The organism is Mesorhizobium sp. B2-8-9 (assembly GCF_006439475.1).
Taxonomy (GTDB): Bacteria; Pseudomonadota; Alphaproteobacteria; order Rhizobiales; family Rhizobiaceae; genus Mesorhizobium.
On record NZ_VFTQ01000039.1, the window covers coordinates 1 to 44,378 of the forward strand.

Annotated in this window: 43 protein-coding genes; 18 read left to right on the forward strand and 25 right to left on the reverse strand. The window is 63.8% G+C overall.

The features are described from left to right. Positions 1-163 precede the first annotated feature (163 nt). The 4 genes from FJ423_RS29915 to FJ423_RS29930 all read right to left on the reverse strand — a co-directional run bounded on the left by FJ423_RS29915 (position 164) and on the right by FJ423_RS29930 (position 4,431). Complete coding sequence (locus FJ423_RS29915) at positions 164-1,114, reverse strand: carbohydrate ABC transporter permease (RefSeq protein ID WP_140544069.1); 951 nt, start codon at positions 1,112-1,114, stop codon at positions 164-166. Then, positions 1,111-2,058, reverse strand: coding sequence for a sugar ABC transporter permease (locus tag FJ423_RS29920; RefSeq protein WP_140846721.1), 948 nt, complete (start codon positions 2,056-2,058; stop codon positions 1,111-1,113). Before FJ423_RS29920 ends, FJ423_RS29915 begins: the two co-directional genes overlap by 4 nt. 107 nt (positions 2,059-2,165) lie before the next feature. Next, positions 2,166-3,497 carry an ABC transporter substrate-binding protein gene (locus FJ423_RS29925; RefSeq protein ID WP_041001246.1) on the reverse strand — a complete coding sequence of 444 codons (1,332 nt, stop codon included), beginning with the start codon at positions 3,495-3,497 and terminating at the stop codon, positions 2,166-2,168. 235 nt (positions 3,498-3,732) lie between these two features. Beyond that, positions 3,733-4,431, reverse strand: a complete 699-nt coding sequence (locus FJ423_RS29930) for a PIG-L deacetylase family protein (RefSeq protein WP_140846461.1) — start codon at positions 4,429-4,431, stop codon at positions 3,733-3,735. 23 nt (positions 4,432-4,454) lie between these two features. On the opposite strand from FJ423_RS29930, the gene FJ423_RS29935 reads away from it, so the two are divergent. The 5 genes from FJ423_RS29935 (at position 4,455) to nhaA (ending at position 11,663) form a co-directional block, all read left to right on the forward strand. Further along, positions 4,455-5,345, forward strand: a complete 891-nt coding sequence (locus FJ423_RS29935) for a DMT family transporter (RefSeq protein ID WP_095766126.1) — start codon at positions 4,455-4,457, stop codon at positions 5,343-5,345. Between the two features lie 55 nt (positions 5,346-5,400). Next, positions 5,401-7,863 (forward strand): ATP-dependent helicase HrpB, encoded by a 2,463-nt coding sequence (hrpB, locus tag FJ423_RS29940; protein ID WP_140846462.1) that lies wholly within the window; start codon positions 5,401-5,403, stop codon positions 7,861-7,863. A 101-nt stretch (positions 7,864-7,964) separates the two neighbouring features. After that, entirely contained in the window at positions 7,965-9,290 is a 1,326-nt protein-coding gene (locus tag FJ423_RS29945) for an ActS/PrrB/RegB family redox-sensitive histidine kinase (RefSeq protein WP_176476965.1), read from the forward strand. Positions 9,291-9,583: 293 nt separating this feature from the next. Continuing rightward, a complete protein-coding gene (locus FJ423_RS29950; protein ID WP_040993706.1) occupies positions 9,584-10,147 on the forward strand; it encodes an ActR/PrrA/RegA family redox response regulator transcription factor in 564 nt (187 codons plus the stop codon). A 325-nt stretch (positions 10,148-10,472) separates the two neighbouring features. Further along, positions 10,473-11,663, forward strand: coding sequence for a Na+/H+ antiporter NhaA (gene nhaA, locus FJ423_RS29955; protein ID WP_140846463.1), 1,191 nt, complete (start codon positions 10,473-10,475; stop codon positions 11,661-11,663). On the opposite strand, the gene FJ423_RS29960 is transcribed toward nhaA, so the two are convergent. From FJ423_RS29960 to FJ423_RS29990, 8 genes are all read right to left on the reverse strand, one after another. Beyond that, positions 11,660-12,703: an RNA polymerase subunit sigma-70 gene (locus tag FJ423_RS29960; protein ID WP_140846464.1), complete on the reverse strand. Its 1,044-nt coding sequence runs from the start codon at positions 12,701-12,703 to the stop codon at positions 11,660-11,662. The two genes, nhaA and FJ423_RS29960, sit on opposite strands and share 4 nt — an antisense overlap. 41 nt (positions 12,704-12,744) lie before the next feature. Next, positions 12,745-13,491: an SDR family NAD(P)-dependent oxidoreductase gene (locus tag FJ423_RS29965; RefSeq protein ID WP_140846465.1), complete on the reverse strand. Its 747-nt coding sequence runs from the start codon at positions 13,489-13,491 to the stop codon at positions 12,745-12,747. Positions 13,492-13,671: 180 nt separating this feature from the next. Continuing rightward, positions 13,672-14,172 carry an MmcB family DNA repair protein gene (locus tag FJ423_RS29970; RefSeq protein ID WP_181174949.1) on the reverse strand — a complete coding sequence of 167 codons (501 nt, stop codon included), beginning with the start codon at positions 14,170-14,172 and terminating at the stop codon, positions 13,672-13,674. A gap of 117 nt (positions 14,173-14,289) precedes the next feature. Further along, entirely contained in the window at positions 14,290-14,643 is a 354-nt protein-coding gene (locus FJ423_RS29975; RefSeq protein ID WP_140846467.1) for a hypothetical protein, read from the reverse strand. Next, the gene (locus FJ423_RS33775; protein ID WP_181174950.1) at positions 14,640-14,810 is read right to left on the reverse strand and encodes a hypothetical protein; all 171 of its coding nucleotides are present in this window, start codon (positions 14,808-14,810) and stop codon (positions 14,640-14,642) included. Before FJ423_RS33775 ends, FJ423_RS29975 begins: the two co-directional genes overlap by 4 nt. Beyond that, complete coding sequence (locus FJ423_RS29980; RefSeq protein WP_140846469.1) at positions 14,807-15,328, reverse strand: PIN domain-containing protein; 522 nt, start codon at positions 15,326-15,328, stop codon at positions 14,807-14,809. The genes FJ423_RS33775 and FJ423_RS29980 overlap by 4 nt, the downstream gene beginning before the upstream one ends. Further along, a complete protein-coding gene (locus FJ423_RS29985) occupies positions 15,315-16,121 on the reverse strand; it encodes a hypothetical protein (protein WP_140846474.1) in 807 nt (268 codons plus the stop codon). The genes FJ423_RS29980 and FJ423_RS29985 overlap by 14 nt, the downstream gene beginning before the upstream one ends. Before the next feature lie 32 nt (positions 16,122-16,153). After that, positions 16,154-17,074, reverse strand: a complete 921-nt coding sequence (locus tag FJ423_RS29990) for an IS1595 family transposase (protein WP_140846479.1) — start codon at positions 17,072-17,074, stop codon at positions 16,154-16,156. A 152-nt stretch (positions 17,075-17,226) separates the two neighbouring features. On the opposite strand from FJ423_RS29990, the gene FJ423_RS29995 reads away from it, so the two are divergent. Next, the gene (locus tag FJ423_RS29995) at positions 17,227-17,706 is read left to right on the forward strand and encodes a hypothetical protein (RefSeq protein WP_140846485.1); all 480 of its coding nucleotides are present in this window, start codon (positions 17,227-17,229) and stop codon (positions 17,704-17,706) included. Positions 17,707-17,823: 117 nt separating this feature from the next. Beyond that, positions 17,824-18,051: a hypothetical protein gene (locus tag FJ423_RS30000; protein ID WP_140846491.1), complete on the forward strand. Its 228-nt coding sequence runs from the start codon at positions 17,824-17,826 to the stop codon at positions 18,049-18,051. A gap of 45 nt (positions 18,052-18,096) precedes the next feature. Here the strand turns inward: FJ423_RS30000 and FJ423_RS30005 are convergent, their stop codons facing one another. Beyond that, a complete protein-coding gene (locus FJ423_RS30005) occupies positions 18,097-18,348 on the reverse strand; it encodes a hypothetical protein (protein ID WP_140846498.1) in 252 nt (83 codons plus the stop codon). A gap of 125 nt (positions 18,349-18,473) precedes the next feature. On the opposite strand from FJ423_RS30005, the gene FJ423_RS30010 reads away from it, so the two are divergent. Beyond that, complete coding sequence (locus FJ423_RS30010; protein WP_140846505.1) at positions 18,474-18,944, forward strand: nucleoside deaminase; 471 nt, start codon at positions 18,474-18,476, stop codon at positions 18,942-18,944. Between the two features lie 13 nt (positions 18,945-18,957). Here the strand turns inward: FJ423_RS30010 and cueR are convergent, their stop codons facing one another. After that, positions 18,958-19,347 carry a Cu(I)-responsive transcriptional regulator gene (cueR, locus tag FJ423_RS30015; RefSeq protein WP_140846512.1) on the reverse strand — a complete coding sequence of 130 codons (390 nt, stop codon included), beginning with the start codon at positions 19,345-19,347 and terminating at the stop codon, positions 18,958-18,960. A 227-nt stretch (positions 19,348-19,574) separates the two neighbouring features. Here cueR and FJ423_RS30020 point away from each other — a divergent pair, with 227 nt between their 5' ends. Beyond that, on the forward strand, positions 19,575-20,192 hold the full coding sequence (locus FJ423_RS30020; protein WP_140802045.1) for a L,D-transpeptidase: 618 nt from the start codon (positions 19,575-19,577) through the stop codon (positions 20,190-20,192). Between the two features lie 158 nt (positions 20,193-20,350). On the opposite strand, the gene FJ423_RS30025 is transcribed toward FJ423_RS30020, so the two are convergent. The 3 genes from FJ423_RS30025 to trpS form a co-directional block, all read right to left on the reverse strand. Beyond that, the gene (locus tag FJ423_RS30025) at positions 20,351-20,920 is read right to left on the reverse strand and encodes a NifU family protein (RefSeq protein WP_095766114.1); all 570 of its coding nucleotides are present in this window, start codon (positions 20,918-20,920) and stop codon (positions 20,351-20,353) included. A 201-nt stretch (positions 20,921-21,121) separates the two neighbouring features. Next, the gene (locus tag FJ423_RS30030; protein ID WP_095766113.1) at positions 21,122-21,613 is read right to left on the reverse strand and encodes a universal stress protein; all 492 of its coding nucleotides are present in this window, start codon (positions 21,611-21,613) and stop codon (positions 21,122-21,124) included. Positions 21,614-21,711: 98 nt separating this feature from the next. Further along, the gene (gene trpS, locus FJ423_RS30035; protein ID WP_140846520.1) at positions 21,712-22,779 is read right to left on the reverse strand and encodes a tryptophan--tRNA ligase; all 1,068 of its coding nucleotides are present in this window, start codon (positions 22,777-22,779) and stop codon (positions 21,712-21,714) included. 71 nt (positions 22,780-22,850) lie between these two features. Between trpS and FJ423_RS33780 the strand changes: the two genes are divergently transcribed. Genes FJ423_RS33780 through FJ423_RS30045 form a run of 3 tightly spaced genes read left to right on the forward strand, consistent with a single transcriptional unit; the run spans position 22,851 to position 23,663 of the window. After that, positions 22,851-23,036, forward strand: coding sequence for a hypothetical protein (locus FJ423_RS33780; RefSeq protein WP_181174952.1), 186 nt, complete (start codon positions 22,851-22,853; stop codon positions 23,034-23,036). Continuing rightward, positions 23,014-23,259: a type II toxin-antitoxin system VapB family antitoxin gene (locus FJ423_RS30040; RefSeq protein ID WP_095766111.1), complete on the forward strand. Its 246-nt coding sequence runs from the start codon at positions 23,014-23,016 to the stop codon at positions 23,257-23,259. Before FJ423_RS33780 ends, FJ423_RS30040 begins: the two co-directional genes overlap by 23 nt. Continuing rightward, the gene (locus tag FJ423_RS30045) at positions 23,259-23,663 is read left to right on the forward strand and encodes a type II toxin-antitoxin system VapC family toxin (protein WP_095766110.1); all 405 of its coding nucleotides are present in this window, start codon (positions 23,259-23,261) and stop codon (positions 23,661-23,663) included. The genes FJ423_RS30040 and FJ423_RS30045 overlap by 1 nt, the downstream gene beginning before the upstream one ends. On the opposite strand, the gene murJ is transcribed toward FJ423_RS30045, so the two are convergent. Next, on the reverse strand, positions 23,638-25,245 hold the full coding sequence (gene murJ, locus FJ423_RS30050; RefSeq protein ID WP_140846528.1) for a murein biosynthesis integral membrane protein MurJ: 1,608 nt from the start codon (positions 25,243-25,245) through the stop codon (positions 23,638-23,640). The genes FJ423_RS30045 and murJ overlap by 26 nt on opposite strands. A 39-nt stretch (positions 25,246-25,284) precedes the next feature. Beyond that, positions 25,285-28,086 carry a [protein-PII] uridylyltransferase gene (locus FJ423_RS30055; RefSeq protein WP_140846543.1) on the reverse strand — a complete coding sequence of 934 codons (2,802 nt, stop codon included), beginning with the start codon at positions 28,084-28,086 and terminating at the stop codon, positions 25,285-25,287. 185 nt (positions 28,087-28,271) lie between these two features. Here FJ423_RS30055 and FJ423_RS30060 point away from each other — a divergent pair, with 185 nt between their 5' ends. The 4 genes from FJ423_RS30060 to FJ423_RS30075 all read left to right on the forward strand — a co-directional run bounded on the left by FJ423_RS30060 (position 28,272) and on the right by FJ423_RS30075 (position 33,376). After that, complete coding sequence (locus FJ423_RS30060; protein WP_140846554.1) at positions 28,272-30,776, forward strand: heavy metal translocating P-type ATPase; 2,505 nt, start codon at positions 28,272-28,274, stop codon at positions 30,774-30,776. Positions 30,777-30,817: 41 nt separating this feature from the next. Continuing rightward, positions 30,818-31,207, forward strand: a complete 390-nt coding sequence (locus tag FJ423_RS30065) for a DUF305 domain-containing protein (protein ID WP_140846567.1) — start codon at positions 30,818-30,820, stop codon at positions 31,205-31,207. An 89-nt stretch (positions 31,208-31,296) separates the two neighbouring features. Next, positions 31,297-32,142, forward strand: coding sequence for an aldo/keto reductase (locus FJ423_RS30070; protein ID WP_140846578.1), 846 nt, complete (start codon positions 31,297-31,299; stop codon positions 32,140-32,142). 424 nt (positions 32,143-32,566) lie between these two features. Further along, on the forward strand, positions 32,567-33,376 hold the full coding sequence (locus FJ423_RS30075; protein WP_246680352.1) for an MBL fold metallo-hydrolase: 810 nt from the start codon (positions 32,567-32,569) through the stop codon (positions 33,374-33,376). 9 nt (positions 33,377-33,385) lie between these two features. Here the strand turns inward: FJ423_RS30075 and FJ423_RS30080 are convergent, their stop codons facing one another. The 3 genes from FJ423_RS30080 to mutS form a co-directional block, all read right to left on the reverse strand. Beyond that, positions 33,386-33,955, reverse strand: a complete 570-nt coding sequence (locus tag FJ423_RS30080) for a TetR/AcrR family transcriptional regulator (protein WP_140846590.1) — start codon at positions 33,953-33,955, stop codon at positions 33,386-33,388. 64 nt (positions 33,956-34,019) lie between these two features. Further along, a complete protein-coding gene (locus FJ423_RS30085) occupies positions 34,020-34,484 on the reverse strand; it encodes a nuclear transport factor 2 family protein (RefSeq protein WP_140846602.1) in 465 nt (154 codons plus the stop codon). Positions 34,485-34,561: 77 nt separating this feature from the next. Beyond that, a complete protein-coding gene (mutS, locus tag FJ423_RS30090; RefSeq protein ID WP_140846629.1) occupies positions 34,562-37,294 on the reverse strand; it encodes a DNA mismatch repair protein MutS in 2,733 nt (910 codons plus the stop codon). Positions 37,295-37,461: 167 nt separating this feature from the next. Here mutS and FJ423_RS30095 point away from each other — a divergent pair, with 167 nt between their 5' ends. Beyond that, positions 37,462-38,649 (forward strand): glycosyltransferase, encoded by a 1,188-nt coding sequence (locus tag FJ423_RS30095; RefSeq protein ID WP_140846640.1) that lies wholly within the window; start codon positions 37,462-37,464, stop codon positions 38,647-38,649. A gap of 135 nt (positions 38,650-38,784) precedes the next feature. Next, entirely contained in the window at positions 38,785-41,064 is a 2,280-nt protein-coding gene (locus tag FJ423_RS30100; protein WP_140846653.1) for an NADP-dependent malic enzyme, read from the forward strand. A gap of 102 nt (positions 41,065-41,166) precedes the next feature. On the opposite strand, the gene FJ423_RS30105 is transcribed toward FJ423_RS30100, so the two are convergent. The 3 genes from FJ423_RS30105 to FJ423_RS30115 form a co-directional block, all read right to left on the reverse strand. After that, a complete protein-coding gene (locus tag FJ423_RS30105; protein WP_140846668.1) occupies positions 41,167-42,330 on the reverse strand; it encodes a porin in 1,164 nt (387 codons plus the stop codon). 380 nt (positions 42,331-42,710) lie between these two features. After that, entirely contained in the window at positions 42,711-43,421 is a 711-nt protein-coding gene (locus tag FJ423_RS30110; RefSeq protein WP_140846681.1) for an antitoxin Xre/MbcA/ParS toxin-binding domain-containing protein, read from the reverse strand. A 261-nt stretch (positions 43,422-43,682) separates the two neighbouring features. Further along, positions 43,683-44,378, reverse strand: a 696-nt coding sequence (locus FJ423_RS30115; RefSeq protein ID WP_140846710.1) for an adenosine kinase, incomplete at its 5' end; no start/stop codon positions are given.

The window sequence follows — 44,378 nt, forward strand, 5'->3', positions numbered from 1 at the left end:
CCCCCACTCCGTCGCTGCTTCGCAGCGCCACCTCTCCCCCCTCCGGAGGGAGAGGAAGGGAGCCTGGCTGAATGAAGTTCGCGCCCTTCCTCTACCCCGTCGATCGGGGGAGAGGTGTCGAGCGAAGCTCGACGGAGTGGGGGTCGACTTATTCCCACACTAGTCATTTGCGCACCGCGCCGAAGGTGATGCCGCGCAAGAGTTGCTTGCGGAGCAGGATGGTGAAGACGAGGATCGGCACCAGGAAGATGGTCGTGCCGGCGGCAACCGCCGGCCAGTCCTGGCCGCCCTCGCCGATGATGGTCGGGATGAAGGGCGGCGCGGTCTGCGCGGTGCCGGAAGTGAGCAGCGCTGCGAACGCATATTCGTTCCAGGCAAAGATCAGGCAGAAGATGGCGGTCGCGGCGATGCCGGTCGTCGCCTGCGGCAGCACGGTGCGCCAGAAGGCCTGCAGCCTGGTGTAGCCGTCGATCATCGCGGCCTCTTCATATTCGCGCGGGATCTCGTCGATGAAGCCCTTCAAGAGCCACACAGCCAGCGAGACATTGACCGCGGTGTAGAGCAGGATCATGCCGAGCGCGGTGTCGGAGAGGCCGAGCTCGCGATACATAAGGTAGATCGGGATCGCCACCGCGATCGGCGGCATGAAACGCGTCGACAGGATGAAGAACAAAAGGTCGTCGGCCAGAGGCACCTTGAAGCGCGAGAAGCCATAGGCCGAGAGCGTGCCGAGGAACACCGCGCAGAAGGTCGAGCCGAAGGCGATGATCAGCGAATTGACGAAGCGCGGCAGGAAGTTCGACGGCCCGGCGATCACCATGTTGCGCTTGCGCACGGTCTCGTCGCAGAAGCCGGTCGCCGGTCCGAGCGACTTGATGTAGTCCGGCGTCTGCCTTGTGCGGGTCGTGAACAGGTTGCAATAGCCCTCGATGCTCGGCTGGAAGACGATCTTCGGCGGATAGGCGATCGAATCAGGCGGCGTCTTGAAGCTGGTGGCGAAGATCCACAGCAGCGGCACGATCGAGATCAGCGCATAGGCTATGATGATCGTGCCGGCGATCAGCTTCGCGTTCGACGAGGGTGCTACGACGGAATGGGCGGTGGTCAGGCTCATCTCTGCTTCACCTTGTTGAGCGCCTTGACGTAGATGTTGGCGAGGCCGAACACGGCCACGAACAGGATGATGGCGAAGGCCGAGGAATAACCGGTGCGCCAGCTCTCGAAGGCCTGCCGCTTCAGCGTGATCGAGGCGACCTCCGTGGTCGAGCCGGGTCCGCCGCCGGTGAGCAGGTTGACCATGTCGAACATCTTGAAGTTCTCGATGCCGCGAAACAGCACCGCCAGCATGATGAAGGGCAGGGCCATCGGCAGCGTGATCGACCAGAATTGCCGCCAGTTGGAGGCGCGGTCGACCTCGGCCGCCTCATAGATGTATTCGGGGATCGAGCGCAGGCCGGCGAGGCAGATCAGCATCACGTAAGGCGTCCACATCCAGGTGTCGACTATGATGATCGCCCACGGCGCCAGCTCGACATTGGACAGCATCTGCACATTCGTCGGCGGAATGCCGGTGACGAATGAGACGACATAGGAAAACAGCCCGATCTGCGGCTCGTAGAGGAAGCGCCAGAAATTGCCGACCACCGCCGGCGACAGCATCATCGGCACCAGGATGATGGTGGTCCAGAAGGCGTGGCCGCGGAATTTTCGGTCGATCAGCCAGGCCAGCGTGAAGCCGATCACCGTCTGCAGAAGGATCGTCCAGAACACGAAATGCGCCGTCGTCTGCATGGCGATCCAGATGTCCTGATCGCCGAGGATGCGCCGGTAATTGGCGAGCCCCAGATTCTTCACCACCTCGTTCGGCCGGTTGGCGCGGAAATTGGTGAAGGAGAGATAGATCGCCCAGAACAGCGGGAAGATGTTGATGGCCAACAGCAAAAGGATCGTCGGCGAGATGAACAGCCAGGCGAGGCCCTTGTCGCTGATGCCCCGGATCTTCTTGGCCAACGGCTCCGGTGTGGCCCGGGCAACGTTGTCCGCAGTCCGATCGAGCATGGTAAGTCCTGCTTCGGTCACGGGTAAGTCTCGACTGTGGAATTTATCTGAACTGCGTCCCGTGCCAAGGGCGGCACGGGACGCTGCGGTTGGGCTCGGGAGGAGCCTTACATCTTGCCGTCGTCCTGGAAGACCTGCGTCCAGTCCTTGACCAGCCCGTCCAGCGCGTCCTTGGCCGAGCCCTGGCCGGCCACGACATAGTCGTGGAAGCGCTTCTGCGAGGCCTGCAGCAGCGGCGCGTAGCTGGGTTCCGCCCAGAAGTCCTTCACGATTGCCATCGAGTCGAGGAAGGCCTGCGCATAGGGCTGGCTGGACGGGAACTTCGGGTCCTTGACCACGGAGTTCAGGCAGGAATAGCCGCCGAGCGACCACCACTTGGCCTGCACATCCTTGTTGGCGAACCACTTGATGTATTTCAGCGCCGATTCCTGCTTGTCGGAATAGGAGACCACCGAAATGCCCTGGCCGCCGAGCTGCGCGAACTGGTCGCCGTCGGGACCCTTCGGATTGACGAAGTAACCGATCTTGTCGCCGCCGACATTCTCGTCCTTCTGCAGACCGGGCCAGGTGAAGGCGAAGTTCATGTGCATCGCCACCTGGCCGGATTTGAAGGCGTCGACACCTTCGCCCATGTAGCTGTTGGAAGCGCCGGGCGGCGTGCAGCAGTCGTAGAGCGCCTTGTAGAATTCCAGCCCCTTCACCGATTTCTCGGAGTTGACGAAGCCTTCCATCTCGTAGGGCTTCTTCGGGTTCTCATATTGGAAGCCGTAGCTGTAGAGCACGTCCATGGCGCCCATGGTGATGCCTTCCGAGCCGCGCTCGGTGTAGATCGAGGCGCCGTAGACGGTCTTGCCGTCGATCTGCCGCTTCTGGAAGAATTCGGCGATCTGCTTCAGCTGGTCGAAGGTGGTCGGCGGGGCGAGGTCCCAGCCATACTTCTCCTTGAATTCCTTCTGCAGCTCGGGCCGGGAGAACCAGTCCTTGCGATAGGTCCAGCCGACGACGTCGCCCATGGCCGGCAGCGCCCAGTAGTTCGGCGTGTTCTTCGGCCATTCCGAATAGCCGACCACGGTCGCCGGCACGAAGTCGTCCATGCTGATCTTCTCCTTGTCGAAGAAGTCGTTCAGCTTGACGTAATGGCCGTTCTCGGCGGCGCCGCCGATCCACTGGCTGTCGCCGATGATCAGGTCGCAGAGCTTGCCGTGCGAGTTGAGCTCGTTGAGGAAGCGGTCGGCGTAATTGGTCCATGGCACGAATTCGAACTTCATGCCGATGCCGGTTTCCTTGGTGAAGTCCTTGGACAGTTCCACGAGCGCGTTGGCCGGATCCCAGGCCGCCCAGCACAGCGTCAGGTCTTCCGCATGCGCGACGTTCGAGACGGCTGTCGACGCAAAGATCGCCGAGGCCAGTCCCAACGCCAGTTTCAAGGTCGATTTCATGCCTTACCTCCCATTTGCGAAACGCGTCCGGATGACGGTTTCAAGAGCCCTCAACCCTCGCTCCTCCGAGGGGCCCAAACACGGCGGGCGAATGCACTGCCCGATGTTTAGTAATTTGTTTAGTGATGCGCTTTTTACTAAACAACGCAAGCAAATTCGTTGCTGCGCCGCAGCATGGCGAAATGCGTCATTGAAATCATTGGGAAATGATCGCCGGATCTGGGTCCTGCTGACGTCAGCTGACCGCGTTGGCGGGGTCTGGACTGGTCGTCAGCGGCCGGATCGGCGGTGCGGGCGGCAGCAGCGCGCGTATGTCGGCGAAGGGGAAGGTCGGCTCGAAACGGAAGGCCTCGGCCAGTGCGCCGGAGGCGCCGTTGCACTGTCCGGCGCGAAACTCGTTCTGCAGACGCGCCCTGTGCACATAGTGCTCCGGACCTTGCGACTGGTGCGCGAGGATCGCTTTCGCCTTGATGTCCCAATGATGCGAAATCTCGACGTAATGCGTCGGCGAAAAGCCTGTGCCGCCGAGCGTATCGGCATGCAGCACTGGTACCGCGAAGGATGCGGCTAGCCGTACGCCGTCGGACAAGGCGCGGTGGTCGCCATGATAATCGTAGGGCGCATGGGTGATGGCGAGGTCGGGCTTCACCTCGCCGATCAGCGCCTTCAGCGCCGCAATGAGCGCGGCATCGGCGACGAGCTCCCCATCGGGAAAGTCGAGGAAGCGCGGCTCGACGCCGAGCAGGCCTGCCGCCGTGGTCGCTTCCTTGCGCCGCAAGCGGGCAAGCGCCTTGGGGTCGCCCGTGCCGCCCCTGGCGCCGTCCGTGGCTATGGCGAAAGTCAGTTCTGCGCCTTGCGCGGCATAGGCGGCCAGCGTACCGAACATGAATATCTCGATATCGTCGGGATGTGCCCCCAGCGCCAGTATCTTCACGTCTCTCTCCCGGAAATGGAATCGTGCCGAACGGAATCCTGCTCGCCCTTCTCGCCTACGCAAACTATTCGTTCAGCGACGCCGTCATCAAGGGTCTGGGCGGGCAGTTCACCGTCTTCGAGATCGGCTTCTTCATGACCTTGTTTGCCGGCTGTTTCCTCTTCTTCACCCGGCCGAAGGAGGAGCGCTGGCGCGATTTCTGGCGCACCGGGCGGCCCTGGGCCGTGCAGGCACGCGCCTGGGCCGGCATCGCCTCGGGCGTGCTCAGCGTCTATGCCTTCACCACCATTCCGCTGGCGGAGGTTTACGCGCTGCTCTTCCTGGCCCCGTTGCTCGTCACCGTGCTTTCGACCGTCATCCTGAAGGAGGAGGTCGGCCCCTGGCGGTGGCTTGCCGTGGTCGCGGGCTTCGCCGGTGTCATGCTGGTGGTGAGGCCGGGCTTCCGCGAATTGCATCTTGGCCATCTCGCCGCCTTCGCCAATGCCTTCGTCGCGGCAACCATCGTCATCCTGATGCGCTCGCTTGCCCAGCAGGAAAAGCGCACGACCATGCTGGGCTCGCTGATCGGCTATGGCCTGCTCTTCAACGGGGTCGGTGCAGTCGCGACGTCATTTACGCTCCCCAATCTGTGGCAATTGGGCTGGCTGGTCCTGGGCGGCCTGTTCACCGCCGGCGGCCAATTGCTGCATCTCCTGGCGGCCAAATACGCCCCGGCCAATCGCATCGCCCCGACGCATTATTCGCAGATCGTCTGGGCGGTCATCCTCGGCGCGATGTTCTTCAGGGAATATCCCGACGCGATGACGCTGGTCGGCCTTGCAGTCGTCGGCGCCTCAGGCCTCCTCACCATGGTACGCGAGGAAGTGCGGCTTGGCACAGTGCGCTGGAACCCGTTTACGCGTGCCCGGCTTTGACCCGCATGGGCCCGACACGTTGCACGGCGACCGCGACCGCTGATATGCGGGCAAAATGACGACGAAACCCTTGCCGGAGCTTCCGGTCACAGCCGTGCTGCCGGCGCTCGGCGAAGCGCTCTCGCGGCGCAGCAGCGCCGTGCTGGTGGCGCCGCCGGGCGCCGGCAAGACGACGCTGGTACCGCTGGCGCTGCTCGACGCGCCTTGGCTCGGTGAGGGCCGGATCGTGCTGCTCGAGCCGCGGCGGCTCGCCGCCCGCGCCGCCGCCCGCCGCATGGCCGAATTGCTGGGTGAGGAGCCCGGCGGCACGGTGGGCTACGCGATGCGCATGGAGAACCGCGCCTCGGCGCGGACAAAAATCCTGGTCGTCACCGAAGGCGTGCTCTCGCGCATGATCCTCGACGATCCGGAGCTGCCCGGCGTCTCGGCGGTGATCTTCGACGAATTCCACGAGCGTTCGCTCGACGGTGATTACGGTCTGGCGCTGGCGCTCGACGTGCAGGGCGCGCTGCGGCCGGACCTGCGTCTGCTGGTCATGTCGGCGACGCTCGACGGCGCGCGCGTGGCGAAGCTTTTATCGGAGGCGCCGGTGATCGAAAGCGAGGGCCGCGCCTATCCGGTCGAGATCCGCCACGACGAGCGGCCAGCGGGCACGGCGATCGAGGACGCCATGGCCAGGGCCGTGCGCGCCGCTTTGGCCGGCGAGCCGGGCAGCGTGCTTGCCTTCCTGCCCGGACAGCGCGAGATCGAGCGCACCGCCGAGCGGCTCGCGGGCAACGTCGCTGCAGATACCGACATCGTTCCGCTCTATGGCCAGCTCGACAACAGGGCGCAGGACGCGGCGATCAGGCCGGCGCCGGCCGGCCGCCGCAAGGTGGTGCTGGCGACCTCGATCGCCGAGACCTCGATCACCATCGACGGCGTGCGCGTCGTCATCGATTCCGGCCTGTCGCGGCTGCCGCGCTATGAGCCGGCAAGCGGTCTGACCCGCCTGGAAACCGTGCGCGTCAGCAAGGCCTCGGCCGACCAGCGCGCCGGCCGCGCCGGCCGCACTCAAGCCGGCGTGGCGGTGCGCCTGTGGCGGGCCGAGCAGACCGCGTCGCTTCCCGCCTTCACGCCGCCCGAAATCCTCGAGGCCGACCTGTCCGGATTGCTGCTGGACTGCGCCGCCTTCGGTGTCGCCGATCCGTTGAGCCTTTCGTTCCTCGATCCGCCGCCGGCGCCCGCTCTCAACGAGGCGAGGGTGCTGCTCAAGGCGCTGCATGCCATCGACGATGCCGGCAGGTTGACCGAGGCGGGCGCCGCCATGCGCAAGCTGGCGCTGCCGGTGCGGTTGGCGCATATGGTGGCCGAAGCGGCGAAGAGCGGCCACGCGCTCGAAGCGGCGACGCTTGCCGTGCTCTTGACCGAGCGTGGGCTGGGCGGCGACAGCGCCGATCTGGAGCGGCGCCTGATCCGGCTTCGCAGCGAGAAATCCCCCCGCGCCAACGCCGCCAGGCAGCTCGCCGCGCGTTTGGCCGGGCAGGCCGGTGGCCGCCGGGGCGGCGAGACGGCCTCTGCAGGCGCCCTTCTGATCCACGCCTGGCCGGATCGCGTGGCAAGGGCGCGCGGCGAGCGCGGCCGCTTCGTGCTGGCCAACGGCTCAGGCGCCATGGTCGATGCCGCCGATCCGCTCGCCAATGAAACCTGGCTGGTGGTCGCCGACCTGCAGGGCAAGGCGCAGAACGCCCGCATCACCGCCGCCGCTCCGGTCGGCGAAGCCGATATCCGCACCGTCCTTGCCGATCGCATCGAGACGAAGCGTGAGACGAGCTTCGACCGCGAGCGCCGCGCCGTTCGCATGCGCGAGACCGCACGGCTCGGCGCCATCACGCTTTCCGAGCGTATGTTGCCAGCGCCGTCAGGCGCCGACGCAGACCGCGCCATTCTCGACGCCCTGAAAGAGCACGGCCTGTCTCTGCTCGACTGGGGCAAGGAAGCGGAGGCGCTGCGCCAGCGGCTCGGCTGGCTGCATCTCGGCCTCGGCGCGCCCTGGCCCGACGTTTCGGACGAAGCGCTTGTCGAGGGCCTCGATGATTGGCTCCTGCCGTTTCTCTCCGGCGATGCCTCTTTCGCCGCCATCAAGCCGGCGGCGCTGTCGTCGGCGCTGATGGCGCTGGTCCCGCACGACCTGCAGCGCAAGGTCGACGCGCTGGCGCCGACCCATTTCGACGCGCCGTCCGGCAGCCACGTGCCGATCCGCTATGATGGCGAGTGGCCGGTGCTTTCGATCCGCGTGCAGGAACTGTTCGGCCTCGACCGTCATCCGGCGATCGCAAACGGAACCGTTCCGCTGACCCTCGAATTGCTGTCGCCGGCGCACCGGCCGATCCAGACGACGCGCGATCTCCCCGGCTTCTGGCGCGGCTCCTGGACGGATGTGCGCGCCGACATGCGCGGCCGCTATCCAAAGCATGTCTGGCCGGAAAACCCGCTGCTGGCCGCCGCCACCAGCCGCGCCAAACCGCGCGGAACGTAATGCATGTCGCCCAAAAGTGCGCAGCGGTTTTGGGACAACGACATGCATCAGGCAAAGACGATGCTCTATCGTTTCCGCTCCTGCGGCTGTAATCCTTGGCAATGACCAACATCCTGCGCGCGCCCGATTCCCAGCAAAGCCAGCGGCTGCGGCTCAACACGCTGATCCGCCTGCGCTGGCTGGCGATTGTCGGGCAGAGCCTGACCGTGCTGGTCGTCGCCTATGGCCTGAAATTCCCGCTTCCGGTGTCGATGTGCTTTGCGCTGATCGCCTGCTCGGCCTGGATGAATCTGTGGCTCACCTTCCGCTATCCGGCGGCGCATCGGCTCACCCCGCTTTCGGCCTTCGTGATCCTCACCTTCGACGGCGTCCAGCTCACCGGCCTGCTCTACATGACGGGCGGCCTGACCAATCCGTTTTGCGTGCTGCTGTCGGTGCCGGTCGTCATCTCCGCCGCTTCGCTGCCGCTGCGGTTCACGGCCATCCTTGGCGCGTTGGTCATACTGGCGGCCACGCTTCTGGTGTTCTTCCATTTGCCGCTGCCCTGGTATGAGGGCTCGCCGCTGCCGATGCCCTTCATCTATGTCGCCGGCATGTGGATGGCTGTGTTTGCCTCGATCGCCTTCACCGCCATCTATGCCTTCCGCGTCGCTGCGGAAGCGCGCCTGCTCGCCAATGCGCTGGCCGCCACCGAACTGGTGCTGCAGCGCGAGCAGCACCTTTCGGCGCTGGACGGGCTGGCGGCGGCGGCCGCGCACGAGCTGGGCACGCCCTTGGCCACCATCACCGTCGTCGCCAAGGAGATGGAAAAGGCGCTCGGCAAGGATCCGAAATATGGCGAGGATGTGAAGCTCTTGCGCTCACAAAGCGAGCGTTGCCGCGAGATACTGAAGCGGCTGACCAGCCTTTCCTCGGAAGGCGAAGCGCATCTGTCGCGCATGCCGCTCACCTCGCTGGTCGAGGAGGTGACGGCGCCGCATCGCGATTTCGGCATCTCGATCCGGCTGCGGCCCGGCGAGCGCATCGGTCCCGAGCCGGTCGGCCAGCGCAATCCCGGCGTCATCTACGGGCTCGGCAATCTGGTCGAGAATGCCGTCGATTTCGCCCGCAACGCCGTCACCGTCAGCTGGAGCTGGGACGATGAGAAGGTCATCTTCTCCATCACCGACGACGGGCCGGGATTCCCCGCCGAGATCATCGACCGCATCGGCGAGCCCTATATGTCGACGCGCCAGGGCACTGAGGCCGGCGGCGGCCTGGGGCTCGGGCTGTTCATCGCCAAGACCTTGCTGGAGCGTTCCGGCGCCACCATCGATTTCCGCAATTCGAGCGGGCTCGGCGAAGGCGCAGTGGTGCAGATCTCCTGGCCGCGCGGCCTCTTCCTCAACCAGGAACAGGCCTCGGCCACCATGTTCGACAATGCCTAGCGCAATTCCAGAAAGAGTGCGCAGCGGTTGGGCTCGGCAACTTCGCCGCAGCTTTCCGTCCGGAATTGCGAAACGGTGAGAAAGCCTTGCAATTACCGCATGGCAGCTCTGTTGCCGGCTCTAAAAATTGGACATTGCCTTTGCAGGACTGTATCTGCGTAAAAGTGAGGCATGTCGCCTAAAACTGTGCAGCGGCTTGGGGAAGACGATATGCCCGGAAACAGGGATCGGACGGGCCTTCGCCAGGGTAGGTTTCGGCGCGGCGCGCCTCAGGTCAGTGGGATGCCGATAAGATGAGCGGAGACGAAACGACTGGCGCTATGGTCGAGGGCGAGGACACCTCGCTGCTCATCGTCGAGGACGACAAGCCGTTCCTCACCCGGCTTGCCCGCGCCATGGAGACACGGGGGTTCGTGGTCGAGACGGCGGAGAGCGTGGAAGAGGCGGTCGCCAAGGCGCGCGCCCATCCGCCGGCCTATGCGGTTGTCGACATGCGGCTCGGCGACGGCAACGGCCTCGATGTCGTCGCTGCCATCCGCGAGAAGCGCGACGACGCCCGCGCCATCATCCTGACCGGCTACGGCAACATCGCCACCGCGGTGACCGCCGTGAAGCTCGGCGCCGTCGACTATCTTTCCAAGCCCGCAGATGCCGACGACGTCTTCGCCGCGCTCACCCGCACCTCCGGCGAACGTGCGGCGCCCCCGGAAAACCCGATGTCGGCCGACCGCGTGCGCTGGGAGCACATCCAGCGCGTCTACGAAATGTGCGACCGCAACGTCTCCGAGACGGCGCGCCGGTTGAACATGCATCGCCGGACCTTGCAGCGGATACTGGCAAAGCGCGCGCCGCGTTAAACGAGTGTCGTCATCCTAGGCGAAGCAGGAGCGAAGCTCCGTCGCGAAGACCCTAGGATCCATTCCGTGACCCCGGCCGCAGAACGCAGCGGAGCGGAATTCTGCACCGTTGGCACCGCTCAGATGTAACGGAATGGATCCTCGGGTCTGCGCCGCGTCGCTTCGCTCCTGCTTCGCCCGTGGATGACGAAGCGACGGGCGTTTCGGCCAACTGCCGAAGCAGGCGATCTGTCAATGTGAACTCGAACGCTTGCTTCGCCAGCCGGGCTGCGCATCATACGTTATAGGTTCCGGCCGTCAGGTCGGGGCGACGGACGGAGGGACCATGCAAGATAAGCGGCCGAAATCGATCCTGCGTGAATTCCTCGATGGCGAGGCCGCCGGCGGCATCATCCTGATGGTGGCCGCAGCCCTTGCGCTGATCGTCGCCAACTCGCCTTTGGCCGAAACCTATTTCGCCGTCCTGCACGCCTATCTCGGGCCGCTCAGCATCTCGCACTGGATCAATGACGGGCTGATGGCGGTGTTCTTCCTGCTGGTCGGGCTGGAGATCAAGCGCGAGATGCTGGACGGACAGCTCTCGACCTGGCCGCGCCGCGTGCTGCCCGGCATCGCCGCCGCCGGCGGCATGGCGGTGCCGGCGCTGGTCTATGTCTTGATCAACCGCGACAATGCGGCGGCTCTCTCCGGCTGGGCGATCCCCACCGCCACCGACATCGCCTTCGCGCTCGGCGTGCTTTCGCTGCTCGGCAGCCGCGTGCCCGCCTCGCTGAAAGTCTTCCTCACCGCTCTGGCCATCATCGACGATCTCGGCGCCGTCATCATCATCGCGCTGTTCTACACCAGCGGCCTGTCGCTCGCTTATTTGGCGGCCGCCTTCGTCGTCATCGCGCTGCTCGTCGTGCTCAACCGCATACGGGTCATGAAGCTCTGGCCGTATCTCTTGCTTGGCGCATTGCTGTGGGTGCTGGTGCTCAAGTCGGGCGTGCATGCGACGCTCGCCGGCGTGGCGCTGGCGCTCACCATCCCGCTGGTGCGGTCTCCCGGCATCAGCCGTGATCTCGAGCATTCGCCGCTGCATAGGCTGGAACACGGCTTGCACAGGCTGGTGCCCTTCCTCGTCATCCCGATCTTCGGCTTCGCCAATGCCGGCGTCTCGCTCGGCGGCCTGAGCCTTGCAGCCCTTGTCGAGCCGCTGACGCTGGGCGTCGCCGCCGGCCTTGTGCTCGGCAAGCTGGTCGGCGTCTTCGGCTCGTCGGCGCTCGCGATCCGGTTTGGCCTCGCCGACCTGCCGGCCAATGCCGGCTGGCTGCACATGCTGGGCATTTCGCTGCTTTGCGGCATCGGCTTCACCATGAGCCTGTTTATCGGCCTGCTTGCCTTCGCCGGCGACCCGGCGCTGCAGGACGCGGTGAAGGTCGGCATCCTCGCCGGCTCGCTGATTGCCGCCCTCTTGGGCACCGCCATCCTGCTCATGGCGCCGGCGGGCGGCGGAGCGGAAGAAGATCTGAACTAGCCCCGAGGTTCCGGCGGCAGGCCGAAGGCTGAAAACAAAGCGGGGCCGAGCGGCGGGACATAGATCGTCAGCGAGGCGATCTTGTCGCCGGCGGCTTCGAGGACATGCAGCGAATGCGGCTGCCACACGGAATCCTGGCGGCCGAGCGCGTAGACGCCCACGGCCGGTTGGGTGTTGGCGCCGATGGCCACCGCGCGATAGCCGGCAAAATTGCCCCAGACGCTGCCCAGGAAAGCGCCGATCGCCTGATGTCCATGGTACCATTCCCGCCAGGGAGGCATGTGGTAGATGGCGTCCTCGCGCAGCAGCTCGACGAGTCCGTCGAGATTGTCGGCCTGCCAAGCCTGCATGTAGCGTTCGAGCAGCACGCCTTCGTTCGCGTTGGGCCGCGACCGCTGCGGCGGGCGCCCCTGCGGGTAGCGTTCGCCCAGCGTCGCGCGGGCCCGCTGCAAGGCGCTGTTGATCGAGTCGGTCGACCCGCCCAACAATTGCGCGGTCTCGATGGCGGACCATCCGAGCACATCGCAAAGCAGCAAGGCCGCGCGCTGCCTCGGCGGCAACAGCTGGATTGCCGCCACGAAAGCGAGCCGCACCGCCTCGCGGGCCTCATAGCGCGCTTCCGGGCCGGGCCTGTCATCGGCGATGTCGGGCAGCTCGGCGTCCGGATACGGCTCCAGCCAGGCGAGCTCCGTGGCCGGGCCGCCGGTCGCTCTGCCCTCAGAGGCAGGCCGCTCGGGTTGCTCAAGAATGCGCCGCGCCAGCGAGCGTGTCTTGATCGCATTGAGGCAGCTGTTGGTGGCGATCGCGTAGAGCCAGCCGCGCGCCGAGCCGCGTCCGTCGAATTGCGACCGCGCGCGCCACGCCTTTAGGAACGTCTCCTGGACGAGATCGTCCGCCTCGTTGAGCGAGCCCATCATCCGATAGCAATGAAGCTTCAGCGCGCGGCGATGGGCGACGGTCAGGCGCTCGAAGGCCCGCCGGTCGAGGGCCGGCTGGCCTGGCCGGCCCAAAGGCTCGATAGGGCCGGAAGCGTCAGTCATGGGAGCCCGGGGAGCTGAATTCGGCCGCCATCCTGCGCGTCTCATGGCGCCGCCGCAAGGCCGCTGCCGCTTACGGTGAAGGAGCTGCCCTGCGGCTTGCCCGTCGAGAGCTGGATCACAGCCTGTCCGACATCGGCCGGCGTCTGCATGTCGCTCATGCTGGCCAGGAAGTCGGCCGGGCGGATGCCCATATAGGCCGCGATGCCTTCAATGCCGCGATCGCCGACCCCGGTGCCCGGCATGATGCGGGCCGGCGAAAGCGCCATGAAGCGCAGGCCGAGGCCGAGGCGGTCCGATTCCTTCTGGCAATGGCCGGCCAGAAATACCTGCATGCGCTTGGCGCCGGCATAGCCGCCGGAATTCGGCGGACCGCCGCTGAAGGCGGCGCCGCTGGCGATCAGCAGCACACGGGTTCCAGGCTTGAGCCGGCCCTTGAGGGCTTCCCGACAGAACAGGAACGATGCCTTGACGTCCATCTCCCAGTTCGCCGAGAAGGCCTCCCAGCTTTGCTCCTGGATCGGCGCCGAAGGGGCGAGCGCGCCCGCGCAGACCACCAGCACGTCGGGTGCCAGCGCATCGAAAACCGCTTGCGGTGCGCCTTCCGCCGTCGCGTCCGTGCTAAGCGTCCTCAAGCCCGGGCGTTCCCAGGCGAGCTGCTTCAGGTCGGCGGCGCCACGGGCGACCGCGAGCACGGTCGCTCCCGCGCCAAGCGCTGCTTCCACGATCGAGCGGCCGACACCCCGGCTGCCTCCGACGACGACGACATTCTGATTTTGCAACGGTTTCATTTGATCACCTTTTTCCAGGCCGCCGGCCATCCGGACGCGCCTATAGGTGAAGACAATCGGGTTCAGCGGAAATCATCGGTGCGGGAAGAAAATTCTCGCTGGCCTGGCGCAGGGCTGGCCTGAGCCAGGCCTGCGGTCGGACGCCAGCGGTTACGCACCAGCATCCACACACCGCGACGACTACTCGCTCTCGCCATCCAGCGCCGGCACGGCGACGCCGGCAAGCTCGGCCGCCAAGAGCCGCGCGGCGCCCGCGCGGGCAATCCGCAGCATCAGCGCCTTGCGTGTCGCTGCCGCCATGCGGTGCTCGGGCGCATCGCGCAGGATCTCCGCGCCATAGCCGTCGGAAAGGATGAAGCCGCATTCCTCGGGAAAGATGTCAGCCGGAACGCCGGGATGGGTGGCGAAGAAGAAGCGGTCGGAATGCAGCCGGTAGTCCGGCCATTTGCGGTCGACCCTGAAATCCTGGATCGAAGATTTGATCTCGATGATCCAGATATCGCCCTGCCTGGTCAGCGCCACGAGATCGGCGCGCCGCCCGGTGGCCAGGGAAAGCTCCGGCAGCACATGCGCGCCCATTTCGGTGAGCAGCCGCTGCACGCCGCGCCGCACCAGCATAGCGCGCTCCGACTGGCGGCCGTCGATCAACGGGTTAAGGGGAATCGGGGAAACGAGTGGCATGGGAGGCACCATGCCAGATTTTGTTCACGGTTTGAACCCCCTGTCAGGCGGCGATTATGCACTTTACGAACACGCCTTAGAACGTGGGGATGGCGAACCGATTGGGATACGAAGAAGTCAGTCGTCTTTTTGGACGCCAGTTTCGTCAACTGTCCAGTCAGTCCCGTAGTTCTCGTTGAGGATGTAGACGCATTCAGAAGCGTCCATCTGCAACTGCTCAATTGACACCCTGTGAGGAAGAGGAGCCCTATTCGTACGAACGTCCTGATATAGTTCGACGATGCCCGGGCACTTTGCCAGTTCAGCGTCTGTCGGATGATTGCCGGCGCGGTCCGCGTCGGAAAGTCCTTGTGGGTACAAAGCGTCCTTTGCGAAGACGGGAACCGCCATGACGATCATCAGACCCGCTGTCATCCCGGTCCGTATCCAGCCATAAGGCCACAGCGAGACGGATTTGCCGTAGCCCGTCACTTGGTCAGCTTCTTTTTGACGTTGCCTTTCGGCTTTTGCTTATGGTCTGGCGGCATATGCGCCAGCTTGCCCATTAGGGCATCGGCGGCGGATTTCTTCTCGTCCGCTTCAATCTCTCGCGCCTTCTCAATGAAGGCACGCGACTGTGAAGGGTTGTCAGCCTTCATTTGCTTCCGGGCTTTTGCAGATCGAATTGCGGGCTTTTTGCTTCTGGTTTGCATATCTTGAGCTTATGTCCTCCAACATTGCCCGACAACGGCAAGAGCCCTAGGCTTTTCGCGCTGCCGCCGTTGTCGAACGTATGGAACTCATCGGCGCGGTAGTGGATGGCCGTCGCCAGATGAATCGCATCGGGGGTAGAAAGCGTCTTCCCGCCATGCGCTGCGGCATTTGCCGAATAATGGTCCCGCAGATCATGTGAAAGCCCGGCGACTTTGATGTCCATTCCCAACTGTGTCATTCGCTTCATCAAATCGGTGAAGCTGTTGCCAACGCCGACTGGTATCTTGGATTGCAGCACCTCAACCCGAGTAAGCACGGAAGTGACCAGCTTCACCTCGCGCCGTTTGTGCCGAGCAATCACCTCGCGCACGCCATCCATTTCGCCCGACTTCCGGATCTCGTCATTGAGCCATGCGAGGAAAAGGCAGGTATCCCAGTAATAGATAGGGCTAGCGCCAGCCATCGCGAAGCTCCCGGACAAAGGCTTCAGAACTCAAGCCGCCGGTCGCGTCCGGGGCACGACCTCTCAAATCCTCCCAATCGGGAAGATCGGATTCGGACGGATATGCTTCTATGCTCGTCACTTCAATCTGGTGTGGGAAGTCCGTTCGCGCACGATAGCGAAGCGTGCCGAAGATCTCCACTTTGCGGCCAACTGCAGAAACGGCATCGTCATAAAGGCGAGATGGGAAATGGCAGGCAACTTTCTTGGGTCCAACATCAGGATAAATCTGGAACGTATTCACTCCGAGGTGGAGGTTTATCTGTTCCAGGTTTCCTTGGATGAACCCCTCGCATTCCTCATCGACCGCAAGGGCAGCATCAACACGGCTGACAATCTGCGGCGTTAAGTCGATGCGGCTATCGTTAAACAGCAATGTCGCACTTTTGACGGTTGTTCCAACCGGACGCGCTAGATTTCGGATGTCGCCGAGCAATTCAGCATCAAGGTCAAGCAGGTCGTCTCCACTCGCCAGCGCCGCAGAAATGCGGTTCAGACTTTCGATCACGATTAAGCCGGTAGGTGGCTTACCCGGCAGCGGATGTGGGTCGATAGTGACGCGAACCGGGCTGTTGTAGGACATCTCGGCAATGCGAAAATAGCTAGCTGTCTTGCCGGCGTTTGCATCGCGGTCAAGTCGATTAAGCGTAGCGCTGAGATTCTGGAGTTCGGACAAAAACGCAGCGAGCCGCACCTGTCCGTCGTCCTCGGGCAAGCCCTCAATGACAAGCGTGATGTGGTCTTCAGTAGCCATCAGTCGCACCACCACATGAACGGTCTTGGAGCTTACCCGGCGAACGAGTCCCGGTACTTCAAACGCTTTCCAACGATGCCAGCCATAGCCCTCACCGTCCTATTGTTGTCATCGACGCCAAGCGCGATGCGGTTACTGTAGCGGAAATCCAACTCGGCTAGATAGCGGTGAAGATGCTGCTCACCGCAATGTTGGTAAACACCCTTCATGCCGCGCTTGAAGATGCTGTAGTAGCCTTCGACCGTATTCGTATGCACATCGCCGCGCACGTACTCATCCGTAGAGTGCGTGACGAATCCATGCGAGGCGAAATCCTGGCCGGCGCGGCGATAGATACCGCTCTCGTCGGTCATGAGCCGGCTTTCGCGAGCGATGTTGGCGTGGACGATCGGCATGACGTTGCCCATGCGGGCGGTATCAACATGGAAGGAAGGGGCGCGACCGCCACGCTCGACCAGCGTAACGACAGAGTTCTTGTATGCGCCGCCGCCACGCTTCACGGGAGCGCCTTTCAGGCGACCGATGTACGTCTCGTCAACTTCGACCTGCTTGCCCTCGCCACCCATCGGGGAAAGGACGCCATCGCGCATAGCCTCACGCAAGCGATGGAACATGAACCAAGCCGTCTTGTACTGGACCTGCAAAGTACGGTGCAGTTGGTGAGCGCTGATGCCCTTCTTGCTGGACGCGAGTAGGTGTGCAGCCTGCCACCATTTATGAAGCGGCACATGGCTGCTTTCGAACACCGTTCCGACCTTCACGGTGAACTGCTTCTTGCATTCCAAACAGCGGCGAAGGCCTGTGCGAGCGGTTGCGCCAGTCACGCGGGTAATGCGCGTCTGTTCGCAGTTGCCACACTTCGGGCAAACCGGACCTTCCGGCCACACAATCGCTTCCAGCCGCTCAAAAGCAGCTTCTTTGTTGTGAAAATGTGGCTCGGAAAGGACGCTCATAACCCGGATTCCTACTGTGGATTCAAGGTATCAGCGGTTCTCGTGTTTGTAAAGTACATAATCGCCTGTCAAGCCGACCATTATGACCACGGAATATGTTCCTAGACAGGCCGGCCCTACCCTGGATAGGCGTCACATGGTAAAGACCGCTGATGCGTGTCGCGAAGTTTAATTTCATATTGATGGCAATCGCTGCTTGTCTCGCTATCGCTGCAGCGGATCCTTCCGAAATGACGCCCGCACAGTTGGTAGGGAACTACATCAACCTCTCGGTCGAAAATCCCGAGCAGGCCAAGGCGCTCCTAGTGCCGGATGCGACCGCTATCATATTCGACTACGGTTTGCCTTTGGCGGAGAATTTCCCAGAGTTCGTTAAACTTCTTCCAGGATCGGGCTGTTCAAAGCCACTCATTCGGACTGAGGGAAAAGCCGCACACGGCACCAACGGTCACACAGATGCTGTCATTGTCAGAGTTGAATGGCAGTGCACCAAGCCAACGGAGTTCGTGCTAGCCTCAAACGTGTTGCGCTTCGTCGTTGCCCAGCAAAAAATAGTAGCGGTAGTATTTGAAGACCCGCCCGGCTATCCGCCCAGGTTGAACAGTGGGAACGTCAATCCAAACGGTCCCTAGCTGCAAGCCTTAGGCGTGAGCCGAGTCTCTGTTTGTAAAGTACGCATCGTCTGAGGGCAGGGGGGGGTATCTGGTTGACAGGCCGCTGCTCAAATCAGGCGAGCACATGAAAGGCGCATGATGAAACCCAGCAAGTTTATGATGAGAGTCGTTATGGTCGCTATGGAGCTTGCTCTAGTCTGGTTGGTTGCCCAATCCCTTTGGACGGGCCGGATTCCTTTTAAGGATGACGCTGTAGAGCGCGGCCATGACCCATTTACCTACTGGGTCGAGTTGGCCGTGATCGTGTTCGGGATGGTAACCGTGCCGCTCTGGATGATCTACCGGGAACGGCAAGGGCGCTAAGGGATGTTACTTCGACCCCAAACCGCCACCGGCTGAATGGCACCTTTACTCCGAGTCCCCCGCTCGAAACTCATCCGCCAGAAGCCTGGCCAAGTGGTCGCGGCTCAGGCTCAATGTCTCTTTCAGGAACCACAGGAAATTGCTCGGACCGTCGGTCGGCAGGCCGTTTTCTTCGGCCTGGGTGATGACCGCGCGCTGGCGCTCGATCCGCTGTTCGATCTCGCGGATATGCTGCTCGACCCGTTCGATGTCCTCGTGGATGGCCATCCCGGCAATCTCATTGTAGGTGATCGTCAAAATAGCATCAAACCAGGAACGGGTGGAGCGCAAAGCCAAGTAGATGCTTGAGCCGTGGTTCAGAGAAGATTAGCCTTGCTGGTCATGCCTCATGGCAGCAATCTCGCCATGAAAGGAATTTTCCCATGACCCGCGACCAGATGCTCGCCCACCTCCGGTCCGCCGATGCCGTCGCGCGCGAGGCGGCGGCGCATGGGCATCATCCGTTCGGCTGCGTGCTGGTCGGGCCGGACGATCGCATTTTGATGCGGCAGGGCAATCTCGACACGGTGCGCCATGCCGAGACCGAGTTGGCCCGCCGCGCCGCAGCGGCCTATGAGCCGGAGTTCCTGTGGCAATGCACGCTGGTCTCGACCTTCGAACCATGTGCGATGTGCGCCGGCACGATGTACTGGGCGAATATCGGGCGCCTGGTCTATGGGGTCGAGGAAACCAGCCTCCTGGCGCTCACCGGGGATCATGCGGAAAATCCGACGATGAACCTCGCCTCGCGCGCCGTCTTCGCCTCCGGCCAGAAGAAGATCGAGGTGTTCGGCCCCTTTCCCGAAATCGCGGACGAGATGCTCGCCCCGCACCGCGATTTCTGGAAGCGCTGACAGGCCTCGGACCTTAGGCCGCGCCCGCCATGTCGTCGAGGATTGGGCAGTCCGGCCGGTCGTCGCCATGGCAGGCGTGGATCAGTGTCTGCAGCGTCAAGCGCATCGACTGCAATTCGCGTACCTTCTCCTCGATCGCCCTGACATGGGCGGCGGCGATCTCGCGCACGTCATGGCTGGCGCGGCCGCGGTCCTGATAGAGCGCCATCAGCTGCCTGCAATCGTCGATTGAGAAGCCGAGATTGCGCGCACGGCGCAGGAAGGCGAGCCGGTGGATATCGTCGCGGGAGTAATCGCGATAGCCGTTCCCGGCTCGCGCCGGGCGGATCAGTCCGATTTCCTCATAGTAGCGAATGGTCTTGGCCGGCAGGCCGGAACGCTCCGCGGCATCACCGACATTCATGGCGCTCTCCTCGCATCGCAGGCGGCTTCCCAAGTCGCCCCATTGATTTTGCTTCATAATCCTGTAAGGCCTGTTGCGAAAATGCCGCAGTCGGGCACTTACCGGCGCGTAAGGCCTTGCATATAGGCAGTGCGCGCTTGGCAAGCAAAAGAAATGCCAGCATGAATGGTGGCAACAAAGCGGCCGACTCGTGCCGCTGGTATCGAGGCGGGGCGTCGGACCTTTTCATGCGCTTGAAGTCATTTGCAATCCTCGCCGCTCTTGCGCTGTCGACCGCGATCAGCGGGTGCAGCACCATCGGTGGGCAAATGTTCACCAACAACTATGGCGCGATGACCGATGCCGGCTATCAGCTGCCGCGCATCCCGATCGAGAAGGTCCCCGCCAGGTACCACCGCCAGGAAGTGCGGTACGACTCGTCGGAGAAGCCGGGCACCATCATCGTCGATACGCAGAACAAGTTCCTCTATTTCATCGAGGGCGACGGCATGGCGATGCGCTACGGCATCGGCGTCGGCCGCGAGGGTTTTGAATGGCACGGCACAGCCCATATCGCGCTGAAGCGCGAATGGCCGACCTGGACGCCGCCCTCGCAGATGATCAAGCGCCAGCCCGAGCTCGCCAAGTTCGCCGGCGGCATGGAACCGGGCCTGAAGAACCCGCTCGGCGCGCGCGCCATGTATCTCTTCAACAAGGGCGGCGACATGGGCTACCGCCTGCATGGCAGCCCGGAATGGTTCTCGATCGGCAAGGCGATGTCGTCGGGCTGCATCCGGCTGATGAACCAGGACATTATCGATCTTTACGACCGCACGTCGGTCGGCGCCAAGGTCATCGTGATGTGATCACGAAGGCCGAGGCCAAAAGCTTTCGCAAGCGGACCGTCTAGGCAACAACAAGACGTCCAAAAACAGAAAACCGGGCTGTTGGGGCCCGGTTTTTTGTTTTTGCGATCTTGGATCGGACTTCGCTTCGCCGCACGACGCGGCCGGCCAGTGGGTTCTCAGGCGACCTGCTCGACCTGCTGTACTTCCGGAACAAAATGGCGAAGCAGGTTCTGGATGCCGTGCTTCAGCGTTGCCGTCGATGACGGGCAGCCGGCGCAGGCGCCCTTCATGTGCAGGAACACGGTGCCGTTCTCAAAGCCGCGGAAGGTGATGTCGCCGCCGTCCTGGGCAACGGCGGGGCGCACGCGCGTGTCGAGCAGTTCCTTGATGGTCAGCACCAGCTCTTCGTCGGCCTTGTCGTAGAACTCGCCGGTCTCGCCGGCTTCGCTCGCCGGAGCGGTCGCGGCCATGACCGGCGCACCGGACATGAAATGCTCCATGATGGCGCCGAGGATCGCCGGCTTCAGGTGCTGCCAGTCCGGACCGTCCTTGGTCACGGTGATGAAATCATAGCCGAAGAAGACGCCGGTGACGCCCGGGATCTCGAACAGGCGGCCGGCCAGCGGCGAGGCCTCCGCCGCGGCTTCGGCGTTGCGGAAATCGGCTGTGCCTTCGCGCAGCACTTCCTTGCCCGGCAGGAATTTCAGCGTCGCCGGGTTCGGCGTCGATTCGGTCTGGATGAACATGGGTATCTCCAGGCCCTTCCCGGGCCGATAGTTTGGAATAATTCTAAATAGGCTCTATCGGCTGGACATTCAAGCGAAACGCGTCGCTGGAACGGCTGGCTGGCGGAATGTTTTTCGGCTTCTATCACGAATATCGAGGTGGATCGAGATTCAGGTCAGGCGGCCATTTGCAGGCCGGCCTCACCTGAATATCGAAGCACCTCAAGCTAGGCTGTCGATCTCTTCGTCGGACAGGTTCTGCGGCACCACCGTGACCGGAATGGGAAAAGCCGCGCCGCGCCCGGCGACCGCGCTGACCAGCGGCCCTGGGCCTTCCTTGCCGGCGCCGGCGGCCAGCACAAGGATGGCGATGTCCTGGTCTTCCTCGATCAGTTTGTGGATTTCTTCCGTCGGCTTGCCTTCGCGCACCACCAGCTCCGGCTCGATCCCCGCATGCTGGCGCACCTTGTTGGCGTAGCCGTCGAGCGCCGCGCGGGCTGTCGCCGTGGCTTCCTCGCGCATGATCTTTTCCACACCCAGCCAGTGCTGGAAGTCGTCCGGCTCGATGACGTAGAGCAGCACCAGCACGCCGCTGGTGCTTTGCGCCCGCTTCGAGGCATAGGCGACGGCGCGCTCGCATTCGGGCGTGTCGTCGATGATCGCCAGGAACTTGCGGCGATGGCCGGCTTCGCGGCTGAGGCGTTTGGAGACCATGTCTATCTGCTCGGTATGGTTCGGTCGCAATCTGCCACTGCCGCGAACCGGCGGCAAGCCGCCGGTTGGCGCGGCAATGGTCCGAGGAGGTCGCTGGATCAGTCCTGCAGAAGGCCGATAATGTCGCGCACCGTCTTCATCGTGCCCTCGGCGATTGCGCGGGCCCGGTCGCCGCCATCCTTGAGCACGGCGTCGACATAGGCGCGGTCGCCCTCGATGCGGCGCATCTCGGAAGCGATCGGCGCCAGCTTCTCCACGGCAAGATCGGCAAGCGCCGGCTTGAACACGGAAAACTGTTGCCCGCCATACTCCTTCAGCACCTCTTCCTTCGAGATTTCCGCGAGGCCGGCATAGATGCCGACGAGATTTTCCGCTTCGGGCCGGCTTTCCAGCCCGTCGATCTCGCTCGGCAAGGCCTCCGGATCGGTCTTGGCCTTGCGGATCTTCTTCGAGATCGTGTCGGCATCGTCGGTCAGGTTGATGCGCGAGAGATCCGACGGATCCGACTTCGACATCTTCTTCGAGCCATCGCGCAGGCTCATGATGCGCGCCGCCGGGCCGCCGATCACCGGTTCAGTAATCGGGAAATAGCCGTTCACCGTCTCTTCGCCGACCTGCATTTCGACGCCGACGCCAAGGGCTGCGATCTTCTCGGAGAAGTCGTTGTTGAATTTCTGGGCGATGTCGCGGGTCAGCTCCAGATGCTGCTTCTGGTCCTCGCCCACCGGCACATGCGTTGCGCGGTAAAGCAGGATGTCGGCGGCCATCAGGCTCGGATAGGCAAGCAGGCCGAGCGAGGCGTTCTCGCGGTCCTTGCCGGCTTTGTCCTTGAACTGCGTCATCCGATACATCCACCCGATGCGGGCCACACAGTTGAGGATCCAGGCGAGCTCGGCGTGCTGCATGACCCGCGACTGGTTGAAGACGATGTGCTTCTTGGGGTCGATGCCGGAGGCCAGGAACGCCGCGGTGATCGAGCGCGTCTGGTCGCCCAGGTCCTGATGCACGAGCTGCGCCGTCAGCGAGTGCAGGTCGACGACGCAATAGATGCAGTCGGACTGTTCCTGGAGGGCGACGAATTTCTTGATGGCGCCGAGATAGTTGCCGAGATGCAGGTTGCCGGTCGGCTGGACGCCCGAAAAGACGAGTGGCTTGAAGGCGGACATGAATTCCTCATGGCTTGTGGAGGGCCGTCTAAGCATGATTCCAAAAAGTTGCAGACTTTTTGGAGCCAATCATGCGGCTGGAAACCGCGCGCGGCGAAAGTCTTGCGACGGCGCGCTTATGGACGAAGCACGTTGCGGGATCAAGAGGCGCGGACGAGCTGGCATGGGGCATCGGTACGTTGACATTTGCCGTGCATAGGCTACATATTTCTAACTACATGAAGGAATGTAGCCATGACCATCAACATCAACAATAAGGAAGCCGACAGGTTGACGCGCGCTTTCGCCAAAGCTGAAGGGGTCGGCATCACCGAGGCAATCGTGATCGCCATGCGCGAAGCCTTGGAGCGGCGCCGCAATCGCGAGACGCCGCTGGAAACGGCGGCACGACTGCGAGCCGAGTTTGGAATCAAGCTTAGCGAACAAGCGCGCAAACCGCTGCCGCAGTCCGTTTATGACGAACTTTCCGGCGACGACTGATGTTTGTCGACGCTGCAGCCATCGTCGCGATCCTAAGCAACGAGACGGAAGCCGAGCGATGCGCGCAGGCCGTCATGAAGGCATCGGCACCGTTCACGTCGGCGATAGCCGTTTGGGAGGCAGCGATGGCGCTCGCGCGACCAGAAAAGCTGGCGATTCCGGTCGCCAGAAGCGCGGAGATTGTAGACCGCTTTCTGGAAGAGCGGGCAATTGCCTTGCACGAGCTTCCGCCTGCATCCGAGGCAACATCCCTATCCGTCGAGGCCGCTGCGCGGTTTCGCAACAATGCTATCCGCCTAAATATGGCGGACTGCTTCCACTACGCTTGCGCCCGATACTACGCCGTTCCGATACTTTCTACGGCCAACGAATTCCGACTCACGGATCTGGAGACTGTTCCCTGACGGGCGGTAGCGCCTTGGGTGAACGACGCTTCACATTCCGCCGGAGCGTCCCGAAATCGGCGCCGCCGGTGCCGAAGGCGGCGATGAAATAGAGCGCGGCGCCTCCGGCGACCAGCCCAAGCACCGTCGTCGCCTTCACCACGAGCGGCGAGCCAGGCCCAATCTGCGCGGCAAAGTGGCGCTCCGCGAAGTAAAGCGCCACAGCCATGATCACGGCGCAGAGCACCAGCCGGGGAATGCGTCGCAAGAGCGGCACGTCGCGGCCCCAATGCCCGCGCCTGATCAGCATGGCGAGCAGCATCAGCGCGTTGACCCAGCCGGCGACTGCCGAGGCGACCGCAATGCCCGGCGCGCCCATCGACGGGAACAGGCTTAGCGCCGTGGCGACATTCACGCCGACCGAGATGGCGGCAAAAATCATCGGCGTGCGCGTGTCCTCGCGGGCGAAATAGCCGGGCGTGAACGCCTTGATCAAAACGAAGGCGGGCAGGCCGAGGCCGAAGATCGCCAGAATCGAGGCGACGATCGGCGTCGAGTGGTTGGCGGCGAAGGCGCCGCGCTCATAGACCAGCCGCACGATCGGCTCAGACATCACCCAGAGCGCCGCGGCGGCGGGCAGCGTCATGAACAAGGTGAACTCGACCGAGCGGTTCTGCAAATTGGCTGCCTCGACCAAATTGCCCGATTTCAGCGCCCGCGACAGTTCCGGCAACAGCACAATGGCGACGGCCACACCGACGACGCCGAGCGGCAGCTGGTAGATGCGGTCGGCATAGGCGAGCGACGACACGGCGCTGTTCTGCGCCGAGGCGATCGCCGTGCCGATCAGCTGGTTGATCTGCGTGATGCCGCCGGTGATCGCCGCCGGCAGTGCCAGGATCAGCAGCCGCTTGACGTTGGGCGTCATCTTCGGCCGGCGGAAGCCGATCGAGATGCCGGCATTGCGCACCGCGATCCAGACGATGGCGAGTTGCACGATGCCTGCCGCCAGCACGCCCCAGGACAGGCCGAAGCCGACATCATGCGCGTCCAGCCCGTGATACCAGGCATAGGCGAGCACGCCGATCAGGATGATGTTGAGGAAGGCGGGCGCGATCGCCGCCGCGAAATAGCGGCGCAGCGAGTTCAGCATGCCGGCCATCATGGCGCCGAGCGACATGCAGATGAGATACGGGAACATGATCGTCGCAAGCCGGACGGTGGTCTCGAACTTGCCTGGAATGTCGGCAAAGCCCGGCGCCACCAGGTAACGCACGATCAGCGGCATCGCCAGTTCCATCGCGATGGTCAGCGCCAGAAGCGCGGAGAACAGCACGCCGAACACTTCCTCCGAGAAGCGCTTGGCGCCGTCGGTGCCATGCTGCTCGATCTCCTTGGCGAAGAGCGGCACGAAAGCGGCGTTGAAGGCGCCCTCGGCGAACAACCGGCGGAAGGTGTTGGGAAACTGGAAGGCGGCGTTGAAGGCGTCGGCGACCGGTCCGGTGCCGAGCGCTGCCGCCATCAGCATCTCGCGGCCGAAGCCCAGCGCACGGCTCATCAGCGTGCCGGAGGCGACGGTGGCGAATTTCTTGACTAGGCTCATGCTGGGAACGACTGCCAGAAAAATTGCGTCAAATGGATGTCACTCGGCCGCCGCCTTGGCCTTGCCGTTACGTTCGGACGAATTGCCTTCAAGCGTATCGATCAGCCGCTTGTGGATGGTGGCGGTGCGCGTCGGGCTGTCGATCTTCTGTCCGGTCAGGTCGGTGACGTAGAACGTGTCGATGACCTTCTCGCCGAACGTCGTGATATGCGCCGAGGCGATGTCGAGCGACAGGTCGGAGAGCGTCCCGGTGATCTCGGACAGCAGGCCCGGCCGGTCCAGCCCCTCGACCTCGATCACCGAAAAACGGTTCGACAGCGTGTTGCGGATCTCGGCGCGCGGCGGAATCCGGAACGCCTTGGCGCCGCGCTTCGGCTTGGTGCGCTTTTCGATCATCTCGGGCAGCCAGCTCTTGCCCGAAAGCACGTCCTCGATCAGCCGGCCGACGCGCTCGGCGCGGCGGCGCTCGTCCTCGTCGCGGTCGAACTCCCTGGAGATCAGGATGGAGTCCAGCGCGCGGCCGTCCGAGGTGGTGAAGATCTGCGCGTCGACGATGTTGCCGCCGGCCGCGGCACATGCCCCGGCAATGATCGAAAGCAGGCGCGGATGGTCCGGCGCCAGCACGGTGATCTCCGTCACCGCCTCGAACTCATGCGTCTTGACCATGGTGGCAAGCTTCTTGCCGGCCGCATCCGCCTCGCGGATGAATTCGGCATGGCGAAGCTGATCGGCAAGGTCAACCGCCAGAAGGTAATTCTCGTAGTGCTGCGCGACATAGCGCTTGCGCTCCTTCGCCGGCCAGGCAGACAGCGCCTCGGCCAGCCGCTCGCGCGCCGCGGCCGTGCGCTCGGCGCGCGAGACTTCCGAGAAGCCGCCCGTCAGGAGCAGTTCGGTCTCGTAATAGAGCGTGCGCAGCAACTGCCCCTTCCAGCCGTTCCACACGCCCGGCCCGACGCCCCTGATATCGCAGACGGTGAGGATCAAAAGCAGCTTCAGCCGCTCGGCCGATTGCACAATCGAGGCGAAATCCTCGATCGTCTTGCGGTCGTTGAGGTCGCGCGTCTGCGCCGTCATCGACATCACAAGATGGTTCTCGACAAGCCAGGCGACGGTCTCGGTGTCGGCGGCCGACAGCCCCATATGCGGGCAGATGCGCCGCGCGATCCTGGCGCCGGCTTCCGAATGGTCTTCCGGCCGGCCCTTGGCGATGTCGTGCAACAGCACCGCGACATAGAGCGCCTCGCGGCTCTTTCTCAGGCCAGGCATCAGCGTGTGCGACAGCGGATGCACCTTCGCGCCGTCGCCGCGCTCGATCTCGGCCAGCACGCCGATGCAGCGGATCAGATGCTCGTCCACCGTATAGTGGTGGTACATCGAGAACTGCATCATGGCGACGATCTTGCCGAAGTCCGGGATCAGTCTGCCGAGCAGCCCCGCCTCGTTCATGCGCCTGAGATTGAGCTCGGCATTGCGGTCCGATGTCAGGATGTCGAGGAACAGCCGGTTGGCCTCCTCGTCGCGCCGGAGCGACTTGTTGACGAGCCCGAGCGAGCGGGTGAGCAGCTTCAGCGCATCGGGGTGGAACTCCAGCCCGTGCTTGTCGGCGAACCAGAACAGCCTGAGCAGATTGACCGGATCGCGCTCGAACACGCTGTCGTCGGCGATGTTGATGCGGTGATTGTCGACGATGAAGTCGGAGGTGCCGGCAAGCTTGCGCTTGCGCCGCTGGAAGGTGAGGAAGATGCGGTTGAAGCCCGGCACATGCTTGGCCTGCTCTTCCTCGAGCGCCGCACAGAAGATGCGGGTGAGGTCGCCGACGTCCTTGGCGACGAGGAAATAGTGCTTCATGAAGCGCTCGACCGCCGACAGGCCGGGATGCGTCGTATAGCCCAGCCGCTCGGCGATCTCGCGCTGGATGTCGAAATGCAGCCGCTCTTCCGCCTTGCCGGTGAGGAAATGCATGTGGCAGCGCACCGCCCAGAGAAAATCCTCGGCCTTCTGGAATTCGCGATATTCGGCCTCGGTGAAGACGCCCTTCTCGACCAGTTCCTCGCCGGTGCGCACGCGGTAGAAATATTTGCCGATCCAAAACAGCGTCTGCAGGTCGCGCAGGCCGCCCTTGCCGTCCTTGACATTGGGCTCGACCAGATAGCGGCTTTCGCCGGCCTTGGCGTGGCGCTCGTCGCGCTCGGCGAGCTTGGCCTGCACATATTCCGGCCCGGTCGTGCGCACCACTTCATGGTCGAAGCGGGTGAGCAGTTCTTCATAGAGCTTCTGTTCGCCCCACAGGAAGCGCGCCTCGAGGATCGACGTGCGGATGGTGATGTCGCCGCGCGACAGCCTGAGGCACTCGTCGATGTTGCGGGTGGCGTGGCCGACCTTCAGCCCCATGTCCCACAGCATATAGAGCATGTATTCGACGATCTGCTCGCCCCATGGGGTCTGCTTGTAGGGCAGCAGGAAAAGCAGGTCGATGTCGGAACCCGGCGCCAGCGTGCCGCGGCCGTAGCCGCCGACGGCAACGACCGCCATGCGCTCGGCCGCGGACCGGTTCTTGACCCGATAGACATGGGCGGCGGCGAAATCATAGAGCGCCCGGATCAGTTCATCCATCAGATGCGACAGCCGCTCGGCGCAGGCATTGCCGCCGCCGTCCTGCTTGAGCATGGTCTCGGCGATCTTTCGCCCTTCGGCCATCCTGGCCTTGAGCAGTTGGAGGACGGCCGTGCGGGCAGCCGGTCCTGAACCGTCGCCGGCGCTCGCCGCCGTCAACGCGGTCAAGTCGCGGCGCAACGCATCGCCATCGATGATTTCGTCGAGTTTCAGGGAGATCTTTGCCATTCGGCGGCGTCTATAGCCTGTTTTCGCGGCGCTGTGTATGGGGCAGGCGGCCGCGATTGCCATCGCGCAGAAGCGTAATCCGCAATCGCCCGGCCGATTTTCGCAAAAGTCGAAACCGGCTCTTGACCTTCCAGTTACTGGAAGGACTACCTCCGCCTCAATTCGAGAATTCCGAGGTATTGCTGATGACCCATTCCGACCACCCCCACCATCATGCGCATGGCGGCGGCTGCTGCTCTGCGAAGAATGTCGCGCCCGACACCGAAGCGGTGCTTCGCGACCCTGTCTGCGGCATGACGGTCGATCCGGCGGCCGGCAAGCCGACGGCCGAGCATGGCGGCCGCACCTTTCATTTCTGCAGCGAGCGCTGCCGCACGAAATTCCAGGCCGAGCCCGAGGGCTATTTGACGGCCACCGATCCCGTCTGCGGCATGAGCGTCGACCGCGCGAGCGCGAAGCACTTCGTTCGCCATGAAGGGCAGGGCTTCTATTTCTGCTCCGCCGGTTGCAAGGGCAAATTCGAGGCGGAGCCGGCAAAATACCTCGCTGGCCGGCCCGAGCCGCAGCCGATGCCCAAGGGCACGCAATACACCTGCCCGATGCATCCCGAGATCATCCGCGACAAGCCCGGCTCCTGTCCGATCTGCGGCATGGCGCTGGAACCGATGGGCGTGCCGACAGGCGAGGAAGGCCCGAATCCCGAGCTCGTCGATTTCACCCGCCGCTTCTGGGTCAGCGCCGTGCTCTCCGTGCCGCTCCTGATCATTGCCATGGCGCCGATGCTGGGCTTCAGCTTCGAAACCCTCATCGACGGCCGCACGAAGACCTGGGTGGAACTGGCGCTGGCGAGCCCGGTGGTTCTGTGGGCGGCGTTTCCGTTCTTCCATCGCGGCTGGGAATCGATCCTCAACCGTAGCCCGAATATGTGGACGCTGATCTCGCTGGGCGTCGGTGCCGCCTACCTCTACAGCGTGATCGCCGCCCTGTTCCCGGGCCTCTTTCCGCATCAGTTCCGCGGTCATGACGGCGCCGTCCCGGTCTATTTCGAGGCCGCCGCCGTCATCGTCGCGCTGGTCTTTCTCGGCCAGGTGCTGGAACTCAAGGCCCGCGAGCGCACCGGCTCGGCCATCCGCGCCCTGCTCGACCTTGCCCCGAAGACAGCGCGGCTGATCGGCGCCGACGGCTCCGAGAAGGACGTACCGCTCGACAGCGTCAAGTCGGGCGACCGCTTGCGCATCCGTCCCGGCGATGCCGTGCCGGTCGACGGCATCGTGCTCGAGGGTCGGTCGGCGATCGATGAATCGATGATCACCGGCGAACCGCTGCCGGTCGAGAAGACGGAAGGCGACATGCTCACCGGCGGCACGCTGAACAAGAACGGCTCGCTGGTCATGCGCGCCGAGAAGGTCGGCGCCGAGACCACGCTGTCGCGCATTGTCGAGCTGGTCGCCAAGGCGCAGCGCTCGCGGGCGCCGATCCAGGGTCTCGCCGACCGCGTGTCCTTCTATTTCGTCCCGGCCGTCGTGCTGGTGGCGGTCCTGGCGTTCATCGCCTGGGCGCTCGTCGGCCCCGAACCGAGCCTGATCTTCGCCATCGTCTCGGCGGTGTCGGTACTGATCATCGCCTGTCCCTGCGCGCTTGGCCTTGCGACGCCGATGTCGATCATGACCGCGACCGGGCGCGGCGCGCATGCCGGCGTGCTGATCAAGGAAGCGGCGGCATTGGAACGTTTCGCCTCGGTCGACACGCTGATCGTCGACAAGACCGGCACGCTGACCGAGGGCAAGCCGCGGCTTACCGACGTCATTGCCACCGACGGCATCGACGAGAACGAGCTGCTGGGCCTCGCGGCCGCGCTGGAAAAGGGCTCCGAGCATCCGCTGGCCGAGGCGATCGTCGAGGGCGCTGCCGCGCGCGGCCTGAAGCTCGCCGACGCGGTCGATTTCGAAGCCATTACCGGCAAGGGCGTTTCGGGCACGGTTTCGGGCAGGAAGGTCGCGCTCGGCAATGCGGCGATGATGGCGGACCTCTGCGTCGCAACGTCGGCTGCCAATACCGAGGCGCTGCAGGCCGAAGGCAAGACGGCCATGTTCGTGGCTGTCGAGGGCAGTTTCGCCGGTATCGTCGCCGTCGCCGATCCCGTGAAAGCGACTACAGCCGAAGCGATAAGGGCGCTGCACGACAAGGGGTTGCGCATCATCATGGCGACAGGCGACAACGAGCGCACGGCACGAGCGATTGCCGGCAGGCTCGGCATCGACGAGGTCCGCGCCGGGTTGCTGCCGGATGAGAAGGGCGCGCTGGTCGAGGAACTGCGTGCCAAGGGCGCCGGCGTCGCCATGGCCGGCGACGGTGTCAACGACGCGCCGGCGCTGGCCGGCGCCGATGTCGGCATCGCCATGGGCACCGGCGCCGATGTCGCGGTCGAAAGCGCCGGCATCACGCTGGTCAAGGGCGACCTCAACGGCATCGTCAGGGCACGCACTCTCGCCCAGGCGACGATCCGCAACATCCGCCAGAACCTGTTCTTTGCCTTCCTCTACAACGTGCTCGGCGTGCCGGTCGCGGCCGGCGTGCTTTATCCGCTTACCGGCACGCTGCTGTCGCCGATGCTGGCGGCGGCGGCGATGAGCCTGTCATCGGTCTCCGTGATCGGCAACGCGCTGCGGCTGAGAACGTTGAAACTCTGAGCAAGACCCCCAGATACGCAATCCAACAGAAGGAGACTTGAATGACCCTGGCCAAGAAAATCGTGCTGCTTTTGATGGCGGCCGGAATGCTGCTCGCCGTGTTCCTCGAAAGCGTGCCGGCCTCTTCGGAGGAGATGAAGCACGACATGTCCAAGATGGCGATGGGCGCCCAGAGCCCGGCCACCGTCGGCTACGAGAAGGCGATGAAGAAGATGCATAAGGACATGACGATCAAATACACCGGCAATGCCGATGTCGATTTCGTCCGCAGCATGATCCCGCATCATCAGGGCGCCATCGACATGGCCAAGGTGGTGATCGCCAACGGCAAGGACCCGGAGATACGCAAGCTCGCTGAAGACGTCGTCACGGCACAGGAAGCCGAGATCAAGCAGATGCAGGACTGGCTCGCCAAGCATCCGGCGAAATAGTCACTGCGGGAAATCCGGGCGGCCAGCCGGCGTCGGTCTGGATTTCCAACTGTGGCTGTGCTGCGATCCAGCCTTACGCGGAGAAGGCCATGCCCTCGTTGATCAGAACCTTGAAGCTGCCGTCGGGCGAAACCGTCCCGGTGCTGGGCCAAGGCACCTGGAAGATGGGTGAGGATCGACGGCGCCACGCCGATGAGGTCGCGGCGCTGAAGCTTGGGCTGGACCTCGGCATGACGCTGATCGACACGGCCGAAATGTATGCCGATGGCGGCGCCGAGGAGGTGGTGGCGCAAGCCATCGCCGGGCGCCGCGACGAGACCTTCCTGGTCTCCAAAGTGCTGCCCTCCAACGCCTCGCGCGCCGGCGTGAAACGGGCCTGCGAGAGCAGCCTGAAGCGCCTCGCCACCGACCGCATCGATCTCTATCTGCTGCATTGGCCGGGCAGTGTGCCGCTTTCCGAAACCGTGCAGGCGTTCGAGGCGCTAAAAACGGAGGGCAAGATCCGCCACTGGGGCGTCAGCAATTTCGACACGGACGAGATGGAGAATCTAGTCAGTCTGCCGTCCGGCGGCAATGTCCAGACTAACCAGGTGCTTTACAACCTGTCGCGGCGCGGGCTCGAATTCGACCTTGCGCCGTGGAGCCGGCAGCGCCGCATACCGCTGATGGCCTATTCGCCGGTGGAGCAGGGCGCGCTGGCCCGCAATGCGCGGCTCGAGGCGGTCGCCGCCCGACACAACGCCACGGCGGCGCAGATCGCACTTGCCTGGATAATGATGCAGGACGGCGTCATCGCAATCCCGAAGGCCGGCCGCCAGGAGCATGTCCGCCAGAACGCCGCCGCGCTCGACATCGCTCTGACGGCGGAAGACCTTGCCGAGCTCGATCGCGCTTTCCCGCCGCCGACGCGCAAGCGCGGCCTGGAGATGATTTAGTGGCACTGCCACAGGGATGTTGATCGGCCGGCTCTGTTGTATGGCAGGCGGCATGCGCTGAAGATTGGCCGAAACGCCCATCGCGATCGTCATTCCAGGGCGGAGCAGCCGCGAAGCGGCGTCGCGGAGACCCTGGAATCCATTCCGTGACCTGGGGCGTGGGATGCGGCGAAGCAGAATTCTGCACCCTTGCTACGCCTCGATGTCACGGAATGGATTCTATGGTCTGCGCCGCGTCGCTTCGCTCCTTGCTCCGCCATAGAATGACGAGGTTGCGGCGGCTTCAACCAATCCCCGGCGTTTGCGATGATTTCACGGAAGTGAACGGAAAATCTAGCACCAAGACAAACGGCAACCTTTCAAAATCCCTGTCGAGGGAATAACCGAAAACCTCGCGTCGGGATGCGCGGTTGAAAGAGAGCAAGTGTTGGAACGAATTTCAGCCGGACCTCATTACGCGACCTATAAAATCGGCGACTTGACGGTCACCTCCCTGCGCGACGGTTATGTCGACATGCCCGTCCGGCGACTGCGCCAGCCGGGAGACAAGCCTTTCGGCGATCTGCCGCCGCAGGTGCCGCTCTTCGACGGCGCGCTCCGATTGTCGGTCAATGCCTTTGCCATCGACGACGGCGAAGACATCACGCTGATCGATACCGGATCCTCGAACGCCTGGCACCCGACGATGGGCTTTCTGCCGCAGGCGCTGAGCGAAGCGAAGATCGCCCTCGATCGGATACACACTGTCGCCTTCACCCACACCCATCTCGACCATATCCAAGGGCTCATCCTTCCGGATGGCAGGGACGGCTTCCCGCAGCTCTCCCGCTTGCTTGTCCCTCGAGCCGAGCTCGACATGTTCCGGTTGGAAGCGAGGTTGAGCCGCTTCCATGACCGAGCGCAGCCTCTGGATCCGGGACAGCACTTGAGTGCGAACATCGAGGCGATCGCCGCGCCGGGTCATGAAATCGGCCATACCTGCTTTCGTGTTGCGAGCCACGGCGAAACATTGTTGGTCTGGGGCGACCTCGTGCATGCTCCGTCGCTTCAGTTCGATCGGCCGAAGGTCGTGTGGGAGTTCGACGCGGATCAGGAACAGGCACGGGCAACCCGGTTGCTTATATTGGCCCTTGCCGCCGACAACGCCTGGTGCGTTGCAGGAGCGCATCTCGATTCACCGGGCGTCGGCCGGATTTCCCGAACCGAGACAGGCTACCGCTTCGAACCTCTGTAGGAACTGGGGCTAGGTCTTGGCCGACAGCCCGAGCCGTGTGCGCAGCCGGCGCAGCGTACGGGAGAATACCCCGGCATCGTCAGCGGCACGGGCAAGGGTGAGCGCGCCCTGGATGGCGGCGACGGTTTCCTCCGCCAGTTCGACGGCTTCGGTTTTCCCATGCCCAAGTCGCGCCAGCGCATCGGCGAGGTGCGCGACCCAACGGCCGAAATAGTCCCTTATCTGGCTGGCGAAGAGGTCGCGGGATGCCTCCAGTGCGAAGGCGCCGATGAGACAGACCCGGCGCCCGGAGCGGAAGTAGCTGTCCGTCGCCGCGAGCATCTGCTCGATCCCGGCCGACGGATCGCCGCCGTCGCGCAGCGGCGCAAACACATTGTCCTCGAACCAGCCGTCGATATGGGCAATGACGGCCCTGGCCATCTCTTCCTTGCCGCCCGGAAAGAAGTGGTAAAGGCTCCCCTTGCCGAGCCCCGCCGCCTCGCCGATCAGGGCCAGGCTGGCGCCCTCATAGCCGTGCTCGCGGAAAACCTCGGCCACGATCGCCAGCAACTGGTCGTGGTCCGGAGCGATGCGCCGCATGTTTAGTGTTCTTGTTCGAGCATGATCTTTTCCAAAACCGCTACACACTTTTTGGGGTCATGCTCTAAAGCCCGAGTTCCGAAAGGCCGGGATGGTCGTCCGGCCGGCGGCCGAGCGGCCAGTGGTATTTCCGCTCGCGCTCCGCGATCGGCAGGTCGTTGATGCTCGCCACGCGCCGGCGCATCAGCCCGGCCTCGTCGAATTCCCAGTTCTCGTTGCCGTAGGAGCGGAACCAGTGGCCGCTGTCGTCGCGCCATTCATAGGCGAAGCGCACCGCGATGCGGTTTTCATTCCAGGTCCAGACCTCCTTGATCAGGCGATAATCCAGCTCGCGCGCCCATTTGCGCTTGAGGAAATCGACGATCTCGCCGCGACCCGAGATGAACTCGGCCCGGTTGCGCCATCTGCTGTGCTCGGTATAGGCGAGCGAGACCCGTTCCGGGTCGCGGCTGTTCCAGGCATCCTCGGCGAGGCGCGCCTTTTGCGCCGCTGTCTCGGCCGTGAAGGGCGGCAATGGCGGACGGCTCATGAAATCTCCTGTCGGTTCCGATCGTCGATAACCGACATTGTACCGACCGGTACAATCAGTCAAGGCCACGCCTGGCTCTACTGCTTCGTTGCCAGCCCCTTCAGCCGGTAGAGCGCCTCCAGCGCCTCGCGCGGCGTCATCTCGTCCGGATTGATCGCGCCGAGCGCTTCGCCCAGCGCATCGCTTTTGGCGGGTTTCGGCGCTTCGCGTTTCACCGCCACCGAAAACAGCGGCAGGTCGTCGACGAGCCGATTGGTCTTCCCCGAGACTTCGCCCTCTTCGAGCTGGTGCAGCACCTCCTTGGCGCGGGCGACGACGGCTTCCGGCAGACCGGCGAGCCGCGCCACCTGTACGCCGTAGGAGCGGTCGGCCGCGCCCTTGCCGACCTCGTGCAGGAAGACGACGTCGCCTTCCCATTCCTTCACCCGCATGGTGACGTTGTGAAGCCGGGGGAGCTTGCCCGCCAGCGCCGTCATCTCATGGAAATGCGTGGCAAAAATCGCTCGGCAGCGGTTCTTCTCATGCAGATATTCGACCGCCGCCCAGGCGATCGACAGGCCGTCGAAAGTTGCCGTGCCGCGGCCGATCTCGTCGAGGATGACCAGCGCCCGCTCGCCGGCCTGGTTGAGGATCGCCGCCGTCTCGACCATCTCGACCATGAAGGTCGAGCGGCCGCGCGCCAGGTCGTCCGAGGCGCCGACGCGCGAGAACAGCCGGTCGACGACGCCGATATGGGCGCTTTGCGCCGGCACGAAGGAGCCGGTCTGAGCGAGTATGGCGATCAGCGCATTTTGCCTGAGGAACGTCGACTTACCGCCCATATTCGGGCCGGTGAGCAGCCAGATCGCGCCGGCCTTGGCGCCGCCCTGGGGCGACAGGTCGCAATCATTGGCGACGAACGGGCCTTCGCCGGAACGCCTGAGCGCCTGCTCGACCACAGGGTGACGCCCGCCGACGATTTCGAAGGCGAGGCTCGAATCCACCAGCGGCCGGCACCAGCCCTCGCTCTCGGAAAGCAATGCCAGCGCCGATGAAACATCCAGAGCCGCAAGCGCCTCGGCGCCGGCGCGGATCCGTTCGGCCTCGCCCACCACTTCCGCGGTCAGCCGGTCGAAAGCGGCGAGCTCGATGCTCAGCGCCCGGTCGGCGGCGTTGGCGATCTTCGATTCCAGCTCCGCCAGCTCGGTCGTGGTGAAGCGCATGGCGTTGGCCATGGTCTGGCGATGAATGAAGCGCGCCTTGGCGGCATCGCTGCCGGTCATGATCGAATGGTGATTGGCCGTCACCTCGATGTAGTAGCCGAGCACATTGTTGTGCCGGATCTTCAGCGAGCGGATGCCGGTCTCTTCGATCAGCGAGCGCTCCAGCCCGGCGATCACCTTTCGCGATTCGTCGCGCAGCGCCCGCATCTCGTCGAGCTCGGCATTGTAGCTCGACCGCACGAAGCCGCCGTCGCGCTTGATCAGCGGCAGCTCGTCGTCGAGCGCTTCGCTGAGGTGGTGGGCAAGCGCCTCGGGCAAGGCCTTGATCGCGGCCAATGCCGCAGCGAGCTCGGCGGGCAGATCGGCCGCCGCGAACAATTCGGCGATCGCGCCGGCCGCCTCGAAGCCGGCGCGCAGCGCGCCCAGGTCGCGCGGTCCGCCGCGGTTGAGCGCCAGTCTGGACAGCGCGCGCGGCATGTCGGCGACGCTTTTGAGGCTCGCCCGCAGGCCTTGGCAGAGCCGCATCTCGGAACGGAAGAACGACACCGAATCCAGCCTGGCCGCGATTGCTGTTGGATCGGTCAGCGGCGCCATCAGCCGGTCGGCGAGCAGTCGCGCGCCGCCCCCCGTCACCGTGCGGTCGATCGCCTTGAACAGCGAGCCGTCGCGGTTGCCGGACAGCGTGCGCAGCAGTTCCAGGTTGGCGCGCGTCGCCGGATCGATGAACAGCGTCGAGCCCTGCTCCTCGCGCTCGGGCCGCGACAGCGGCGGACGTTCGGCTTTTTGCGTTTTTTCGATATAGGCGATGGCGCCCGAGATCGCCGATAACTCGGCGCGCGAGAATGTGCCGAAACTGTCCGGCGTCGCGACCTCGAAGAAGCGCGCGATGCGTCCGGTGGCCGAGGCCGAATCGAACAGAGACGGCGGCTGCGGATTGGCGACGCGGCCCAGCACGTCGAACACGGGCCTGAGCTCCGGATCATGGAAAACCGGCTCGGCGACGATCAGCTCGCGCGGGTCGACGCGGAAGATGTCGGCAAGCAGCCGCTCGACGTTCGTCTCCGCAACGCGGAAGGCGCCTGTCGAAATGTCGATCCAGGCCAGCGCGAAGCCGGCTTGGCTGGTCGCGCCTCCCTTCACGCGGCCGAGCGCCATCAGGAAGCTCGATTCCGAGGGCGCGAGCAGCTTGTCCTCGGTGATGGTGCCTGGCGTGACCAGCCGCACCACGTCGCGGCGCACCACCGATTTGGAGCCGCGTTTCTTGGCTTCGGCCGGGTCCTCGATCTGCTCGCACACGGCAACGCGAAAGCCTTGCGCGATCAGCTTCTGCAGATAGTCGTCCGCCGCATGCACCGGCACGCCGCACATCGGGATGTCATTGCCCTGGTGCTTGCCCCGCTTGGTCAAGACGATGCCCAGCGCCTGGCTCGCCTTCTCCGCGTCGTCGAAGAACAGCTCGTAGAAATCGCCCATGCGGTAGAACAGCAGCGAATCCGGGTTCGCCGCCTTGATCTCGATGAATTGCTCCATCATCGGCGTGACGCCGGCCGTGGCAAACGGTGCCGGTGCCGCCGTGGCGTTGTGTTCTTCCGGGGTACGCATATCCATCCCGGCACGCTAGCAGATGTGGGCGGGCGGTTTAATGCCGGCGGTTGCAAAAACGGGGGACGAGTGGGCAGTTGCCGCCATCAGCAGGACGGGCGCACGGGGGCGTGTTGCCTCATGCAGCCGGCCGACATATGGATCGTTCGGGGTCAGGAGAAGATAGCGGGGCGATGAAGAAGGACGGACACGAGACGTTCGAGGAGATGGTCGGCCCGGTCGGCTCGCCGCTCAGGCGGGTGCGGCTTCTTGCCACCAACCGCGCCAACCGTACCAGAACCAAAATCAGGGCGTGGGTGCGGACACGGTTTCCCTTCATCCTGCCGACGCGCGGGCCGCTCTCCGGCCTCGATGGCGGCATCGACATACCCGTCCATGTCTTCAGTCGCGATCCGTTGATCCTCTACATACCTGTCGGCGGCCGGCGCCCGCTCTACGCACTCGCTGCCCTCTGCCGGCGCATGGTGCCAGCGCGCGCTACCTTCCTTCTGATGCCGAACTGGACGCTGGAGAGGCCCACCGTCGTCGAGCAGATACGCAAGGATCTCGCGTGGTTCGCCGCGGTCTGCCCCCACCATGACCTGATCTTCCTCTGCAACACAGAGGAAGAGCGCCGTCTGATTGCAGGCGTTGGCGGCACAGCGATCTTCTCCAATCACAATCTGATGATTTCGGAAGACGTCTTCCGGCCGCTGCCGGACGTGCCGGTCGAGTACGATGCCGTCTACAATGGCCGCATCTCGCACACCAAGCGGCACCACCTCGCCTTCGAGATCGAAAGACTGGTCCATGTGACGTCCTCGATCGGCGAATTGCCGCCGGCCGGCGACCGCGCCTTCATCCGCCGGCTGCAGGCGCAATCGCCGCTTCACAGCATCGCCAATCCCCTCGTTGACGGCCTGCCCGGGCGGATGCCGCCTTACGAGGTCAACCGCGTCTACAACCGGGCCGCGGTCGGGCTCTGCCTGTCGGCGGTGGAAGGGGCGATGTATTCCAGCATGGAGTATCTGCTGGCCGGCCTGCCGATCGTCTCGACGCCGAGCATCGGCGGCCGCGACGTCTATTTCGATCCGGATTATTGCCTTATCGCCGAGCCGGAGCCGGCCGCGATCCGCCGCGCGGTCGAGCGGCTTCGCGACCGCGCTATCCCGCGCGAGGAGATTCGCGGCCGCACGCTGGAAAGGGTGCGGGCGCAACGGCTGGAACTGATGGCCTATCTGTCGGCGCTTAAGCAGCGCATGGGAAGCAACGATCCGCCTTTCTCCGAATGGCCGTTCGCCGGGACCTCGGGGCTGACGCGCTGGGCCCCGGTACGCGAGCACCTGCGCGAGATTGCCGCGATCTCATCGGGCAAGATTTGACCGCTTGTCTCTGCCAACGGAGGAACAAAATCGCTGGATCGCTTGGCGGTTTACAGCGGCGGCGTGTAGCCTTAAGCGGGTAATTCAAAACAATGCGCCGCAAGAGCGCGAAATGGTGGGAGAAGCGTCAGCAACATGGCCAGGAAAACGGAAAGCAGCGGCCCCTCCGTCAGTCCCGAGGAGGCGCTGGAGTTCCACGCCATGGGACGACCCGGCAAGCTGGAGATCGTCGCCACCAAGCCTATGGCGACACAACGCGATCTGAGCCTCGCCTATTCGCCGGGCGTCGCCGTTCCCGTGCGCGCCATCGCCGAGGATCCGAGCCGCGCCTTCGACTATACGACGCGCGGCAACATGGTCGCCGTCATCTCGAACGGCACCGCCATCCTCGGTCTCGGCAATCTCGGCGCGCTGGCCTCGAAGCCGGTGATGGAAGGCAAGGCGGTGCTGTTCAAGCGCTTCGCCGATGTCGATTCGATCGACCTCGAAGTGGCGACTGAGGACGCCGACGAGTTCATCAATTGCGTGCGCTTCCTCGGCCCTTCCTTCGGCGGCATCAATCTCGAGGACATCAAGGCGCCCGAGTGCTTCATCATCGAGCAGCGGCTGCGCGAGCTGATGGACATCCCGGTCTTTCACGACGACCAGCATGGCACGGCAATCATCTCGGCCGCCGGGCTGATCAACGCGCTGGAGATCACCGGCCGCGACATGAAGACCACAAAAATGGTCTGCAACGGCGCCGGCGCCGCCGGCATCGCCTGCATCGAATTGATGAAGGCGATGGGTTTTTCGCCCGAAAATATCATCCTGTGCGACACCAAGGGCGTGGTCTTCCAGGGCCGCACCGAAGGCATGAACCAGTGGAAGTCGGCGCATGCCGTCAAGACCGAGGCGCGCAGCCTGGCCGAAGCGCTGGACAGCGCCGACGTCTTCCTCGGCCTGTCCGCCAAGGGCGCGCTCACCACCGCCATGGTGCAGTCGATGGCCAAGAACCCGATCATCTTCGCCATGGCCAATCCCGATCCGGAGATCACGCCGGAGGAAGTGGCCGAGATCCGCACCGATGCCATCATGGCCACCGGCCGCTCCGACTACCCCAACCAGGTCAACAATGTTCTGGGCTTCCCCTATATCTTCCGCGGCGCGCTGGACGTGCGCGCCACCACCATCAATGACGAGATGAAGATCGCGGCCGCCAGGGCGCTTGCCGAGCTGGCGCGCCAGGACGTGCCGGACGACGTCGCCGCCGCCTATCAGGGCAACCGGCCGAAATTCGGCCCCAACTACATCATTCCGGTGCCGTTCGATCCGCGCCTGATCTCGGCGATCCCGCTGGCGGTGGCCAAGGCGGCGATGGAATCCGGCGTCGCCCGCAAGCCGATCCTCGATCTCGACCGCTATGCGCAGGAACTGTCCGCCCGCCGCGACCCGATCGCCTCGACCTTGCAGCGCATCTACGACCGCGTGCGCCGCCAGCCCAAGCGCATCGTCTTTGCCGAGGGCGAGGAGGAGCAGGTGATGCGCGCCGCCGTCTCCTATGTGAACCAAAGGCTCGGCACGGCGATCCTGCTCGGCCGCGACGACGTCATCAAGGACAATGCCCGCAATGCCGGCATCGACCTCAACAAGCCGGGCCTCGAGATCATCAACGCCAGGCTGTCGCGCCGCAACGGCATCTACACCGACTATCTCTACGAGCGCATGCAGCGGAAGGGTTTCCTGTTCCGCGACTGCCAGCGGCTGATCAACAACGACCGCAACCATTTCGCCGCCTGCATGGTGGCGCTGGGCGACGCCGACGGCATCGTCACGGGTGTGACCCGCAACTATTCCACCGCGCTCGACGACGTGCGCCGCATTATCGACGCCAAGCCGGGCCACCGCGTCATCGGCGTCTCGATCGTGCTGGCGCGTGGCCGCACCGTGTTGGTCGCCGACACCGCCGTGCACGACATGCCGAACGCCGAGCAGATCGCCGACATCGCCGAGGAGGCGGCCGGTTTTGCCCGCCGCATGGGCTACGAGCCAAGGCTCGCCATGCTCGCCTATTCCACCTTCGGCCATCCGCAGGGCGAACGTTCCGAGCGCGTGCAGGAAGCGGTGCGCATCCTCGACAAGCGCCGCGTCGATTTCGAGTATGACGGCGAGATGGCCGCCGACGTGGCGCTGAACCCGCGCGCCATGGCGCAATATCCTTTCATTCGCCTGACGGGACCGGCCAATGTGCTGGTGATGCCGGCATTCCACTCGGCCTCGATCTCGACCAAGATGCTGCAGGAGCTCGGCGGCTCGACCGTCATCGGCCCGCTGCTGGTCGGTCTCAACAAGCCGGTGCAGATTGTGTCGCTGAATGCCAAAGACAGCGACATCGTCAATATGGCGGCAATTGCAGCTTATACGGCGGGCAACTGACGAAGGCGTTTGCTGACGAGGCGTTTGCCCACATCGCCAACGTTTGGAATTGGAAAAGGCCCGCGGCGATGCCGCGAGCCTTCCCTGAGATCGCCAGTCTGATCAGAAATTGCGCTGGAAGCGAACGATGCCGCCGACGCTGTTCTTCTTGTCGGCCTTGGTCCAGTCGACGACATTGGTGTCACCGATCCCATCGTCAAACCTGCCGAAATGGTCCCAATCAACTTCGCCTGTGATCGTGAAGCCCGGAACGATGCTGTAGGCGATGTTCGCAGCCACGGCGTAGTTCTTGTCGTCGTCAGCCGAAGCCTGGAGGTTGAACGAAGTCTTGGCGTCGAACTTGTAGGTGCCGCCACCCCAGACAGCCCAGTTGCCGCCCCACGGCTTGTAGAAGCCGCGGCCATGGGTGTTGATGGCGTTACCCGCGTCGCGGAAGTTATCGTCCGTACCGTAGCCGCCCATGATGAACAGCGTCAGTTCCTTGGTGACATTGACATCCAGGCGAACCTTGCCGGCCACTTCTTCGTAGTTGCTGTCATAGGCAACGACGCCGGTGATCGCACCCCAGTCGCCCTTATACTTCAGACCGCCGACGACATGCGGAACGTAGCTGTCGATCGTGCCTGCGATAACGCCCGTACCCGTGCCGGTAGCAAGACCTGTAACGTCCGATCCTTCTTCAAGGGAGATCACGCCCGAGAAGCCGCTGCCAGCATCGAAGTAGTAGCTGACGACATTGGTGTCCTTTATGCCGTACGGGATGGTCGTGTCCTGGATGACGTTGCCGGCATAGCCGATGAACGAGTCATAAGGCGTCTCGTCCTTGCCGACGCGCAGCCCGCCCAGCTGGATCCAAGCGAAGTTCAGCGTTGGCGTGCTCGTCGGGCCACCATTCTTGAAGTTGAAACGCGTCTCGGTATAGGTCTTCAACGTGCCGAGCTCGGTCTCCTGGCCGGTCCAAGTCTTCAGGTTAAAACGGGCGTTCTTGTTCCAGCTGTTCTGCGAGTCGCCGTCCTGAACGTCGGTGGTCTTGCGGCCGTCGAAAGTGCCGACGTCGCCGAAGCCGGCGTCATAGCGGATGTAGCCGCCGACGCGCAGGCAGGTCTCGGTGCCGGGGATGTAGAAATAGCCGGCGCCATAGACGTCGCAGATCTTCACGTATTCGGCCGGTTCCGGCTCGGCGACGGTGACCGCGTCGGCGGCGCGGGCGCCCGAAACTGCGATCAGAGCCGCAGCGGAGCCGAGTAGAAGGCTCTTGATGTTCATTTTCTTGAATCTCCAGTCAAAGGTTCAAGACAGGCCTGACGTGCCGTTCGGCTTTGCCACCCCCGTCCCCATCGTTGAAAAAGCACGCGCACCGGCGCCGCTTCTTCGCCTTGGACATGGCCTAATCGTTGGCCTCACACAACAGGGGTTGTGTCGGAAAGGCGGATTTTTGAACTCTTGTAGAAGTCTTGTTGCGCAAATATCACGTCACATAAATGCAAAGATGGAACATTCTGAACAATACGTACAATCGGAACGTCAGGTAATCTGCACAATGTGCCAAATGTGCCAATTATTACAGTTTTATGACAAGCGATTTGCCGGACAAGTTTTCTAAAAATCCAGATAAGCATAAAAAAATCGACTCCGCGAAACAGGAGTCAGGATAGAGTACGTGTCGCGCGGAGCACGTCCTCGACCATGTCTTCCCGTAACATCTCGATGGGGATCCGACCGTCGAGCTCGGGCGAGGGTCGGGTCAGCCAAAACCAGGCAAGTCTCGGATTGGCGATCGCCGAAAGCACGTCGCTGATCCCGGGAACCGGCCTGCCGTCGACGAACTGGGCCAATGGGAAGACATGTTTGCGGCCGCCCTTGCGCAACGCGACGACCTCGCCGCGTCTTTGCCAGCGATGCAGCGTGGAACGCGGGATGCGGAGCTTCTCTTCCAGATAGGTCGAGCCGGCGACCTCGCCGGCCCAATCCTCGATCAGCATCGATTGGAGCTCCGCGGCTCGCTCGGCGATCGGCTGCGCCGCAGGCCTCTCTGTCTCCGATTTCGGCGGTGAGCGCTCAAGAGCGCGGCCGGATATGGCCGGGCCGTCGCTCGCGGCCTTGTTCGTCATCGCACGAAAGAAGTCGGAGGCAAGGTCGGTCCACTCACCCTTGAAGGAGCTGATGGCAAGGCGCTGTGCTTGCGGCAGGAAGGGCAGGGCGGCAGCCACATGGCCCGCGATCTTGCTTGCTGAAGCAAGCGCCTCGGCGCCCAGCATGACGCCCTGCTGCGTTAGCGCCTGCTGCACCGCCTCGGCGACCAGGCCTGCCAACGCCTCTTGTGAAATCCCGTCGGACGAGTTCTGGAATCTGGTCATGAATCTGTCTTGCGGCCCGCGCTCCTCCCAGGCGCCGGCCGATGCTGAAATTCTTATTGCGGAAAGCAAAAACTGCGGCGGCAACGAACGCCGCGGCCCGGCAGGTTGCTGGCACGCATCTTCACACCCCTGGTTTGGCGTGCCGCAATGTCACTCACAGTACGCCTCAGTTGCGTGTAGGAGCGCTCTATGACAGGGGCGCGACAGAGAAGCCGGTTTTGACCCTGTTGGCGGTAACGCAACGGTACTTATTGGGCAGCTCTAAAGCAGCCCCACTTGCTCGGCTTCGCGACGCAGATTCTGGCGCGGGCGCGGGCCGATCTGCTGGATCACCAGCCCGGCCGACAGCGAGCCGAGATCGCCGCAGTCCTTGAGGCTGCGGCCGGTCGTGTAGCCGTAGAGAAAGCCGGCAGCGTAGAGATCGCCGGCGCCGGTCGTGTCGACCAGCTCCTTGATCTTCGTCGCCTGGATGACGACGGTCTCGTCGCCGCGCACGATGACCGAACCTTTTTCAGAACGAGTGACGGCGGCTATTCTGCAATCCTTGCGGATGGCGGCGAGCGCCTCCTCGAAGGAGGCGGTCTGGTAGAGCGACTTGATCTCGTGGCTGTTGGCAAAGACGATGTCGACGGTGCCCGAACGCATCAGCTCGAGAAACTCGTCGCGGTAGCGGTCGACGCAGAAGGAATCCGACAGCGTCATCGACACTTCGCGGCCCGCCGCATGCGCAAGCTTCGCCGTCTGCCGGATGGCCTCCTTGGCGCGCGGCGGATCCCACAGATAGCCTTCAAAATAAGTCACCTTGGCGCCGGCGGCCTTGTCGGCCTCGACATCCTCGGGGCCAAGCTCGACGCAGGCGCCGAGATAGGTGTTCATCGAACGCTCGCCGTCGGGCGTGACGAAGATCATCGAGCGCGCCGTCGGCGGTTCGCCCTTGAGCGGTGCGGTATCGAAGGC

What these genes read in the sequence shown, in the direction of transcription:
- FJ423_RS29990 (WP_140846479.1), bottom strand. Translation starts at nt 17,074, where the DNA reads ATGAGCGTCCTTTCCGAGCCACATTTTCACAACAAAGAAGCTGCTTTT.
- FJ423_RS30040 (WP_095766111.1), top strand. Translation starts at nt 23,014, where the DNA reads ATGACCATCAACATCAACAATAAGGAAGCCGACAGGTTGACGCGCGCT.
- FJ423_RS30045 (WP_095766110.1), top strand. Translation starts at nt 23,259, where the DNA reads ATGTTTGTCGACGCTGCAGCCATCGTCGCGATCCTAAGCAACGAGACG.
- FJ423_RS29915 (WP_140544069.1), bottom strand. Translation starts at nt 1,114, where the DNA reads ATGAGCCTGACCACCGCCCATTCCGTCGTAGCACCCTCGTCGAACGCG.
- FJ423_RS29965 (WP_140846465.1), bottom strand. Translation starts at nt 13,491, where the DNA reads ATGAAACCGTTGCAAAATCAGAATGTCGTCGTCGTCGGAGGCAGCCGG.
- FJ423_RS30000 (WP_140846491.1), top strand. Translation starts at nt 17,824, where the DNA reads ATGATGAAACCCAGCAAGTTTATGATGAGAGTCGTTATGGTCGCTATG.
- FJ423_RS29960 (WP_140846464.1), bottom strand. Translation starts at nt 12,703, where the DNA reads ATGACTGACGCTTCCGGCCCTATCGAGCCTTTGGGCCGGCCAGGCCAG.
- FJ423_RS29970 (WP_181174949.1), bottom strand. Translation starts at nt 14,172, where the DNA reads ATGCCACTCGTTTCCCCGATTCCCCTTAACCCGTTGATCGACGGCCGC.
- FJ423_RS30080 (WP_140846590.1), bottom strand. Translation starts at nt 33,955, where the DNA reads ATGCGGCGCATCGCTCCGGACCACGACCAGTTGCTGGCGATCGTGGCC.
- FJ423_RS29945 (WP_176476965.1), top strand. Translation starts at nt 7,965, where the DNA reads ATGACCAACATCCTGCGCGCGCCCGATTCCCAGCAAAGCCAGCGGCTG.
- FJ423_RS29950 (WP_040993706.1), top strand. Translation starts at nt 9,584, where the DNA reads ATGAGCGGAGACGAAACGACTGGCGCTATGGTCGAGGGCGAGGACACC.
- FJ423_RS29985 (WP_140846474.1), bottom strand. Translation starts at nt 16,121, where the DNA reads ATGGCTACTGAAGACCACATCACGCTTGTCATTGAGGGCTTGCCCGAG.
- FJ423_RS29995 (WP_140846485.1), top strand. Translation starts at nt 17,227, where the DNA reads ATGCGTGTCGCGAAGTTTAATTTCATATTGATGGCAATCGCTGCTTGT.
- FJ423_RS30020 (WP_140802045.1), top strand. Translation starts at nt 19,575, where the DNA reads ATGCGCTTGAAGTCATTTGCAATCCTCGCCGCTCTTGCGCTGTCGACC.
- FJ423_RS30100 (WP_140846653.1), top strand. Translation starts at nt 38,785, where the DNA reads ATGGCCAGGAAAACGGAAAGCAGCGGCCCCTCCGTCAGTCCCGAGGAG.
- FJ423_RS30010 (WP_140846505.1), top strand. Translation starts at nt 18,474, where the DNA reads ATGACCCGCGACCAGATGCTCGCCCACCTCCGGTCCGCCGATGCCGTC.
- FJ423_RS33780 (WP_181174952.1), top strand. Translation starts at nt 22,851, where the DNA reads ATGCGGCTGGAAACCGCGCGCGGCGAAAGTCTTGCGACGGCGCGCTTA.
- FJ423_RS30085 (WP_140846602.1), bottom strand. Translation starts at nt 34,484, where the DNA reads ATGAGCCGTCCGCCATTGCCGCCCTTCACGGCCGAGACAGCGGCGCAA.
- FJ423_RS30095 (WP_140846640.1), top strand. Translation starts at nt 37,462, where the DNA reads ATGAAGAAGGACGGACACGAGACGTTCGAGGAGATGGTCGGCCCGGTC.
- FJ423_RS33775 (WP_181174950.1), bottom strand. Translation starts at nt 14,810, where the DNA reads ATGAAGGCTGACAACCCTTCACAGTCGCGTGCCTTCATTGAGAAGGCG.
- trpS (WP_140846520.1), bottom strand. Translation starts at nt 22,779, where the DNA reads ATGTCCGCCTTCAAGCCACTCGTCTTTTCGGGCGTCCAGCCGACCGGC.
- FJ423_RS30110 (WP_140846681.1), bottom strand. Translation starts at nt 43,421, where the DNA reads ATGACCAGATTCCAGAACTCGTCCGACGGGATTTCACAAGAGGCGTTG.
- FJ423_RS30055 (WP_140846543.1), bottom strand. Translation starts at nt 28,086, where the DNA reads ATGGCAAAGATCTCCCTGAAACTCGACGAAATCATCGATGGCGATGCG.
- nhaA (WP_140846463.1), top strand. Translation starts at nt 10,473, where the DNA reads ATGCAAGATAAGCGGCCGAAATCGATCCTGCGTGAATTCCTCGATGGC.
- hrpB (WP_140846462.1), top strand. Translation starts at nt 5,401, where the DNA reads ATGACGACGAAACCCTTGCCGGAGCTTCCGGTCACAGCCGTGCTGCCG.
- FJ423_RS30030 (WP_095766113.1), bottom strand. Translation starts at nt 21,613, where the DNA reads ATGGTCTCCAAACGCCTCAGCCGCGAAGCCGGCCATCGCCGCAAGTTC.
- FJ423_RS29925 (WP_041001246.1), bottom strand. Translation starts at nt 3,497, where the DNA reads ATGAAATCGACCTTGAAACTGGCGTTGGGACTGGCCTCGGCGATCTTT.
- FJ423_RS29980 (WP_140846469.1), bottom strand. Translation starts at nt 15,328, where the DNA reads ATGGCTGGCGCTAGCCCTATCTATTACTGGGATACCTGCCTTTTCCTC.
- FJ423_RS30025 (WP_095766114.1), bottom strand. Translation starts at nt 20,920, where the DNA reads ATGTTCATCCAGACCGAATCGACGCCGAACCCGGCGACGCTGAAATTC.
- FJ423_RS30065 (WP_140846567.1), top strand. Translation starts at nt 30,818, where the DNA reads ATGACCCTGGCCAAGAAAATCGTGCTGCTTTTGATGGCGGCCGGAATG.
- murJ (WP_140846528.1), bottom strand. Translation starts at nt 25,245, where the DNA reads ATGAGCCTAGTCAAGAAATTCGCCACCGTCGCCTCCGGCACGCTGATG.
- FJ423_RS29920 (WP_140846721.1), bottom strand. Translation starts at nt 2,058, where the DNA reads ATGCTCGATCGGACTGCGGACAACGTTGCCCGGGCCACACCGGAGCCG.
- mutS (WP_140846629.1), bottom strand. Translation starts at nt 37,294, where the DNA reads ATGGATATGCGTACCCCGGAAGAACACAACGCCACGGCGGCACCGGCA.
- FJ423_RS30060 (WP_140846554.1), top strand. Translation starts at nt 28,272, where the DNA reads ATGACCCATTCCGACCACCCCCACCATCATGCGCATGGCGGCGGCTGC.
- FJ423_RS30105 (WP_140846668.1), bottom strand. Translation starts at nt 42,330, where the DNA reads ATGAACATCAAGAGCCTTCTACTCGGCTCCGCTGCGGCTCTGATCGCA.
- FJ423_RS30070 (WP_140846578.1), top strand. Translation starts at nt 31,297, where the DNA reads ATGCCCTCGTTGATCAGAACCTTGAAGCTGCCGTCGGGCGAAACCGTC.
- cueR (WP_140846512.1), bottom strand. Translation starts at nt 19,347, where the DNA reads ATGAATGTCGGTGATGCCGCGGAGCGTTCCGGCCTGCCGGCCAAGACC.